The organism is Marinobacter sp., assembly GCF_039977835.1.
Taxonomy (GTDB): Bacteria; Pseudomonadota; Gammaproteobacteria; order Pseudomonadales; family Oleiphilaceae; genus Marinobacter.
The window spans coordinates 56,780-114,450 of sequence record NZ_JBDWCL010000048.1 but is presented as its reverse complement, the minus strand read 5'-3'; the positions used below and the strand labels follow the sequence as shown (position 1 = coordinate 114,450).

General features: G+C 58.8%; 50 protein-coding genes (2 of these 50 running past the window's edge). 25 read left to right on the top strand and 25 right to left on the bottom strand.

The features are described 5' to 3' along the window. A protein-coding gene (locus tag ABJM11_RS15100; RefSeq protein WP_348293258.1) for an SPFH domain-containing protein crosses the window boundary here: on the bottom strand, window positions 1–445 show its 5' end (the start). The gene continues 590 nt to the left of window position 1, outside the view; 445 of the gene's 1,035 nt are visible here — the first part of the coding sequence; it begins with the start codon at window positions 443–445; the stop codon falls past the left edge of the window. A gap of 3 nt (window positions 446–448) precedes the next feature. Beyond that, window positions 449–907, bottom strand: a complete 459-nt coding sequence (locus ABJM11_RS15095) for a nodulation efficiency, NfeD-like protein (RefSeq protein WP_348293257.1) — start codon at window positions 905–907, stop codon at window positions 449–451. 178 nt (window positions 908–1,085) lie between these two features. Between ABJM11_RS15095 and ABJM11_RS15090 the strand changes: the two genes are divergently transcribed. Together ABJM11_RS15090 and ABJM11_RS15085 are read left to right on the top strand one after the other, a co-directional pair. Further along, on the top strand, window positions 1,086–1,901 hold the full coding sequence (locus ABJM11_RS15090) for an SDR family NAD(P)-dependent oxidoreductase (RefSeq protein WP_348293256.1): 816 nt from the start codon (window positions 1,086–1,088) through the stop codon (window positions 1,899–1,901). 133 nt (window positions 1,902–2,034) lie between these two features. Beyond that, window positions 2,035–3,135: a diguanylate cyclase gene (locus ABJM11_RS15085; protein ID WP_348293254.1), complete on the top strand. Its 1,101-nt coding sequence runs from the start codon at window positions 2,035–2,037 to the stop codon at window positions 3,133–3,135. 43 nt (window positions 3,136–3,178) lie between these two features. Here ABJM11_RS15085 and ABJM11_RS15080 read toward each other — a convergent pair whose 3' ends face one another. Then, window positions 3,179–4,069, bottom strand: coding sequence for a metal-dependent hydrolase (locus tag ABJM11_RS15080; protein ID WP_348293253.1), 891 nt, complete (start codon window positions 4,067–4,069; stop codon window positions 3,179–3,181). A gap of 230 nt (window positions 4,070–4,299) precedes the next feature. Between ABJM11_RS15080 and ABJM11_RS15075 the strand changes: the two genes are divergently transcribed. From ABJM11_RS15075 to ABJM11_RS15040, 8 genes are all read left to right on the top strand, one after another. Continuing rightward, window positions 4,300–5,406: an AraC family transcriptional regulator ligand-binding domain-containing protein gene (locus tag ABJM11_RS15075; RefSeq protein WP_348293252.1), complete on the top strand. Its 1,107-nt coding sequence runs from the start codon at window positions 4,300–4,302 to the stop codon at window positions 5,404–5,406. A 184-nt stretch (window positions 5,407–5,590) separates the two neighbouring features. Continuing rightward, the gene (locus tag ABJM11_RS15070; protein ID WP_348293250.1) at window positions 5,591–6,097 is read left to right on the top strand and encodes a TRAP transporter small permease subunit; all 507 of its coding nucleotides are present in this window, start codon (window positions 5,591–5,593) and stop codon (window positions 6,095–6,097) included. Then, window positions 6,097–7,419: a TRAP transporter large permease subunit gene (locus ABJM11_RS15065; protein WP_348293248.1), complete on the top strand. Its 1,323-nt coding sequence runs from the start codon at window positions 6,097–6,099 to the stop codon at window positions 7,417–7,419. Before ABJM11_RS15070 ends, ABJM11_RS15065 begins: the two co-directional genes overlap by 1 nt. Before the next feature lie 90 nt (window positions 7,420–7,509). Then, window positions 7,510–8,556: a TRAP transporter substrate-binding protein gene (locus tag ABJM11_RS15060; protein ID WP_036201943.1), complete on the top strand. Its 1,047-nt coding sequence runs from the start codon at window positions 7,510–7,512 to the stop codon at window positions 8,554–8,556. 101 nt (window positions 8,557–8,657) lie between these two features. After that, complete coding sequence (locus ABJM11_RS15055; RefSeq protein ID WP_348293246.1) at window positions 8,658–10,025, top strand: glutamine synthetase family protein; 1,368 nt, start codon at window positions 8,658–8,660, stop codon at window positions 10,023–10,025. Window positions 10,026–10,034: 9 nt separating this feature from the next. Beyond that, window positions 10,035–11,420, top strand: coding sequence for an aldehyde dehydrogenase family protein (locus tag ABJM11_RS15050; RefSeq protein WP_348293244.1), 1,386 nt, complete (start codon window positions 10,035–10,037; stop codon window positions 11,418–11,420). Between the two features lie 44 nt (window positions 11,421–11,464). Beyond that, window positions 11,465–12,610 carry an iron-containing alcohol dehydrogenase gene (locus ABJM11_RS15045; RefSeq protein WP_348293242.1) on the top strand — a complete coding sequence of 382 codons (1,146 nt, stop codon included), beginning with the start codon at window positions 11,465–11,467 and terminating at the stop codon, window positions 12,608–12,610. A gap of 48 nt (window positions 12,611–12,658) precedes the next feature. After that, window positions 12,659–13,066, top strand: a complete 408-nt coding sequence (locus ABJM11_RS15040) for a TM2 domain-containing protein (RefSeq protein ID WP_348293240.1) — start codon at window positions 12,659–12,661, stop codon at window positions 13,064–13,066. Window positions 13,067–13,069: 3 nt separating this feature from the next. On the opposite strand, the gene ABJM11_RS15035 is transcribed toward ABJM11_RS15040, so the two are convergent. Further along, window positions 13,070–14,437: a wax ester/triacylglycerol synthase family O-acyltransferase gene (locus ABJM11_RS15035; RefSeq protein ID WP_348293239.1), complete on the bottom strand. Its 1,368-nt coding sequence runs from the start codon at window positions 14,435–14,437 to the stop codon at window positions 13,070–13,072. A 204-nt stretch (window positions 14,438–14,641) separates the two neighbouring features. On the opposite strand from ABJM11_RS15035, the gene ABJM11_RS15030 reads away from it, so the two are divergent. Both ABJM11_RS15030 and ABJM11_RS15025 read left to right on the top strand, forming a co-directional pair. Beyond that, window positions 14,642–15,724: an efflux RND transporter periplasmic adaptor subunit gene (locus ABJM11_RS15030; protein ID WP_348293238.1), complete on the top strand. Its 1,083-nt coding sequence runs from the start codon at window positions 14,642–14,644 to the stop codon at window positions 15,722–15,724. After that, window positions 15,724–18,879 (top strand): efflux RND transporter permease subunit, encoded by a 3,156-nt coding sequence (locus tag ABJM11_RS15025; RefSeq protein WP_348293237.1) that lies wholly within the window; start codon window positions 15,724–15,726, stop codon window positions 18,877–18,879. Before ABJM11_RS15030 ends, ABJM11_RS15025 begins: the two co-directional genes overlap by 1 nt. Window positions 18,880–19,043: 164 nt before the next feature. Here the strand turns inward: ABJM11_RS15025 and nirD are convergent, their stop codons facing one another. The 8 genes from nirD to ABJM11_RS14985 form a co-directional block, all read right to left on the bottom strand. After that, complete coding sequence (nirD, locus tag ABJM11_RS15020) at window positions 19,044–19,412, bottom strand: nitrite reductase small subunit NirD (protein ID WP_348293236.1); 369 nt, start codon at window positions 19,410–19,412, stop codon at window positions 19,044–19,046. Window positions 19,413–19,644: 232 nt separating this feature from the next. Then, complete coding sequence (gene nirB, locus ABJM11_RS15015; protein WP_348293235.1) at window positions 19,645–22,158, bottom strand: nitrite reductase large subunit NirB; 2,514 nt, start codon at window positions 22,156–22,158, stop codon at window positions 19,645–19,647. 29 nt (window positions 22,159–22,187) lie between these two features. Next, window positions 22,188–23,426 (bottom strand): FAD-dependent oxidoreductase, encoded by a 1,239-nt coding sequence (locus ABJM11_RS15010; RefSeq protein ID WP_348293234.1) that lies wholly within the window; start codon window positions 23,424–23,426, stop codon window positions 22,188–22,190. 255 nt (window positions 23,427–23,681) lie between these two features. Next, window positions 23,682–24,551: an ABC transporter ATP-binding protein gene (locus ABJM11_RS15005; protein ID WP_348293325.1), complete on the bottom strand. Its 870-nt coding sequence runs from the start codon at window positions 24,549–24,551 to the stop codon at window positions 23,682–23,684. Between the two features lie 180 nt (window positions 24,552–24,731). After that, window positions 24,732–25,727 carry an ABC transporter permease gene (locus ABJM11_RS15000; RefSeq protein WP_348293233.1) on the bottom strand — a complete coding sequence of 332 codons (996 nt, stop codon included), beginning with the start codon at window positions 25,725–25,727 and terminating at the stop codon, window positions 24,732–24,734. Between the two features lie 24 nt (window positions 25,728–25,751). Further along, entirely contained in the window at window positions 25,752–27,107 is a 1,356-nt protein-coding gene (locus ABJM11_RS14995; protein ID WP_348293232.1) for a CmpA/NrtA family ABC transporter substrate-binding protein, read from the bottom strand. Window positions 27,108–27,296: 189 nt separating this feature from the next. Further along, on the bottom strand, window positions 27,297–28,556 hold the full coding sequence (locus ABJM11_RS14990; RefSeq protein ID WP_348293230.1) for a CmpA/NrtA family ABC transporter substrate-binding protein: 1,260 nt from the start codon (window positions 28,554–28,556) through the stop codon (window positions 27,297–27,299). A 23-nt stretch (window positions 28,557–28,579) separates the two neighbouring features. Then, the gene (locus tag ABJM11_RS14985) at window positions 28,580–29,206 is read right to left on the bottom strand and encodes an ANTAR domain-containing protein (protein WP_348293229.1); all 627 of its coding nucleotides are present in this window, start codon (window positions 29,204–29,206) and stop codon (window positions 28,580–28,582) included. A gap of 444 nt (window positions 29,207–29,650) precedes the next feature. Between ABJM11_RS14985 and ABJM11_RS14980 the strand changes: the two genes are divergently transcribed. Then, complete coding sequence (locus tag ABJM11_RS14980) at window positions 29,651–32,314, top strand: molybdopterin-dependent oxidoreductase (RefSeq protein WP_348293228.1); 2,664 nt, start codon at window positions 29,651–29,653, stop codon at window positions 32,312–32,314. Here ABJM11_RS14980 and ABJM11_RS14975 read toward each other — a convergent pair. The 6 genes from ABJM11_RS14975 to ABJM11_RS14950 form a co-directional block, all read right to left on the bottom strand. Next, window positions 32,294–32,995 carry a hypothetical protein gene (locus ABJM11_RS14975; RefSeq protein WP_348293226.1) on the bottom strand — a complete coding sequence of 234 codons (702 nt, stop codon included), beginning with the start codon at window positions 32,993–32,995 and terminating at the stop codon, window positions 32,294–32,296. The two genes, ABJM11_RS14980 and ABJM11_RS14975, sit on opposite strands and share 21 nt — an antisense overlap. A gap of 124 nt (window positions 32,996–33,119) precedes the next feature. After that, on the bottom strand, window positions 33,120–33,638 hold the full coding sequence (locus ABJM11_RS14970; RefSeq protein ID WP_150994834.1) for an Hcp family type VI secretion system effector: 519 nt from the start codon (window positions 33,636–33,638) through the stop codon (window positions 33,120–33,122). A 198-nt stretch (window positions 33,639–33,836) separates the two neighbouring features. Beyond that, window positions 33,837–34,604: an energy transducer TonB gene (locus ABJM11_RS14965; RefSeq protein ID WP_348293225.1), complete on the bottom strand. Its 768-nt coding sequence runs from the start codon at window positions 34,602–34,604 to the stop codon at window positions 33,837–33,839. After that, the gene (locus tag ABJM11_RS14960; protein ID WP_348293223.1) at window positions 34,604–35,014 is read right to left on the bottom strand and encodes a biopolymer transporter ExbD; all 411 of its coding nucleotides are present in this window, start codon (window positions 35,012–35,014) and stop codon (window positions 34,604–34,606) included. Before ABJM11_RS14960 ends, ABJM11_RS14965 begins: the two co-directional genes overlap by 1 nt. After that, on the bottom strand, window positions 35,011–35,412 hold the full coding sequence (locus ABJM11_RS14955; protein WP_348293221.1) for a biopolymer transporter ExbD: 402 nt from the start codon (window positions 35,410–35,412) through the stop codon (window positions 35,011–35,013). The genes ABJM11_RS14960 and ABJM11_RS14955 overlap by 4 nt, the downstream gene beginning before the upstream one ends. Further along, on the bottom strand, window positions 35,399–36,196 hold the full coding sequence (locus ABJM11_RS14950; RefSeq protein ID WP_348293219.1) for a MotA/TolQ/ExbB proton channel family protein: 798 nt from the start codon (window positions 36,194–36,196) through the stop codon (window positions 35,399–35,401). Before ABJM11_RS14950 ends, ABJM11_RS14955 begins: the two co-directional genes overlap by 14 nt. 220 nt (window positions 36,197–36,416) lie before the next feature. Here ABJM11_RS14950 and ABJM11_RS14945 point away from each other — a divergent pair, with 220 nt between their 5' ends. Then, a complete protein-coding gene (locus ABJM11_RS14945; RefSeq protein ID WP_348293218.1) occupies window positions 36,417–38,774 on the top strand; it encodes a diguanylate cyclase in 2,358 nt (785 codons plus the stop codon). Window positions 38,775–38,798: 24 nt separating this feature from the next. On the opposite strand, the gene ABJM11_RS14940 is transcribed toward ABJM11_RS14945, so the two are convergent. Then, window positions 38,799–39,563: a sulfite exporter TauE/SafE family protein gene (locus tag ABJM11_RS14940; protein WP_348293216.1), complete on the bottom strand. Its 765-nt coding sequence runs from the start codon at window positions 39,561–39,563 to the stop codon at window positions 38,799–38,801. 19 nt (window positions 39,564–39,582) lie between these two features. Continuing rightward, complete coding sequence (locus tag ABJM11_RS14935; RefSeq protein ID WP_348293214.1) at window positions 39,583–40,698, bottom strand: hypothetical protein; 1,116 nt, start codon at window positions 40,696–40,698, stop codon at window positions 39,583–39,585. Window positions 40,699–40,750: 52 nt separating this feature from the next. Here ABJM11_RS14935 and ABJM11_RS14930 point away from each other — a divergent pair, with 52 nt between their 5' ends. The 4 genes from ABJM11_RS14930 (at window position 40,751) to ABJM11_RS14915 (ending at window position 44,476) form a co-directional block, all read left to right on the top strand. Continuing rightward, window positions 40,751–42,238, top strand: coding sequence for an amidase (locus ABJM11_RS14930; protein WP_348293213.1), 1,488 nt, complete (start codon window positions 40,751–40,753; stop codon window positions 42,236–42,238). Window positions 42,239–42,387: 149 nt separating this feature from the next. Continuing rightward, window positions 42,388–43,020, top strand: coding sequence for a hypothetical protein (locus tag ABJM11_RS14925; RefSeq protein ID WP_348293212.1), 633 nt, complete (start codon window positions 42,388–42,390; stop codon window positions 43,018–43,020). 203 nt (window positions 43,021–43,223) lie between these two features. Then, the gene (locus ABJM11_RS14920) at window positions 43,224–43,772 is read left to right on the top strand and encodes a sigma-70 family RNA polymerase sigma factor (protein WP_348293211.1); all 549 of its coding nucleotides are present in this window, start codon (window positions 43,224–43,226) and stop codon (window positions 43,770–43,772) included. After that, the gene (locus tag ABJM11_RS14915; protein WP_348293210.1) at window positions 43,769–44,476 is read left to right on the top strand and encodes an anti-sigma factor domain-containing protein; all 708 of its coding nucleotides are present in this window, start codon (window positions 43,769–43,771) and stop codon (window positions 44,474–44,476) included. The genes ABJM11_RS14920 and ABJM11_RS14915 overlap by 4 nt, the downstream gene beginning before the upstream one ends. 15 nt (window positions 44,477–44,491) lie before the next feature. Here ABJM11_RS14915 and ABJM11_RS14910 read toward each other — a convergent pair whose 3' ends face one another. Further along, window positions 44,492–45,913, bottom strand: coding sequence for an HDOD domain-containing protein (locus tag ABJM11_RS14910; RefSeq protein ID WP_348293209.1), 1,422 nt, complete (start codon window positions 45,911–45,913; stop codon window positions 44,492–44,494). Between the two features lie 192 nt (window positions 45,914–46,105). On the opposite strand from ABJM11_RS14910, the gene ABJM11_RS14905 reads away from it, so the two are divergent. The 4 genes from ABJM11_RS14905 (at window position 46,106) to ABJM11_RS14890 (ending at window position 50,150) form a co-directional block, all read left to right on the top strand. Then, window positions 46,106–47,113 (top strand): methionine ABC transporter ATP-binding protein, encoded by a 1,008-nt coding sequence (locus ABJM11_RS14905; protein WP_348293207.1) that lies wholly within the window; start codon window positions 46,106–46,108, stop codon window positions 47,111–47,113. Further along, window positions 47,113–47,790 carry a methionine ABC transporter permease gene (locus ABJM11_RS14900; protein WP_348293205.1) on the top strand — a complete coding sequence of 226 codons (678 nt, stop codon included), beginning with the start codon at window positions 47,113–47,115 and terminating at the stop codon, window positions 47,788–47,790. The genes ABJM11_RS14905 and ABJM11_RS14900 overlap by 1 nt, the downstream gene beginning before the upstream one ends. A gap of 178 nt (window positions 47,791–47,968) precedes the next feature. Beyond that, window positions 47,969–48,751 (top strand): MetQ/NlpA family ABC transporter substrate-binding protein, encoded by a 783-nt coding sequence (locus tag ABJM11_RS14895; RefSeq protein ID WP_348293204.1) that lies wholly within the window; start codon window positions 47,969–47,971, stop codon window positions 48,749–48,751. A gap of 175 nt (window positions 48,752–48,926) precedes the next feature. Beyond that, the gene (locus ABJM11_RS14890; RefSeq protein WP_348293203.1) at window positions 48,927–50,150 is read left to right on the top strand and encodes a YncE family protein; all 1,224 of its coding nucleotides are present in this window, start codon (window positions 48,927–48,929) and stop codon (window positions 50,148–50,150) included. Window positions 50,151–50,204: 54 nt separating this feature from the next. On the opposite strand, the gene ABJM11_RS14885 is transcribed toward ABJM11_RS14890, so the two are convergent. Continuing rightward, window positions 50,205–50,858, bottom strand: a complete 654-nt coding sequence (locus ABJM11_RS14885; protein ID WP_348293202.1) for a peroxiredoxin — start codon at window positions 50,856–50,858, stop codon at window positions 50,205–50,207. A 138-nt stretch (window positions 50,859–50,996) separates the two neighbouring features. Further along, window positions 50,997–52,358: a sodium:alanine symporter family protein gene (locus ABJM11_RS14880; RefSeq protein ID WP_348293201.1), complete on the bottom strand. Its 1,362-nt coding sequence runs from the start codon at window positions 52,356–52,358 to the stop codon at window positions 50,997–50,999. A 233-nt stretch (window positions 52,359–52,591) separates the two neighbouring features. Here ABJM11_RS14880 and ABJM11_RS14875 point away from each other — a divergent pair, with 233 nt between their 5' ends. Both ABJM11_RS14875 and fghA read left to right on the top strand, forming a co-directional pair. Further along, a complete protein-coding gene (locus ABJM11_RS14875; RefSeq protein ID WP_348293200.1) occupies window positions 52,592–53,014 on the top strand; it encodes a CBS domain-containing protein in 423 nt (140 codons plus the stop codon). 25 nt (window positions 53,015–53,039) lie between these two features. Next, window positions 53,040–53,885, top strand: a complete 846-nt coding sequence (fghA, locus tag ABJM11_RS14870) for an S-formylglutathione hydrolase (RefSeq protein WP_348293199.1) — start codon at window positions 53,040–53,042, stop codon at window positions 53,883–53,885. Window positions 53,886–53,894: 9 nt separating this feature from the next. On the opposite strand, the gene ABJM11_RS14865 is transcribed toward fghA, so the two are convergent. Then, window positions 53,895–55,016: an HD domain-containing phosphohydrolase gene (locus tag ABJM11_RS14865; RefSeq protein ID WP_348293198.1), complete on the bottom strand. Its 1,122-nt coding sequence runs from the start codon at window positions 55,014–55,016 to the stop codon at window positions 53,895–53,897. A 317-nt stretch (window positions 55,017–55,333) separates the two neighbouring features. Between ABJM11_RS14865 and ABJM11_RS14860 the strand changes: the two genes are divergently transcribed. Continuing rightward, entirely contained in the window at window positions 55,334–56,347 is a 1,014-nt protein-coding gene (locus ABJM11_RS14860) for a GGDEF domain-containing protein (RefSeq protein ID WP_348293196.1), read from the top strand. A gap of 5 nt (window positions 56,348–56,352) precedes the next feature. Here ABJM11_RS14860 and ABJM11_RS14855 read toward each other — a convergent pair whose 3' ends face one another. Then, window positions 56,353–57,671 carry the 3' portion of an MATE family efflux transporter gene (locus ABJM11_RS14855; RefSeq protein ID WP_348293195.1) on the bottom strand. Its footprint extends 73 nt past the window's final position, so 1,319 of the gene's 1,392 nt are visible here — the last part of the coding sequence; its start codon lies off the right edge, out of view; the stop codon is at window positions 56,353–56,355.

The window sequence follows — 57,671 nt, the reverse complement described above, 5'->3', positions numbered from 1 at the left end:
CCACCACCGAACGCAAAGTGGTTTTCGCCAGTACCTCGACCGCCTGGCTCATGTTGGCCACTTCGTAAACCGCACGACGCGGATCAATGATCTGATAGTACAGCGCGCCATTGATATTCACGGTTACGTTGTCCGTGGTCACTACCGGCTGGCCCGGGAAGTCCATCACGGTCTCGCGGCGGTCAATGCGCGTTTCAAAGCTGCTGCTGGGGTGGTATTCGTCGCCGATACGCATGTATCGGGTCATGGTGATGGCGCGCGGGCGCTCAATGAACGGAATGATGATGTTCACACCACTTTCCAGGATACGATTGAACGAACCCAGACGCTCGATAACCATAACCTCGGACTGGCGGACGATAACCAGGCCCTTGGCGATGATGAAAATGCCAATGACAACAAAGATGAGGCTGATAACCAGCCCGGGGGAGATAACCGATTCCATTGTTTACTGCTCCTTGTGATTGATCGTGTGAACAACGGCAGTGGTGCCGTCAAAACGTTCGAAAATAACCTCGGTGCCTTCCGGCAGTTCGGTCATGCCGGTATCGCTGGTGCGCAGGCGATAGAAATCGCCATTGACCTTGAGGCCGCTGGCGCCGTCGAAGTCCCGCTTGACCGTCCTGTACGGCCTGCCTTGCTCGACGCCCGTGCCGGTTGTTCCATACGCCACGCCTTTGGGAGAGAACCGCGGCTTGATCCAGCGAATGGCAATAGGAACCAGAATGCCGGAAAATACGCCCATACCCACCAGTTGCCACTCAAACGGCGCGCCCAGAAAGGTCAGCAGGGCCGTCAGCGCGGCGGCGATACCCAGTGCCAGCAGCACCAGCACGCCGGATGTCAGCTCCGCTAGGCTCAGCACCAGGGCCAGAATCAGCCAGAAATGCGTCAGACTCCACTCCATACAGAAACATCCGTTAGTGACAGATAAACGATGAGAGCAGCGGATTGTACCCTGTCACGGATGTACGGGTCACAGAAACTGGCTCTATTGCCCCGCTATGACCCGCATTATTGCCATATCCCCCGGCCAGACACCTGTTAGAGTAAGCAGTCCATCGCATAACAAGAGGTCATCGACGATGAAGGATCTGAACAACAGGGTAGCCGTGGTTACGGGTGCGGGTTCCGGTATCGGCCGGGCGCTGGCCGCGGCACTGGCGGCAAAGGGGTGTCGGCTGGCGCTGTCGGACGTTAACGAGGCTGGCCTCGCCGAAACGGCGGCCCAATGCAGCACTACCGAGGTCAGAACCTACCGTCTGGATGTGTCGGACCGTGATGCGATCTACGCCCATGCCGATCAGGTACTGAGCGATTTCGGGCAGGTCAATCTGGTGGTCAACAACGCTGGTGTGGCTCTGTCCTGCAGTGTTCGGGAAATGTCCGACGAGGATTTCAAGTGGGTCATGGACATCGACTTCTGGGGCGTAGCCCATGGCACCCGGGCATTCCTGCCACACCTGATAGCCTCCGGTGACGGCCATGTGGTTAACATCTCCAGTGTGTTCGGCCTGATTGGCGTGCCCAAACAAAGCGCCTACAACGCTGCCAAGTTTGCGGTTCGCGGTTTCACCGAATCCCTGCGGCAGGAAATGAAGCTGGAAAAGCAGGCGGTGGCTGTCAGTTGTGTACACCCCGGCGGTATCCGCACCAACATCGCCAACTCGGCCCGGATGGGTAAATCCGAGAACGCCGATGCCCAGCGTAAAGGTTTCGACAAGATTGCCATGACCACGCCTGACAAAGCGGCCGAGACTATTGTAAGAGGCATTCTGAAGGATGAGTCCCGCATCCTCGTAGGTCCTGATGCGTGGGGTATTGACGCCCTGAACCGGGTGCTTGGCTCTGCCTATCAGCCGCTGGTTGAGCGATTTTCGCGCAAAAATCTGTACCTCTGATCCGCCGGGCGGACAGCGCCCGGAAGCCTGCCTTGCGACCCTGCCGCCGGAGTGATTGAAGCCCGGCGGCCGGCCCTGTATATTTTACGTACAGGGGAGCTCCCGTCCGCTGTTGTTCAGGGAAAGAGGCAGGATGAAAACACCACAGCACCCGGACCTTGGGGCCTCGCTTGAGCAAAGCCGCTCAGGGCTGCGGGACACCCATCGCCGCTCGCTGATGCGGGCATTATTTCTGGTGACCGGCTCCGCGCTTGTGGTTTTCGGCTGCCTGCAGATTCTTAATGGCTACCTCTGGCTGGGTACCGGCGAGCTCGTCGCCAGTGGCGTGCTGTTTCTGGGGGTCCCCCGGATCAATCGCACGCCGCATCTTCAGCGCTGGATTTACTGTTACCTGACCACCGGATTTTCCTTCTTTCTACTGATCATGTTGGTGCCCGAAGCCTCGGTGACCGCCTATGTCTGGGTGCTGATGATGCCGGTCCTGGCCTATCTTCTGCTGGGCAAAAAAGAGGGCTTCGTGCTCAGCGTGCCGTTTATGGTAGCCGGCTGTATCGCCTTTTATGTGCATCTCGAGTTTGTGGCTGACGCACCGACCATGATTGACCTTCTGAACATGGTGCTATGCGCCGTGCTGATGCTGGGATTCATTCATCTCTATGAAACCCGCCGGGAAGAAGCCGAACACAAACTGTTTACCCTGGCGCAGACCGACGCCCTCACCGGCCTGTCCAACCGCGCCAGTTTTCAGAGTACCCTGGCACGAACCCTTGCGGAGTGCGATCGCAGTGGCCTGGGATTTGCCCTGGTGATCATGGACATCGACTACTTCAAAATCGTCAACGACACCATGGGTCATGACGCGGGAGATGAGGTGCTGCGCAATATCAGCCGCCGCCTGACCGAACGCCTGCGCACGACCGACAGTGTCGGCCGGCTGGGCGGGGAGGAATTCGGCCTTATTCTGCGGGACGTCAAGCCAGAGGATTCCTTCCAGTTGATGGATGAATTGCGCCAACGTATTGCTGACAGCGATTTAAAGTACGGCGACGCCATGATCAATGTGACGGCATCGTTTGGTATTGCACACTACCCCGATCACGGCAGCGACGCGGAATCACTGTTCCGGACCGCCGACCGCTGCCTGTTCAGCTGCAAACGCGCCGGTCGTAATATGGTTGCCAGGGCTGGAATGTCTGCAGTCAAGGGGCAGCGCCTTGCGGGCGGATCAGTTTGAGCAGTGAGGTACCGGCCTACGGCTGCACGGAGTCAGTCGCTCCTCACTGAATCGTCCGACGATTACCCTTCTGGTACTGCGGGGCAATGTACTCGTTGATCTGTTCCTTGAAGCGGGCAATCAGCTCACTGTTGTCGTGGTCCCAGGGGTGGAAACCTGGCTTGAAGTATTCCAGCCAGGTCGGAATCAGGCTGGAGAAGGTGCCATTCCTGCCCCACATGCGCCAGAGGCCGCGGGCACTGTCCTTCAGCGAAAAGTTCTTGCGGTCGTTCAGCATCATCCGCGTGGTGAAGTAACTGGCCATCACACCCAGTGCGGCCGTGCTGAACGCCAGATAGAAAGTACGCTCTGCGTAGGTGCCGCCGGCCTGGTTGAACACATCGTAGGCCACTGCCTTGTGTTCGGTTTCTTCGATGGCATGCCATACCCACAGTGGGCGTATGGTCTCGTGCATGTCCTCACGAACGTCGTCTCTCGCCAGCAGCATGTCCGCCATCATTGCCGTCATGTGCTCCAGGGCACAGGTGATGGCCAACTGGTGGCGTTCGGGCAGCTTCCTGGCAATCCCCAGCACCACTTCCAGGTGCTCCTCAAGCTCTTCCACCGGCATGCCCTGGTCCCGCACATGCTGGTTCATGGCCTTGTGCTCCAGGGAATGCATGGCTTCCTGACCGATAAAACCCCGCACATCCTTTTTCAGTTGGGGATCGTTAAGCTGGTCCTGGAAGTAGCGGACCGAGTCCACGAAGAACTGCTCACCCTGGGGAAACAGCACAGACAGCGCGTTCATGGTGTGGCTCAGGGTGTAGCTGCTATCGAGCCAGTAACGGGGAACCTTTTCCCCGAACTCGAAACCCATGCGTTGAGGTTTGATGGCGACGTTTTCCGGCGTGCGTGCAACCGGGTTGGACTCGGTGGTTTTCGTTCTCAGCATGTCGTTACTCCCGCGCTGTGGCGCTATGCCTGATGTGATGGCTCCAGTGTGGGTGAGTCAACGCAGCCTTTGAATGCGAAAAGGGGACGGGCGTCGTGGAGTAGGGGCCAGAACCGGCCTTGATTGACTGAGCTGACGTAACTGCAGGTGCCTCCAGTCACAGTGCCGCTTTGGCGGGCTTCTGATAGCATCGGTAGCAGTGAGTCCTCCCCCAACAAAAAGGAACCTGCATGGCGAACCCGGGCCCGGAGAAAGAACGGCAGATGCTGGGACTGTTCCTGGTTCCCGGTGTGTACCTCCGGGTGCTGGCGGATGTGGTGCGGCAACTGGGCTACAACGACCGCAGTCTGTATGAGGGCATGGAGTTCGCCCCTCAGGACCTGCAGTCCAACGACAGCCGGGTCTTCGTTACCGACGCCATCGTGATGGTGGAACGGGCCCTGGACCTGGCCGGTAAGAACGGCCTGAGCTTCATGCTGGCCCGCGAGCTGCGGGTAACCATCCACGGTACTCTCGGCTTTGCGGCCCTGACCAGCCCCACCCTCGCCGGCGCCCTGGATTCGGTGCGGCGTTATCTGCAATTACGGGTACCCTTTCTGACCATGACTTTGACCGATACCGGCGATCATGTGCTGGTGCGGTTAAAAACCGAATTCGACGTACCCACCCAGTACCGCTTTCTGGCAGAAACCGTAAGCGCGACCCTGATGCTGCTGGCAGAACAGCTGATTGACCGGGAAGATGCGGATAAACGGGGCTTCCCGCTGGCGGACGGCAAACTCCCTGGCGTGAAAGTGCGACTGACCTCACCGGAACCGGCGTACTACCGCAAGTTTGCTCCCCAGTTGCCAGTGCCCTTCGAGTACGGCCAACCCGAGGAAACCATGGTGTTCCCCAAGGGTCTGCTGGACACCCGCATGCGCCTGGCAGACGCGGAAGCCTCCCGGATGGCCCGGGACCAGTGCGAGTTCGAGCTGCAGAAGGCGCTGAAAGACCAGGGCGACATCACCTACGCCATCCGTAACATGCTCCACATGATGCCCGGGCCGCTGCCGTCCCTTGAGGCCATGGCGAAACGCTTTTGCGTGTCGTCCCGAACCCTGAAGCGGCGGCTGGCGGAAAAGGACACCACCTACCGTGAAATCGTCGAGGCCGTACTGAAAGACCGCGCCATTCAGCTTTTGCGGTATACCAATCAGTCGGTCAGCGAGATCGCCTACGAGCTGGGCTATGCCGACCTGTCCAACTTCAGCCGCGCGTTTCGCAAGTGGACCGGCAAGTCGGCCAGCGAATTCCGCGAGGGTGGTCCGGATCCGGCGCCTGAGGTTGGTCCGTGACAAAAACCTTCCGGTAAGGCGACAGGTCAAAAATGCTGTGCTAGCTTGAAAGTTCGGTTACAGAAAAAACAGGACATTGTTGCGATTGCTTATCGCAATAACCTGATTGCGACTAGGGAATGCAGCAGTCCATGGCCGTGCGGCTATCTGACTGGCTCGCTAACGCATTGAGTGGGGTCTGTAGATGCCACCTTTCGTCAACGGATACATCCGATTCGTGGATGCTGTAAATTACCGTATTGGCAGAGCGGTGATGTACGGCATCTTTGTCATGGTCGCGATTCTGCTATGGTCGTCCATTTCCAAAGCTTTTTTCCTTCCCTCTTTATGGACGCTCGAAGCCGCGCAGTTTGCCATGGTGGCGTATTACATCCTGGGCGGGCCCTATTCGATCCAGCTGGATGCCCATGTGCGCATGGACCTGTTCTACGGCAACTGGTCAGCTCGTAAAAAAGCCTGGTTTGATGTCTTCACCATTTTCTTCCTGATTTTCTTTCTGGGCGTACTCCTTTACGGCGCCTATGACAGCACCAGCTATGCGATTCAATACGGCGAACGCAGCGCATCCGCGTGGCGACCCTACATGTGGCCGATCAAGGTGGTGATGTGCATCGGCTTCTCACTCATGTTGTTGCAGGCGGTATCGGAGCTTTTCAAAGACATCGCTCGTATTCGGGGAGAAGACCTCTGATGTCTTACGATCTCATCGCCCTTTTCATGTTCGCCTCGATGATGTTGATGCTGATGACCGGCCAGCGTGTGTTCGGGGCAATCGGCGCCGTAGCGGCAGCATCCGCGCTGGCGCTGTGGGGAACGGGAGGTTCCGATATTCCCTTCTCTTCCGCCATGAAGCTGATGAACTGGTATCCGCTGCTGACGCTGCCGATGTTTATCTTCATGGGCTACGTGCTCTCGGAATCGAAAATCGCCGATGACCTCTACCGAATGTTCCATGTCTGGATGGGGCCGATTCATGGCGGGCTTGCCATTGGCACCATTGGCCTGATGGTGCTGGTGTCGGCCATGAACGGTTTGTCGGTTGCCGGTATGGCCATCGGTGCCACCATCGCCCTGCCCGAATTGCTGCGGCGGGGTTATGACAAGCGCATGGTGACTGGCGTGGTTCAGGCGGGTTCCTCCCTGGGCATTCTGGTGCCGCCCTCGGTCGTGCTGGTGTTATACGCCATGATTGCCCGCCAGCCGGTGGGGCAGCTTTGGCTTGCGGGCGTTGTGCCCGGGCTGATCATGGCCTTGATGTTTATCGTGTACATTGCCGTGCGCTGTCGCCTTCAGCCGGAACTCGGGCCCGTGCTGCCAAAAGAGGAGCGCCAGGTCAGCCTGGGTGAAAAGTTACGCCTGTTGCGTGCCGGGGTTCTCCCGGTGGTTATTTTCGCCTCCATGATGGTGCCGTTCGTCAACGGCTGGACCAGCCTGGTGGAAAGTTCGGCCATCGGCGCCATGGCGGCATTCACCGCGGCGATCCTTAAACGCCGGATGACCCGGGCGGTGTTTGAGGCTTCCGTGCGACAGACGCTGGCCATTTCCTGCATGTTCATGTGGATCATCCTCGCCGCCCTGGGTTTCGGGGCGGTGTTTGATGGGCTGGGCGCGGTGAAGGCCATCGACAACCTGTTTACCGAACAACTGGGGCTGAACCCCTGGATGATCCTGATCATGATGCAGTTGTCGTTCCTGCTGATGGGGACCTTCCTGGACGATACCGCAATGCTGGTGATTGTGGCGCCCCTGTACGTGCCTCTTGTGGCGGCCCTTGGTTTTGATCTGATCTGGTATGGCGTTCTCTACACAATTACCACCCAGATCGCCTACATGACGCCCCCTTTCGGTTACAACCTGTTCCTCATGCGGGCCATGGCGCCGCCTGAAATTTCCCTGCGCGATATCTACAGTTCGATTCTCCCGTTTGTCTGCGTGATGCTGGTGGCACTGGCGCTGATCATGGCGTTTCCACAGATTGCGCTCTGGCTGCCGGAGTACGTTTACAACAAGTGAGTCTTCAGGATTTTTGGATGAGTACGAATGTCGAGTAACACCCCGGAGGCCGGCCGGCTTCCATAACAAGCGTCAGTCAAGGAGGTCGCCATGACCACAAGACGTAAATTTCTCGCATCAGCATCCGTAGCAGCACTGGCCGGGGCCGCCGCCCTCACGCCGCCCAGACTATACGCGCAGGAGCCGAAGATACGATGGCGACTGCAAACCTACGCCGGGCCGGCCCTGGCAGAGCATGTGGTCAAACCTGCGATCGACAGCTTCAACCGTATTGCCGGCAAAGAGATGCAGATTGAGCTCTATTTTGCCGATCAGCTTGTTCCCACGGGGGAACTGTTCCGTGCCATGCAGAAAGGCACCATTGACGCGGTTCAGTCCGACGATGACTCCATGGCCTCACCCACCGAGGTTACTGTTTTCGGTGGCTACTTCCCGTTCGCCAGCCGTTATTCGCTGGACGTGCCTGTGCTGTTCAATCAGTACGGGCTCAACGAAATCTGGGACGAGGAATATTCCAAGGTGGGGGTCAAGCACCTGTCTGCCGGTGCCTGGGATCCCTGCCATTTCGCCACCAAAGAGCCGATTCACAGCCTCGAGGATCTCAAGGGCAAGCGGGTCTTCACCTTCCCGACCGCGGGCCGCTTCATGAGCCAGTTCGGCGTGGTGCCGGTTCAGCTGCCCTGGGAGGATATTGAAGTCGCGGTGCAGACGGGTGAGCTGGACGGCATCGCCTGGTCGGGTATTACCGAGGACTACACGGTGGGCTGGGCGGATGTGACCAACTACTTCCTGACCAACAATATTTCCGGGGCCTGGGCGGGATCCTTCTTCGCCAATATGGATCGCTACAACGAGCTTCCGGATCACCTCAAGGAACTGCTTAAACTGACCATGGACAGCTCTCACTATTACCGTCAGTGGTGGTATTGGGGAGGCGAGGCCAAACTGCGTACAGACGGCACGAAAATGAAGCTGACCACCATTCCGGACAAGGAATGGGCAGAAGTCGAAAAAGCGGCGCGTGTCTTCTGGGACGAGGTCGCCCAGGAATCCGAAACCAAGGCGCGGGTGGTCAAGATCCTCAAGGAATACAACGAAAAAATGGAGAAAGCCGGACGGCCCTATCGATACACCTGAGTGGGTCGCGAGAAAACCCTGCGTTCAGTGGCCATCAGTTTGATGTCAGTTGCCACTGAACGCGGTGTCTGTTTGCCTAACTGATATTGCGGAGCCATGAGATGGCAGCTCAACTGTCCTTTAAAGAACTGAAAAAGAGTGTTGAAGACGGCACGATTGATACGGTCGTGGCAGCAATCCCGGATATGCAGGGTCGTCTCATGGGCAAGCGCTTCCAGGCCCAGTACTTTATAGACACTGCCTGGGAGGAAAGTCACTGCTGCAAGTACCTGGTGGCCACCGACCTGGAGATGACAACGGTGGAGAACTACGCCTCGACCAGTTGGGCGGCCGGTTACGGCGACTATGTGATGAAGCCGGATCTGACCACGCTGCGACGTTTGCCGTGGCTCGAGGGTACCGCCTTCATCCTGTGTGATCTGATTGACCACGTCACGCACGAGCCCGTTCCACACTCGCCCCGGGCGGTGCTGAAAAAACAACTGGAACGGCTGTCGGCCATGGGGCTACAGATGACCACGGCCACTGAACTGGAATTTTTCATCTTCCGGGAAACCTTCGAGGAAATGCAAAAGCGTCAGTATCACCACATGACGCCCATCAGCCCCTATAACGAGGATTATCACATCTTCCAGACCACCCGTGAGGAAGATGTGATGCGCCCGATTCGCAACGGGCTCTACCAGGCGGGCATCACGGTTGAGAGCAGCAAAGGTGAGGCCGACGCCGGGCAGGCCGAACTCAACATCCACTACTCCGACCCGCTCACCATGGCCGACACCCACGTTCTGGTGAAGAACGCCGTCAAGGAAATCGCGTGGCAGCACGGGCGCAGTGTGAGCTTCATGGCCAAGTGGAATCACAACGCCGCCGGGTCATCCAGCCATATCCACCAGGCCCTCTCGGACAGCAAGGGCAAATCGGTGTTCTACGACCCCAGTGGCGCCCATGGCATGTCCAGAACCATGGAGCATGCGTTGGCCGGGCTGCTGGAATACGCCAACGACACCACCTTCTTCCTCGCGCCCTACGTTAACTCGTACAAGCGATTTGCCGCCGGCACCTTCGCGCCGACCAGTACCGTCTGGTCCATCGACAACCGGACCGCTGGCTACCGGGTTGTTGCACCCAACACCGACGCCGTGCGGGTGGAGTGCCGCATCGGCGGTTCGGACCTCAATCCGTATCTGGCACTGGCGTCGCAGATTGCCGCCACCATCGCCGGCATCGAAGGCAAGCTCGAGCTGGAGCCGGAGTTTTCCGGCAATGCGTATGGCGCCGAGTCCGCGCGCAGTATTCCAGCCACATTGAGGGCAGCCACGGAGTCGTTACGCGGCTCGACCATGCTCCGGGAAGCCATGGGCAGCGAGGTCATTGATCACTATGTGCGCTGTGCGGAGTGGGAGCAGGAAGACTTTGATCGTGTGGTCACCGATTACGAAGTCAAACGTGGATTTGAGCAGGCGTAGGACACAGCTATGAGCACAACCATTCAATGCATATCACCCATCGACGGTTCCGTGTACGTGGAGCGCCCGACGCTCTCCCTGGAAGCCGCGCTGGAGGCCGTCGACAGGGCAAAAAGCGCCCAGTCCGAATGGGCCGCCCTGCCGCTGTCGGTTCGGATTCAGAGGGTCCGCAACGGCATCGCCCGTTTGGGTGAAATGAACGACGACATCGTTGAAAAGCTGGCCTGGCAGATGGGACGGCCCGTGCGCTACGGCGGCGAGTTCGGCGGTGTGGACGAGCGTGCCGGCATGATGGCCGATCTTGCGGAAGAAGGGCTGGCCCCCATCGAGATCGAAAACAGCGCTTCCTTCCATCGCTACATCCGGCGTGAACCCCATGGTGTCGTGCTTGTTGTTGCGCCCTGGAACTATCCGTACATGACCGCCGTCAATACGGTTGTCCCAGCGCTGATTGCCGGCAACGCGGTGTTTCTCAAACACGCCTCACAAACACCCCTGGTCGGTGAGCACATGGCTGAGGCGTTCCACGCCGCTGGCATCCCCAGCGAGATCTTCCAGAACGTGTTCCTGTCCCACGAGGCCACGTCCGCGCTGATCGCGGAAAAAGCCTTCGGTTTTGTGAATTTTACCGGTTCGGTAAACGGGGGGCGGGCCATCGAACGCGCCGCTGCCGGCACCTTTACCAGCGTCGGGTTGGAACTTGGCGGTAAGGACCCGGGTTATGTGATGGACGATGCGGATCTGGATGCCGCCGCGGAGACACTGATCGACGGTGCCATGTTCAATGCCGGTCAGTGCTGCTGCGGCATTGAGCGTATTTACGTCGCCGAGAACCTGTTTGAGGCGTTTGTTGAGAAAGCCGTTGCCATCGTCAGCGGCTACCGGCTTGGCAATCCGCTGGACAAGGCCACAACGCTCGGCCCGATGGCGCATGTCCGCTTTGCCGACCATGTCCGGGAGCAGACGGCAGAGGCCATTGCCAGCGGGGCCCGGGCCCTGATCGACCCCGAGCTCTTCCCTGATCAGGGCGGCGCCTATCTGATGCCGCAGATCCTTATTGATGTGGACCATTCCATGCGGGTCATGCGGGAGGAATCCTTTGGCCCGGTGGTCGGCATCATGAAAGTCAAAGACGACGCCGAGGCGGTCGCATTGATGAACGACAGCGAATTCGGCCTGACCGCATCCCTGTGGACCCGAGACATTGAACGTGCCACGAGGGTGGCCGATCAGATCGAAACCGGTACGGTGTTCATGAACCGTTGTGATTACCTGGACCCGGCGCTTTGCTGGACCGGCTGCAAGAACACCGGTCGCGGTGGCGGGCTTTCGATCATCGGCTACCACAACCTGACGCGTCCCAAATCGTACTACCTGAAAAAACCGGCAATCTGAAACCGGATCAACAGAACACCCGATTCTCTGACGAGGGGCTGACAATGACACTCTCCGCAAACTGGTCCTATCCCACGGATATTCGTTTTGGCGCCGGCCGCATTGCCGAACTCGGCGAATGCTGCAGGGAGGCAGGTATAACCCGGCCGTTACTGGTGACCGACCGAGGGTTGGCAAGCCTTCCCATCACCCAGAACACACTCGATTTAATGGAGCAGGCCGGCCTTGGACGAGCCATGTTTTCAGAGGTAGATCCCAACCCCACGGAAATCAACATGGAAGCGGGCCGGAAGGTCTACCTTGATGGCAACCATGACGGTGTGATCGCCTTCGGCGGAGGCTCGGGCCTGGACCTCGGAAAACTGCTGGCCTTCATGGCGGGCCAGACCCGGCCAGTGTGGGATTTTGAGGACATCGGTGACTGGTGGAAACGCGCGGATGCCGACGTAATTGCCCCCATCATCGCCGTGCCGACGACCGCTGGCACGGGGTCGGAGGTCGGCCGGGCCAGCGTCATCGTCAATAGCCAGACTCACGTCAAAAAGATCATCTTTCATCCGCGAATACTGCCGTCGATTGTGATCTCCGACCCAGAGCTGACCGTTGGAATGCCGCCGTTCATTACCGCGGGAACGGGCATGGATGCGTTTATCCACTGTTTTGAAGCCTTCTGTTCACCCAACTTTCACCCCATGAGCCAGGGCATTGCGCTGGAGGGCATGCGGCTGGTGAAGGAAAACCTTCCCCGGGTGTACGCGGATGCCGCCGATATCGAGGCGCGCGGGCACATGCTGGTCGCCGCCGCCATGGGAGCGGTGGCTTTCCAGAAAGGCCTGGGGGCGACCCACGCGGTGTCCCATTCGGTCGGGGCTATCTATAACACCCATCATGGCATGACCAACGCCGTGGTACTGCCGTCGGTCATCACCATGAACCGGCCGGCGATCAAAAACCGGGTCGACGATATTACCCGCTACCTGCGCATTGCCAATGGCTTTGACGGGTTCACCCGGTTCATCATGACGTTGCGGGAATCGCTTGGTGTTCCCGAGCGCTTGAGGGATATGGGTGTGGGGACGGATCGCATTGAGGAAATGATCGGAATGGCCCTTGAGGACCCCAGTGCCGGTGGCAACCCGGTGCGTATGACTGCGGAAAACACGCGAGCTTTGTTTGAAGCCTGCATCTGATTAAATTATTGTCGGTTCTGGTTAAAACTCACGCCAAAAGGAATCCAAATGGCAACCACCCAGGACACCCACAGCAAATTCATCGGCTACCTGCTCTGGATCTTCGGATTCCTGGGCTCTCACCGGTTCTACTACGGCAAGCCGATCACCGGCACCATCTGGTTCTTTACGCTGGGGCTGCTGTTTATCGGCTGGATCATCGACCTGTTCCTGATACCGGCGATGGATCGGGAAGCGGACATACGGTTTGAGGCCGGTGAGGTGAGTTACAACATCAGCTGGATTCTGCTGACGTTCCTGGGTGTTTTTGGTCTCCACCGAATGTACATGGGCAAGTGGGTCACCGGGATTATCTACCTGCTAACCGGCGGCCTGTTCCTGGTCGGGGTGCTGTATGATTTCTGGACCCTGAACAGCCAGATCTCCGAACGCAACCGCGAAATGAGGTTCGGTTAAACCTCAAAGCCCGGCTGCGCTTTCCAGTTCAGTCAGGCCTTCTTCCAGGTAATCCAGCATCCGCTGCAGGCTGGGCAGGGTTCGGCGGCAGCCGATCAGGCCGAACTCTATCTGGTCGCAGTAGCTGGTCAGAGTCATGTTCAGGGCGATCCGGTCCATGGCGATGGATACCGGATAGATCCCTTCCAGTTTCGCACCGTTCCAGTAACTGGGCTCTTTGGGCCCGGGCACATTCGAAATCACCACATTGAAGGTCTGCCACTTCGGCGCAAGACCAGTCAGCAGGTTGAAACCCGCCGGTGCCAATAGCAGTGCGGTGTAGTTCAGTATCTCCTCGGGGGACATGTTTGCATAGCGCTCCTTGGAGGCCTTCACGTCTTCATGGATATAGCGCAACCGCTCGGCGGCATCGTTCAGGTGGGTGCCCAGTGAGGCCAGGATGATGCCCACCTGGTTGCCGCCGGAACTGTCGTCCTTACGCAGGGAAACCGGAACCATGGCCACCAGGGGTTTCTCTGGTAACGCGTCCTGATTCATCAGGTAGGTGCGCAGCGCCGTGGCGCACATCGCCATGACCACATCATTGACGGTTGCCCCATAAGCCTCGCATACAGTCTTGATGCGCTTCAGGCAATAGGACTGGGCCGCGAAGCGGCGTGAGCCGGTGATCTTGTCATTCAGGACGCATTGAGGGGCGTGGAAAATGGAATCGTAGGCGGGGTCCTTTCGCGCCCGGTTGACGGTGCCCAGCAACGCTCTGGTCACGGCCGGCACTGTGCCGAGCTGTTTGCCGGATTCACCGAGCAAATGGGCTACGTTGTGCCACATGGACGGGCCGTTGTCGTCGGCGCTATTCCGGCTGCGAAGGGGCAGAGCCCAGATCGGGGGCATGCCCCGTTGCTCCGGGTCCCGGGACAGCATGCGCTGGAACAGTCGCATGGCGGACACGCCGTCTACCAGGGAGTGGTGTACCTTGATGTAGACAGCGAATTGCCGGTCTTTCATTCCTTCAATGAGGTGAAACTCCCACATCGGCCGTTCCCGGTCCATCAGGTGGCTGTGTTCTGCGGAGACAAACGCCAGTAACTCCCGAATGCGGCCAGGGGTAGGCAGGGCTTCAAAGCGGAAATGGTGCTCAAGGTCCAGGTGCTCATCCTCCACCCAGACCGGCTGGCCAAACCGGTTTTTCAGGCGCCGGTCAAACGGGGGAGTCACTGTGCACTGTTCCCGCAACTGGTCCGCCAGTCGTGCGACGTAGTCATCCGGTGCACCTTCGGGGAAAGAGAACAGCTGCAGGCCGCCAACGTGCATGGGTTGCTGGCGTTTTTCCAGCCACAGAAACACCTGGTCTATCGGGCTCAGTGGTTTCACAGTGCGAATCTCGAATGGTTCTGGTTGTTGTGGGGCCCACAGTGTTGCAGCATTTGAGGGGCGGGGGAAGTGCCGGTTGCTGGCCGAAAAGGCCTGAAGGCCGCGCGCCGGCAAGTCTGTCCGGCGTTTCAGGACGTAGGTTCAGAACAACGTCGGGAGACAGAGCTCATCGATACAGCGGTGCTGGAACCAAGGGGACATTCAGTGAGACCAATCGTCAGACGACTGGGCTTCGTGGCCGGGTTGTGGTGTTTTGCGCTTTCGCTGGTCCAGGCGCAGGCCCGTCCCGGGGTTGAACTGGAGCGGGTGGAAACCTCCGACATCATCAGTGAGGTCAGCCTCAACGGCACTGTGAACGCTCTGCGCACTTCCCGGCTGTCCACTGCGGTGGCGGGAACTGTTGACGAGGTACAGGTTGAAACGGGGGACAGGGTTGCCCGGGGCGATCTGTTGATTGGTCTCGATGATGAGCAGGCCGGGTTCGAGCTGGAAAGCGCCCGCGCGGATGCATCAGAAGCCCGTGTGCGGTTGGAAGAGGCAAAACGTCGGCTGGCGGAGGCCCGTTCGGTGGGAGCGGGCCGAAACATCGCGGCAACCGAAGTCAGTGCCCGTGAGAGCGAAGTGGCCGCCACTGAAGCCGCTCTTGCCCGCCTGCGTGCTGAAGAGAAGCGGCGTCAGGTCGTACTTGACCGTCATCGTATTGAGGCGCCGTTCGATGGCGTCGTGAGTACCCGTACCAGTGACCTGGGAGAGTGGGTGACTCCCGGTGATGAACTGCTGACCCTGGTGGATATTACCAACCTCAGGCTGGATTTCCGCGTGCCCCAGGATTACTACCAGCGCATCACCGACGATTCCGAACTGCTGGTGCACTCCAGCGGCCCGGGCCGGGGCTCTGTGCCGGTGACCATCGAGTCCCTGGTGCCGGTCAGCGATCCCAATGCCAGAACCTTCCTGTTGCGGGCCACCGGGCCGGAGAAGCTTGGCGTACTGCCCGGTATGGCTGTACAGGCAACGCTGCGGGTGTCCACGGGCGAACAGGGACTTACCGTATCCCGCGATGCCATCAACCGCTATCCCGACGGCCGCGTCACGGTTTGGATTGCAGAGCCGGCTGAGGAAGACCTCTACGAAGTACGGGAGAAACGGGTGGAGGTAGGCTCCGGTTTCGACAACCGCATGCAGATACTCAGTGGCCTCCAGGGCGACGAACAGGTGGTGATCCGCGGAAATGAGTCCCTGGAGGACGGGGCACGGGTGAGGCTGGCTGAGCGGGGATCGCGCTGATGTTTGCCGGCGTCATTCGCTACGGCACCCTGGTGACCGTCGTCACGCTGATTATAGCCGTTATCGGTGCAGCAGCGGCGCTGCGAATCCCCGTGCAGATGATTCCGGATCTGGAAACCCGCACAATCACCGTGGAAACCCGGTGGCCGGGAGCCACGCCCCAGGATATCGAGAAGGAGATTCTGATTGAGCAGGAGCGGTACCTCCGCAATGTGCCGAACCTGAGTGAGATGGTTTCCAGCGCCGCAAGCGGTTTCGCCGAGATAGAGCTGGAGTTCCCTTTTGGCGTTGATATTACCGAAACCCTGATTCAGGTGAATAATGCCCTCAGTCAGGTTTCCAACTACCCGGTCAACGTCGATGAGCCGCGAATTGTGGCGGCGTCCTTTTCCTCCAATGCCTTCATGTACTTCCGGGTCTCGACATTGCCGGACAACCCCCGGGAGCTGGACATCGACCTGATGCGCGACTTCGTGGAGGACCGTGTCCGCCCCCGCATGGAAAGCGTGCGCGGCGTTTCGGAAGTGTCCGTGGGCGGCGGTGCCGACCGTCAGATGCAGATCACCGTGGATGAAGCAAAACTGGCCCAGCGTGGCCTGAGCCTGCTGGACCTGCGGGACGCCATCACCAGCCGTAACCGGGATGTTTCCGGGGGTGAAGTGGACGCCGGTAAGCGCCGATACCTGCTGCGCACGGTCGGGCGATTCCGTGACATTGAAGAGCTGCGTAACCTGGTGGTTTCCCGCACCGGCGACAGTGTCATCAGGCTGTCCGACGTTGCGAACGTTCGCCAGGACCACTCCCGTATACGGGAACTGTCCTACATCAACGGCCAGAGGGTGCTGGGCCTTCAGGTACGGCGGGAAAGCGGTTCCAACGTTATCGACATCAAGCGGGAGATGCTGGAGGAAGTAGAGAACCTTAACACGGAAGTGCTGGAACCGGAGGGCCTGCAGCTGGCCCTGACTGCCGACGATGCCCGCTACGTGGAAGCCTCGGTTGCCAACGTCTGGACCAACCTGGGCATTGGTGCGGTGTTTGCCACCCTGGTGATGTTCCTGTTCCTGCGGTCGTCCCGGGCCACCTTTGTCGGAGTGGTGGGCATCCCGCTATGTGCCATCGCGGCGTTCCTGGGGCTGATGATCACCGGCCGTACCATCAACGTGATCTCACTGGCTGGCGTTGCCTTCGCCATCGGCATGACGGTGGACAACAGCATCGTGGTGCTGGAGAACATCGAGCGCCACCGCCGCCTGGGGCTGGACAGGTTCGAGTCGGCGTTGAAGGGGGTGCAGGAGGTATGGCCGGCGGTGCTGGCTTCCACCATGACCACCATCCTGGTGTTCCTGCCGATCCTTTTTATCGAGGAAGAAGCCGGCCAGCTCTACTCCGATGTGGCCATTGCTATTTCGGCGGCAATCTTTGCCTCCATGCTGGTGGCGGTGACCGTGATTCCCATGCTGAGCGCGCGGCTGGATTTCGGCATCCGCGAAACCGATACCGATCAATTCGGCAATACCGTATCCGGTGGCTGGGCCGGTGCCATCGTCGGTGCCGTGCGACGTATGGTCAGCGGGCCGGTGCGGCGGGGGGTGGTCATTCTGGGCACTGTCGCACTGAGCTTCTGGATTATCCTGTTCCTCACCCCCGCGGCGGAATATCTGCCCGAAGGGGAGGAGCCGAAAACCTTTGCTTCCATGAACGCCCCGCCGGGCTACAACCTCGCCGAGATGGAGAGCATCGCCAAGCAGGTGGAAGACCACTTCCTGCCCCATGTGCAGGCAGATCCTGAAGCCTATGAAAGCGGAGAGACCCCGATACCGCCGCTGGCGTACCTGAACATGCAAGTGAGCCCCACGAACGTGCGGATCATCGCGGAAACGGTTAACGCCCGCCACATTGAAGCACTGATGGATCAGATCACCGGGTTTTATGAACAGTTTCCCGGCATGCGTGCGTTTGCCGCCAAGGGCTCCATTATTTCCAGCAACGATGGTGGCACCCGCAGTATCAATCTCGATATCTCCGGGCCGGATCTGGTTTCCATCTACGAAGTCGCCAACATCGCTTACGGCCGTGCGCGGGAGATTTTTGATAACCCCCGCATCCAGACCCAACCCGCTACCCTCTCGCTGGCCCAGCCACTGATCCAGGTGCAGCCGGACTGGGATCGGGCGGCGGAGCTGGGTCTTGATACCGAGGCGATAGGTTTCACAGTGGCGTCTCTGACAGAAGGTTCCTATGTGGACGACTTTTTCCTGGATGACGACAAGATCGATATTTATATCTACGGCAGCGAGGGCCGGAACCCGAGCCTTGACGAGCTTCCGGATGTGATGGTGCATACGCCCCAGGGCGCAACCCTGCCGTTGTCGAGCCTGGCGACCATTGAGGAAACGGTGGACACCAGCACAGTCCGGCGGCTGGATGGCCGCCGCACGGTGACCCTCAACGTGATTCCACCCGACGATGTGCCGCTGGAGGCCGGTGTTGAACGGGTACGGACTGAACTCCTGGGCACCATGCGCGACAGCGGCGAGTTGCCCACAGGCGTGTCCATCAACATCTCCGGTGCCAGCGACCAGCTCAACGCCACCCGCGATGCCCTGACTGGCAATTTCATTATTGCGGTGGTAATCGTCTACCTGCTGCTGGTGGCCATCTTTGCCCACTGGGGGTTTCCGCTACTGATACTCACAGCGATTCCGCTGGGTATTGCCGGCGGTATAGTCGGGTTGGCTTTAATGAACCTGGTGGGAGGTTTACTGCCAAAAATCGGCCTGCTGCCCCTGAGCCAGCCTTTCGACATGATCACTATGCTGGGCTTTCTGATCCTGATGGGAACGGTGGTGAACAACCCGATTCTGGTAGTGGAACAGGCAAGGCAGAACCTGCGACACAAAAATGTATCCGTGGTGGATGCGGTGGTCGGCGCGGTAGAAACCCGCCTGCGGCCTATTGCCATGACTACCCTGACCACCATTTGCGGCCTGTCACCGCTGGTCTTCCTGCCGGGCGAAGGCACCGAGCTCTATCGTGGCGTGGGTGCCATCGTTCTGTTCGGGCTGGCTGGTGCGGCGACGGTGACTGTTACCTTTTTGCCGGCTCTTACCGTATCCGTACTTGGGTGGCGTCGTCGGCGCTCTGCCGTCTAGCTTGGGGGGAGTCGCCACTTCGGGGGGTAGGGGTATTTTTTCTTTGGGAAAAAGAACTCGCTGCGCTCAGACACCTTTTTCCTGGCAGAAAAAATACCCCTACCCCCCAAATCGGCTTTTTGCACCTCTGCGACAGCCTGCTTTCAGTACTCGGTGATGAGCGGTTACGCTGCTACTGATTCTTTGTTGGTCGCCGGAATCTCTACCCGGACGTTGTTGCCATCCAGCAGGACCGGGTAGGTTTTAACGGTTACGCCCTCGTCCTCCAGGCACTGACCTGTCTGCAGATTGAAGTGCTGCTTATATAGCGGTGAAGCCACCACCGATTGCCCTTTCAAATCACCGGTAATGCCCCGCGCCAGCACGTTCTTACCGGTAAACGGATCGGTATGGCTGACAGCAAACAACGCAGGTAGCCGATGCGGCAAATAAAAAACCGCCACCGGCCCATCCTCCGTCCAGACCGCAACACCGGACTCCGGCACAAGGTCATCAACGGTACAAACAACGTCCCAGGAAGTGCGTCCTCTCATAACGTTCTCCAATTTCAATCTGGTTTATTCAAAATGTTGATGTGAGCCCTGCAGCGACAATGACCAGCTATCATCCGCTACTGGATAAGTCTTTAAACTGCGACAACTGGTGCCCAGATGAGCGTGGGGGGGCGAAATTTTTTCCGCCAGGAAAAGATGTCTGAGCGAAGCGAGTTCTTTTCCCAAGGAAAAATATTTCGCACCCCCGCGCTCCGCCCCCGAGTCATCAATCTTAAGCAGGCTCCACCTCACCCACAGGCCGCCTCTGATCCCGCTCAGTAGTCCATTGTTGAACTGGATCTTTCTTGGACGGCGCATTAACAAACTCCCGGAAGCGCTTCCGCTTCTCAGGATCCTCCACCGCCGTCTTCCACTCGCACTGATAGGTATCCACCAGATCCGCCATGTGCTGCTCAAGCTCGCCGCAGATACCCAGGCTGTCCTCCAGAACCACCTGTTTCAGGTAGTCCAGGCCGCCTTCAAGGTTCTCCATCCACACACTGGTACGCTGCAGGCGGTCGGCGGTGCGCACGTAGAACATCACCACCCGGTCAATCGTGCGGATCAGTTCCTCATCGGATAGATCAGTGGCGAACAGGTCGCCATGGCGCGGGCGCATGCCGCCGTTGCCGCACACGTACAGGTTCCAGCCATTTTCGGTGGCGATCACCCCGAAGTCCTTACTCTGGGCTTCCGCGCATTCACGGGTGCAGCCGGAAACCGCCATCTTCACCTTGTGGGGCGCGCGAAGTCCCTTGTAGCGGTTCTCCAGGGTGATCGCCATCCCTACGCTGTCCTGCACGCCATAACGGCACCAGGTGTTGCCCACGCACGATTTCACCGTGCGCAGGGACTTGCCGTAGGCGTGGCCGGTTTCGAAACCGGCGGCGATAAGTTTTTCCCAGATGTCCGGCAGCTCGCTCAGGGTGGCGCCGAACAGGTCCACCCGCTGGCCGCCGGTGATCTTGGTGTACAGGTTGTATTCCTTGGCCACTTCACCCAATACAATCAGCTTGTCGGGGGTGATTTCACCACCGGGAATGCGCGGCACGATGGAATAGGTGCCGTTCTTCTGCATGTTGGCCATGAAAGTGTCGTTGGTGTCCTGAAGCGGCACATGGTCGGTGGCCAGGATGTGCTCGTTCCAGCAGGTGGCCAGGATGGAAGCCACAGCCGGCTTGCAGATGTCGCACCCATGGCCCTTGCCATGGTCCTGGATCAGGGTCCGGAAGGTGCGGATGCCGTTCACCTTGACGATATTGAACAGGTCCTGACGGCTGTACGGGAAGTGCTCGCAGATGTCCTTGCTCACTTCCACGCCGCGTTTTTCAAGTTCGCTGTCCACCACGTTCTTCAGCAAGGCGGCGCAACCGCCGCAGCCGGTACTGGCCTTGGTCTCGGCCTTGACTGAACCCAGGTCACTGCAGCCGGCATCAATCACGCCGCAGATATCGCCCTTGGACACGTTGTGGCAGGAACAGATCGAGGCCGTTTCCGGCAGGGCGTCCGGGCCCAGAGTCGGGGCGCCGCCCTGGCTTTCCGGTAGAATCAGGGTTTCAGGATTCTCTGGCAGTTCGATGCCGTTGAGGGCGTATTGCAGCAGAGTGTCGTAGTGGCTGTTGTCGCCGACCAGGATGGCGCCCAGCAGTTTCTTGCCGTCCTCGCTGATCACCATGCGGCGGTAGTGGCCGGCCTGCTCGTCGTTGAAGCGGATGTTGCGGGCACCCGGTGTTGTGGCGTGGGCATCGCCGATCGAGCCCACGTCCACGCCCAGCAACTTGAGCTTGGTGCTCATATCGGCGCCGGTGAACGCCGCTTCGGTGTCACCGTTCAGAACCGAGGCCAGGGTGCGGGCCATGGTGTAGCCCGGCGCCACCAGGCCGAAAATCTTCTCGCTCCACAAGGCACACTCGCCGATGGCGTGGATGTGCGGGTCCGAGGTGGTGCACTGGTCGTTGATGACGATGCCACCACGCTCACCCATGGCCAGGTCGCTGGAACGGGCCAGTGCGTCCTGGGGACGGATACCGGCGGAGAACACGATCAGGTCCGTTTCCAGGTGAGTGTCGTCACTGAAGTTCATTCGCAGGCGGGCGTCTTCGCCTTCGATGATCTCGGTGGTGGCTTTCTCGGTGTGGACCTGCACGCCCAGTTCTTCAATTTTACGCTTGAGCAGAGCGCCGCCATCGCTGTCGAGCTGCACCGGCATCAGGCGGGGTGCAAACTCCACCACGTGGGCTTCCAGGCCCAGGCTCTTTAGGGCATTGGCCGCTTCCAGGCCCAGCAGGCCGCCACCGACCACCACGCCGGTTTTGGCACCGTCAGCGCTGGCGCGGATGCTGTCCAGGTCTTCCAGGGTTCGGTACACCAGGCAGTGGGGGTGCTCGTTGCCCTTGATCGGGGGGACAAACGGGTAGGAGCCGGTGGCCAGCACCAGTTCGTCGTAGCCGTAGTCACCCATCGGTGTGGTGATGGTCTGGTTGTCGCGGTCGATACCGGTCACCTGTTCGCCCAGGCGCAGGTCGATGTTGTTTTCCGCGTACCAGTCGGCGGTGCCCATGGCCAGGTCGGCGTGGGTGGAGCCGCCGAAATATTCGGACAGGTGAACCCGGTCATACGCCAGCAACGTCTCTTCGCCAAATACCTTGATGTCGAAGTCCGCTGCAGCGGGCGTTGCTACCAGTTGCTCCAGGAAATGGTGGCCGACCATGCCGTTGCCAATCACGATCAGGGTTTTCTTGCTCATGGTAATTCCTCTCTCTGTTCCCGGCCGCCTTACGCGGCTTCGCAGTAGTGCTTGCCAAAGGCCAGTTGGGCCCGGTAGGGGCTGATGTCATCGGCCTGTTGAATGCGTTCGCTGTACCAGGAGCCGTCGCTGGTTTCGCCAAATAACACGGCACCAGTCAGGCGCTGGTCGCGGACCAGAAGGCGGCAATAGCGATTGGTTTCGTAGTCCTGCCAGACCACGGATTCGGTATCCGCGTCCGCTTCGGTCTGGCCGCAGGAAAAAATGGGAATGCCGCTGATCTTCAGGCGTGTGGCAATAATGGATGGCTCAAAGGCAGCCTGGCTTTCCGGTTCGCATAACACCTGTGCCAGTACATCCGCCTGTTGATAACCCGGCTCCACCAGCCCGAAGGTCTGGTTCCCGACCTGGCAGCATTCGCCCAACGCATGTATGTGGGGATCACTGGTCTGCAGTTGCGCGTTCACCCGGATGGCTCTGTCACAGTCCAGGCCGGCCTCCCGTGCCAGTTCCGTGTTCGGGGTAATACCGGCGGCAATCACCACCAGGTCGGTACTGATCAGGGTTTCGTCATCCAGTTGCACTGCACGTACCAGATTGCGGCCAAGTAGCGCTACCGGAGAGGTATTGGTGCGAATGGACAGTCCGCGGTCAGTCAGGGCACCTTCCAACAACGCGCCACTGGCGCGGTCGAGCTGCCGGTTCAACAGGTGGTTGCTGCGGTGCAGTACGGTGACTGCCATGCCGCGGCAGCGAAGTCCTTCGGCTGCCTCCAGCCCAAGGAATCCGCCGCCGATAACCACAGCCCTGCGATGTCGCTGGCTGATGTTGATGAGTCTGCGGGTATCCTGCAGGTCGCGGAAACCCATCACGCCTTCCAGGTGCTCGCCCTCCAGGCCCAGGCTGGCGGAGCGGGAACCGGTTGCCAGAACCAGGCGGGCATAGGGCTGGATCACCCCGCTCTCGGTGCTGACGGTTTTTTCCGCGCGGTTGATGGCAACAACCGGATCGCCCTGGTGCACTTCGATGTTGTGGTGGCGATACCAGTCGGGTTGTTGCAGTTGCAGGCTGTTCTCGTTGGCCTCGCCCGCCAGCACAGCGGAAAGCTGGATGCGATTGTAGGCCGGCGTTGCTTCGCCGTTGAACACCACAATCCGCGCGAAAGGGTTTTGCGGTTGCTCAACCAGCTGTTCGAGCAGACGCTGGGCCACCATGCCGTGCCCGCAGATAACGAGAGTCCGTCCTGTTGCTGCTCTCACGATCGCCATCCCCTTCTCCTTCCAAACAAAAAAAGCCGGAGCATCTGATCCCCGAAGGGACTCGATGGTCCGGCGCCAATGCCAACAACAATGATCTGATGGTCCGGCCGATCCGTGGCCGGGACATTCGTCCCTATCTGAGTAATAGCGAAGGCCGTGCCAACATGATTATTCCTTTATTTACAGAATGTTACCGCTATCGGCGTTAAGGCGGACCCGAAATCCGTGCGCCTTGACAGGGCGACGTGCACCGTATGAGTGCTTTCAGGCGATGCGCCGAACCGGGCTTTCGGAACGGTCGTTGTCCACGTCCGGCGAGTCAGTATCCTGCCCGGAGGCTTTGGCCCTGGCGGTTGGCTCATCCTGCTTATCCTCTCCCTTGCCGGGGAAACGCTGCTTCTCGTAAAGGAAGGACAGCACCGCCTGGCGATAGCGCACATACTCGGGGTGATCGGCCAGGGTGACCCGGTTGCGAGGCCTCTCCAGTTCAATGTGCAATTCCTCGCCGATGGTGGCCGACGGTCCATTGGTCATCATCACGATCCGGTCCGACAACAACACCGCCTCGTCCACATCGTGTGTAATCGTGATCACTGTGCTGTTCAGGTCCTGCTGGATTTTCATCAGTGAATCCTGAAGATGGGCCCGGGTCAGTGCATCCAGCGCCCCGAACGGTTCGTCCATCAACAGCACGCTGGGTTTCATCGCCAGCGCCCGCGCAATACCCACCCGCTGTGCCATACCGCCGGAGATCTCTCCGGGGCGTTTATCAAGTGCGTGGTCCATGTTGACCAGCCTGAGGTTGTGGAGAATCCATTCCTTCCGCTCCGCCTTGCTCATGGATTTGCGGAATACCTGCTGCACAGCCAGTTCAACGTTCTCATAAACCGTCAGCCAGGGCATCAACGAGTGATTCTGGAACACCACTGCCCGTTCCGGCCCCGGTGTGTTCACCTCATGCCCGTCCAACACACAGCCACCACGGGTGGCCTGTAGTAAACCGGCCACGATGTTGAGCACCGTCGATTTGCCGCAGCCGGAATGGCCAATCAGTGAAACGAATTCCCCTTTGCGGATCTTCAGGTCAACGTTTTCCAGCGCGACGAATGGCCCATCCTTGGTGTCAAAGGCCATCTGTACATTGGTCAATTCGAGGTGTGACTTACTCATGTTTTTTCTCCTCTTGTTTCGGAGTACGAGCTGGCAGGGAGGGTGGTCGGGGGCACGCTGTAAATACGTCCCTGTACGCTCGACAAAAACATCCCTGTTTTTGACGTCCCCGGACCACCCTCCCTGCCAGCTCTATGCCTAGTACTATTCGTTCCACGCCACTTTTTTCTGGATCACCAGCATAATTCGGTCTAGCAGAAACCCTATGAATCCGATTGCCAGTACAGCCACCATTATTCGGCTCAGGGACTGACTGCTGCCGTTCTGGAATTCGTCCCAGACGAACTTGCCCAGGCCAGGACTCTGGGCAAGCATCTCAGCCGCTATCAGCACCATCCATGCGATGCCCAGGGATACTCGCAGTCCGGTGAAGATCATGGGTACGGAAGAAGGCAGCACTACCTTTCGCACATGGGTCCAGAACGAAAGACGGAGCACCTTGGAAACATTCAACAGATCGGGGGTAACTGCTGACACCCCCACACTGGTGTTGATCAACGTGGGCCAGAGACTGCACAGGGTGACGGTGATCATCGACGTCAGGAACGACTTCTCGAACAGGGGGTCGTCGCTGACGTAGGTGGCGGAGACCACCATGGTGACCAGTGGCAGCCAGGCCAGCGGTGATACCGGTTTGAAGATCTGGATCAGCGGGTTCACTGCGGCCGAGAAGTGGCTATTCAGGCCGATGATGACGCCAAGTGGTACAGCGATGATGGTGGCCAGCACAAAACCGGCCAGTACGGTGCCCAGGCTGGTGAAGATCTGGTCGATAAACGTGGGCGCGCCGGGGTAGTCGCGAATCTTCACTTCCGCGACCGGGTTTTCCGCCAGAATGCGTTCGTTACGCTCCTCCTGCATGGTAACGAACTGGGCCGCCCGATCCCGCTGGTTGCTGTGCTCCTGCCACAGCTGGCCGGACTGTTCCATTACATCCGCCGGCCCCGGGAAGGCGCCCAGCGACGTCTGCACCTGGGGCGCGGCGAGGTGCCAGAAACCCAGGAACAGCGCGATACCGATGGCCGGTAGCAACAGCTGGCGGCCGGTTTCGGCCAGGTTCTGGCCGGACAGTTTTTCAGTCAGCGCACGAAGCCAGCGTTGGCCATGTGATAATGAGTCGGTCTGGCTGAGCGTTGTCATGTGATATCTCCTGACACTCAATGCTTAAGGGGTTTGCGAGCCTTTCAGGCCAATCTCAAAGCTGTCGATGTAGGCGTTCGGCTCCCTTGGGGTGAAGGCCACGCCGTCGATCAGCTCGCCCTGGTGCGGGCGGGTGAAGTTTTCTGCGTCCAGGTCCGGGAAATCCTCTGCACTAAGGGTGCCATCGTCGATGAGCGAGCGGGCGGCTTCCTTGTAGATGGCGGCACGGTAGACCCTGGCTGCCGTTTCCATATACCAGTCGTCGGATTTTGGCTCCGGGATCTGGCCCCAGCGGCGCATCTGGCTCAGGTACCAGATGGCATCGGAGGGATAGGGATAGGTGGCGTAATAGCGGAAGAACACGTTGAAGTCCGGTACTTCCCGTACATCGCCCTTCTCGTATTCGAAGGTGCCGGTCATGGAGTTGGCGATCACTTCTTCATCGGCACCGACATAGTTCGAACGGGACAGGATCTTTACCGCTTCCTCGCGATTGGCGTTGTCGTTCTCATCCAGCCAGTGGGCCGCGCGAATCAGCGCCCGCAACAGCCTCAGGTGGGTGTTGGGGTATTTCTCGGCCCAGGCTTCAGTTACCCCGAACACTTTCTCCGGGTTGTTGGGCCAGATTTCGTAATCGGTGATCACCGGCACACCAATACCCTTGAACACCGCCTGCTGGTTCCAGGGTTCACCCACGCAATAGCCCTGGATGGTGCCGGCCTCCATGGTGGCCGGCATTTGCGGTGGCGGCGTGACGGACAGGTGTACGTCTGCGTTGATCGTTCCGCTGGTGTCTCCCCGTTGCGGGGCGTAGAGACCGGGGTTCAGACCACCGGCTGCCAGCCAGTAGCGCAGCTCGTAGTTGTGGGTGGAGACCGGGAAAACCATGCCCATGCGAAAGCGGTCACCTTCGTCACGGTACTGTTCAATAACCGGCTTCAGGGCAGCGGCACTGATGGGGTGGGCAGGCTTCCCTTCCGCATTCCTGTCGATGTGTGGTGTCATTTGTTCCCAGACATCGTTGGAAACGGTGATACCGTTACCGTTCAGGTCCATGCTGAACGCCGTGATGATGTCAGCCTGGGTGCCATAGCCGATGGTGGCTCCCAGTGGCTGGCCCGCGAGCATGTGAGCGCCGTCAAGGGTACCGGTTACTACGCCGTCCAGAAGCACTTTCCAGTTGGCTTGGGCTTCCAGTTCCACGAACAGGCCTTCGTCCATAAAAAAGCCCTGCTCCCAGGCAATAGCCAGGGGCGCCATATCGGTCAGCTTGATGAACCCGAGCCGTAAGTCGGGCTTCTCCGGCGGGCCAATCTCGGCCAGCGCTGAACTGGTTCCTGCCAGTATCAGTAAGGTGGCTGCCAGTGTTTTCAGTTGCATAATGTTCTCCCGGTGTTTATTCCAGGCAAAAAAAAGCCTGCCCCCCGTTACCGGGGTGCAGGCGTCAATGCCTGATATTTTCAAGTGTCCATGACTGCCGAATGGCCGTGCAGTAAATACAAGATCGTCTGTACTCTGTTAAGCAGATGGCATGCCAGTTCTTCAAGGCATTGAAAATAAAGAATTAGTCTATCTCCCGGGTGTCAGTTTCCCGGTTCCGGTGGCTGTTTTAGTGCGCGGCGCCTCATTGTTGGGCGGGCCGGGATGGTCGTGGTTCTCTGCCATCCAGTCGTGGAGGTGTTCGCCCAGAAGCTTGTCGCTGGCAACGTCAACGGGGCCATAACGGCCGGAAAGCGTGAAGGGAAGCCGGTGCCGCCCTTCCATTTTGCTGTCGATAACCGGTGTGTCGATCCCCATGGAAGCGGCTGCGTCCCTGAACAGGTCAGGGCGCACCACCTGGCGCAACATTGCACCACTGACGGGGCCGAGCTGCCCCCGGAGTGTCAGCCGCGAGGCAAGCCAGTGGGCCTGGGACAACCAGGGAAAATTGGCGGAGCGGCGGAAGAAGTGTTGTTCCAGTCGCGGGTGGAAAAGGCTGTAGGGATGGTTGTCCAGGGCATTGATCTGCTCGCCGAGGTATTCAGGTTTCGCCAGAATCTCCCTTAGCAGACGATGGTTATGGGGGGTGTCCAGCCACCGACAGGCCGCAAGCAAGGCGCGCAACAGGTGCCGGTACATCACGCCGTGCTGCGACATCCAGTCAGCGCGCATCCCCAGGACTTTTTCCGGTGCGTTCTGCCATATCTGGTGACCGGAATGGAGGATGTGCCCCAGCTTCTCGTACTCCAGCAGGCTGTTCCAGGGTTCGCCAACGCAACAACCCTCAATAGTATTCGAACGGAAGGCGTCGACCATCTGAATCGGCGATACCGGGGTAATCTGGATATGATGGTCCGCATCCGGGCCGGCGAAAGCCAGCCAGTCACGAAGCTGGAGGTCGTGGCTGGACCAGGGCGCAACGGAGGCCAGTTGTATTGGCTTGCCTCGCTGTTTTGCCAGGCTGATCAGTGCCCGCGCCGTGGCAATGGGATTGTCCAGGCCTGTTGCCGACCGGAGCAGTTCGTTAAAAAGCCGGTTGCCAAGGGTGATGCCGTTACCGTTGCGGCTCAACACCATGCCTACCACGACAGGTACCTTTGGCCGGTCACTGGCCAGGGACATGCTCAGGGGCATGGGGGCCAGCATATGGCCGCCGTCAACAAGTCCGAAAGTGACCTTGTCCCGAAGGGAAGCCCAGGAGCCCTCCCGCACCAGTTCGACATCCAGCCCCTCAGCATCGAAAAGCCCGAGTTCACGGGCAACAATCAGCGGCGCGCTGTCCAGTAGCGGCACAAAGCCCAGCCGAACGTGGAATCCGGGATGTCTGTGGAGTGGTGTGGGTTGAACCATTGCTTCTCCGTCTGGCGTGACCGCTACGAGGCTTTCCGGATTGGCCCGTCCGGCCCATGGTTGCGCCTTTCGATCAGGGCAATCACACGATGCGCCATGACTGCCAGGCGTTCGCTGTGCTCCATGGCGGAACTGCGCAGCATACGATAGGCGGTTTCTTCATCGCAGCTCTCATGCCGCATGATGAGACCCTTGGCTTTTTCGATCGTCTTGCGATCGTGCAGCGCTGAGCGGGTTTCCTCCAGCTCTGTGCGCAACGCCTGAAAGGATTCGAACTGCGCTACCGCCGAGTCGATAATAGAGCGAACCCGTTCCGGCTGTATGCCATCCACTACGTAGGCGCTGACTCCCGCCTTTACGGCTGCGTGAATGGTGGCGCGGTCTCCGGGCTGATCGGCAAAAAAGACGATGGGTCGTGGGGCATGGATGTTGAGAGTGCTCATGTTTTCGAGGGTGTCGCGGTCCGGTGAATCCATGTCAATGATGACCATGTCCGGCTGGTCCCGGGCCACGGCTGCCGTGAGGCCGGTGGCATCCGGGCGCTGGCGGATCACTTCATGGCCTTCATGCTGGAGTGCGGCACACACCTGGCTTGCCCGTTCGGGGTCGTTGTCGATCAGGAGGATACGAAGGGGGTCCGGCGAATTCATGGTGGATTCCTCAACTGAAAAGTCGTTGACTGCAAATGGCTGATCATTCGGCGAAGTGGTCGCCGCCTTGTGCAGATGTAAAAGCAATAAATCTGCCAGAGTCCGGCAAGGACCCTGGCGTGGGGGCCTGGGCAGATCCTGCCAATCTTTTTTAGGCGTCTCTGAATAAAACATTGCGCGGTCGTTGGGCATTTTCGGCGGTTTTGCACCGTTTTGAGTCTGAAATGCCCTGTTGATGACTTGCTCGCACAGGCACAAATGCTGGCGGCGATAGATTCTGCTAATGATGGCCCTGGATTTGCACATGCGCATAAGCATTACGTGAGGACACCGGGCCGACGCAGCCCCGGTGAATAATTCTGGCAAAGAGGCCCGCATGCCCGGTCTGTTCCACAACAGATCGGCATTGCGGGTTTTTGTGTTTGCAATGCTCAGGAGATATCAGTGAACTCGCTGAAAACCGGTAACCCATCTGTGCGCACTACCTGTCCCTATTGCGGCGTCGGGTGTGGCGTTATGGCGAACCCTGACACCCGCATGCCGGTAGCCGGAGATGCCGGCCATCCCGCCAACCATGGACGGTTGTGTGTAAAGGGAGCCAGCTTGCACGAGACCACCGGCGTGGAAGGAAGGTTGCTGTATCCGGTTGTCAGAGGGCGGAAGTCTGACTGGGGCACGGCGCTTGGTGAAGTGGCTGGAGCCATCCGCGACAGCATGGAAGCATACGGGCCGGAGTCCGTGGCCTTCTACCTGTCCGGGCAGTTGCTGACGGAAGACTACTACGTGGCAAACAAACTGGCCAAGGGCTTTGTACGCACACCGAACGTGGATACCAACTCCCGCCTTTGCATGTCCTCGGCGGTGGCGGCCCACAAGCGGGCCTTCGGTGCCGATGTGGTGCCCGGCTGCTATGAAGACCTGGAGCTGGCAGACCTGCTGGTGCTGGCCGGCAGCAACGCGGCCTGGGCCCACCCGGTACTTTACCAGCGCATGAAAGCCGCTTCCGGGGAGGGACGTCGGGTAGTGGTCATCGACCCCCGGCGCACCGCTACCAGCGAGATTGCGGACCTGCACCTGGCGCTGCGCCCGGGCACCGATACGATCCTGTTCAATGGGTTGCTGGTCTGGCTGTCGGATAATAACGGGTTGGAGCAGGCCTATATCGAGCATCATTGCCAGGGGTTTGAGGAAGCCCTGGCAAGTGCGCGGGTAGCCGCGCCGGACCTGGTGTCAGTGGCCGAACAATGCGATCTGAGTCCGGACGACGTGGAAACCTTCTATTGCTGGTTTGCAGTGACACCACGCACGGTTACCGGCTTCTCCCAGGGAATTAACCAGTCCATCGCCGGCACCGACAAGGGCAATGCCATCATCAACTGCCATCTGGCCACAGGTCGTATCGGGAAGCCCGGTGCGGGCCCCTTTTCCCTGACCGGCCAGCCCAATGCCATGGGAGGACGGGAAGTGGGTGGTCTTGCCAACACACTGGCTGCTCACATGGATTATGAGAGCCCTGGTGCAAAATCGAGAGTGAGTGAGTTCTGGGGAACCACCGGGGTGGCTGACGGGCCCGGGCTGAAGGCCGTGGACATGTTTGAGGCGGTTCACCGGGGCGATATCCGGGTGATCTGGATCATGGGCACAAACCCGGCGGTCAGCCTGCCGGATTCGGCCCGGGTCCGGGAAGCGCTGGCACGCTGCCCCACAGTGATCGTATCCGACTGCATGACCCGGACAGACACCACCGCCTATGCCGACATCCTGCTTCCCGCCGCAGGCTGGGGCGAAAAGGATGGCACGGTAACCAACTCGGAACGGCGCATTTCACGACAGCGATGTTTCCTGCCCCTGCCTGCAGAGGTAAAACCGGACTGGTGGATAATGAGCGCGGTGGCGGACAAACTGGGCTTCGGAGAAGCCTTTGGCTATCGGAAGCCAGCAGACATATTTCGCGAGCACGCGGCTCTTTCCGCCCATGAGAACCAAGGTGAGCGCATATTCAATCTTGCTGGCCTGGCAGGCCTGACTGATCATGATTACGAGGCCCTGGAACCAATCCAGTGGCCTGTGATGAAAGACGCTGGTGCATCCCGCTCGACAAGACTGTTTGCAGATGGTCGTTTCGTAACCGACAACCATCGGGCCCGACTCGTCGCTATTAACACCGTATTACCGCGACAGAAAACCTGCGACGACTATCCCATGGTGGTTAATACCGGTCGTATCCGGGACCAGTGGCACACCATGACCCGAACTGCCAGCGCCCCGCGATTGCTGGCCCACCGTTCGGAGCCGTTTGTTGACGTGCATCCCCGGGACATCGCCAGGCTGAATCTGGTGGAAGGGCATCTCGCCCGGTTGACCCTGGAAAGCGAGCAGTTTGTGGGGCGGGTACGACGCTGTGCTGAACAGCGACCAGGGGAGGTTTTCATTCCCATTCACTGGAACCGTCAGTTCGCCTCCAATGGCGTGGCTACCGTGCTGACCGAGCCTGTAGCGGATCCGGTTTCCGGCCAGCCCGAAGCAAAACATGGCCACGCTGCCATCACTCCATTCCGTGCCGGCTGGCACGGGCGGTTGCTGGTTCGATGTGGTCGCCCCCGACGCTGGCACTCAGACTACTGGTGCCATGTTCCGCTTAATCACTGTGACAGTTGGTGGGTCGCCGGCCTGCAGCCGGTTCAGTGGCTGGATGCAATGGCTGACTGGCTTGGCGGGGGTGCTCATCTGGTGATGGCTGATCCGGCCCAGGGGTGTTTCCGTGCCGCCCGTATCGTCAACGGTCAGTTGGAGGCGGTGCTGATGGTGGATAACGAACCTGCGAGAATTCCCGATGCGGGCTGGCTTGATGACTGTTTTTCCGAGCCGGTGCTGTTGGAATCCAGCCGTCGCGCCCTGCTGGCCGCCCGGGACGTGAATGTGGAGGACCCGGGCGCGATCGTCTGCACTTGCTTTCAGGTGGGTGAGCGCCAGATCGGAGCCGCCATAGCTGGCGGTGCGGAATCAGTGGCTGCGCTTGGAGAGCAGCTTCGTTGCGGGACCAACTGTGGCTCCTGTATTCCGGAACTCCGCCACCTGGTTGAAGCCTCAGTCAGCGAGAGCCTGTAGCAGTACCACTGGCACCCGGTACCGTAAGCCGCGGCATGGGCCGGTACCCTCTACCGTACAGGTTTTCCGGTTTACCCGGATAATCGTGCCCTGCAGTTGTCGTTTGCCGGCACCAAAGCCCACGGCGTCTCCCACAGTCCATCTGGCCATTAACCGGCGGGTATCCGGTGCCGGTATCGTCTCATCCGGTACAGGCGTGCCCGCATGCTTTGCCAGCTCCGCCAGATGTTGCCTGGCAGCCTCTGCACCACCGCTGCTGTGGAGCTCATCCAGTATGCGGTAGAAATGCCGGTTATGAACGGAGCCTCGATAGCGCTGGCCGGATACATGCTGGAGCAGGTGAGCAAACTCGTGGCAACAGGTGTGGGCCAGCAGATTCAGCGTGGTGACTTCGCCGTTGAAATATCGGCGCTGACGTATCTCCCGCCCGGAAAGCCAGCCGGCGACCGCATCAGGCTGGTGCTTTGAGATGATCATGCGTTTGCCGTAGGTGATCTGGTGCTGTTTAAGGCGCGGGTCAAAACGGTGATAGGTCGCCTGGCCGGAGCCGACCCGGCATAGCAGGGTTGTGGCCGGTGCCTGCTTCTGGACCCAGCTTTTTGCAGGGGACCAGAGAATTGCGCTGGTGGTCTCGCACATCAGCTCGCCCAACCGGTGGGCTCCAGAGGGATCAATAGTCATTGGTCAGACGCAGGCAGCAGGAGGGAAGAACAATCATTGCCCGATAATACCGTGTCCGGGGCCTGCCGTAAAAACAACAACGGCCAGCAAGTGCTGGCCGTTGTAACTGGTCGGACCGGAGGGCTTAGCCTTCGATCGGTGAACGCCAGTCGTCTGCACCGGAAGTACCGGCGACGGCGTGCTCCCAGGTGACTTTGCGGTAGGACAGGGACGCGGTTACCAGCTGGGTAAAGTCGGCACTGGCGGCATCCTGGCAGTGCGGCATGTCGCACTGGATGTCGATGATGGTGGCATCTTCCAGAATGGTAGAGAAGAAGTGCTCCTGCTTGCCCTCAACAGAGGTGCGGTACCACTTCAGCTCAACTTTCGGCAGCATTTCACCGGAAGCGAGGGCGTTGTACATCAGCGGCGTGGCTTTGTTCAGGGCGGACGTGAACTTGAACGGCTTGTGAACGCGCTGGCCGGAAGGCTGGCCGGACTGCGGGTCAGTCGGAACGGTTACAACGTGGCTGAATTCCTGGACCAGTACTTCGTCTTCGTGCCCTTCAACGTAGATGTTGCCTACGGAATCGGAAGTGAATGCGCCGGCGGTGATGTTACCCTGAGTCTGGCCTTCGATGCTGATATAACAAGGAGTTGGCATAGTCTGCTCCATGACGAATGAGTGAATAAGTGTCCTTGGGTTCTCCCTGGACGACTACTCTCTAACAAAGGCCGTGCCATGAATGAAAAACTGTTCAATAACAATGGGTAAGGGTTCTCTGGTAAGTGGAGCGAGGGTTGTTCGGGCAATCCTTTGCTGGCCTGGAGGCGAGATATTGCTGACCGGGCAACATCTTGCTCATCGCAGGCGGAATCTGACAGGCAGGGCGTAGGTGAAGGTCTCGCCTTTCATGGCCTCCGGAACCTCGGGTAGGGGCTCCGCGTCCTCAAGCATGTCCAGGGCGGCGTAGTCCAGCAGTGAATGGTCCGAGGACTTGCTGAGGTAATACTGAACCAGTCTGCCATCGCGGCTGAACTCAAACACCAGAACCGGAGACCCCTCCTGCCCCAGGCGGCGGGCGCGGCGCGGGTATTCGTAGAACTGGCTGAGGTGCCGGCTCAGTCTGGTGAGGTAGCTGTCTACCTCGGAGGATTGTCCGGCCGTGAGCTCCACCTGTTGATTGGGGCTCTCTTCCTCGGCAGTGCTGGCCGTGGGCGCCTCTGTACTGGTTTTACTTTCACTTGTGTCGGCCTCGGCAACCTGCTCCACTACTTCAGGCTCAGGCTCAGGCTCAGGCTCAGGCTCAGGCTCAGGCTCAGGCTCAGGCTCAGGCTCAGGCTCAGGCTCAGGCTCAGGCTCAGGCTTCGGCTCCGGTTCTGGCTCAGGTTCCGGTTTAGGCTCTGGCTCTCGTGGTTGTTCCTGACTCTGTGGTTCGGGCGTCTCCGGTTCTTTCGGTTTTCGGGCTCCGGCCAGAGATATCCGGATAGCCGGAGCGGAATTGACCGCCGAATCCCCAAGCGGTTTGAGTTCAGGCACCCTGTCAGGCGCGGCAATCACCAGGACCACAGCGGTAATGGCAACGGACAGGATCAACAGCAGGCCGCGGACGGTTTTACTGGCTTCCATCAACTGGCAGGCTCCGTCAGCAGAATGACTTCCTCATAGCCACTGTTCTCCAGCACCCGAAGCAGGGCCTCGAGTTCATCCATGGCAATATCCTGCTCGGCTGCAATTTTAAGGGGGGTCTCGGCATCTGGGGTGGGTAGTGCGTCAGAAAGGCTGTCGGCTCCCACTGTTTGCCCTCCTACCTGCCAATCCCCGGCGGCAGTAACGATGAGATCAGCATGTGGTTGCTCATGGCCGGTCTGATCTGCGGTGCCGGGGAGGTCCGGCAGCGGTGTATCCGACAACTGCCCCGCCACGATAAAAAACATCAGCAGCAGGAAAACCAGGTTAATGAGCGGCAGCAGGGCATCTTCCAGGCGTTCGATGAGAGACTTGCCGGAGGTTTCCGGGGATGGAACGAGATCGCTCATGGTTGCTCCGCGGGCCGCGGTGAACGCTTCCAGTGGGCAGTGAGGCCGCTGTCTGATAGTTGGCTGAAAGCCGAGGTGAAATCCGTCAGGCGTGTAACAGGTGCGGTTGCCAGATTGATTTCGTCGATGCCACTGGCTTTCAGTTCAGCCACAAGCGCCTCAATTCTGTAGGTTTCACCCCGCCAGACGGCCTGGCCCTCACGCTGTACTGTGATCTCTGGTATGGGCTCTCCGGTGACCGGGCTGGTATTGCCAGTGCTGTTGCTCAACTCCATGAAACTCACGGGCAACAGCCTGCTGGTGAGCATGAAGAACACCAGCAGAATAAATACCACATCGATCAGCGGCGTAATGCGGATGGGAACCGGCCTTGCCGGCCTGGGATCAACCAGTTGCATTGGCCAGTCGGCCTTGCTGTCCGGTTGCTGGATAGTCGGCAAAACGACGGGATGGGGGTGAAGCGTCGGTCCCCGCCCCGGCGTTTTCGGCGGTTTCATGGTTCCCGGGCGCTGCTGCCGGGACCGACAGCACGGTTACAAGGGCGCTGTTGATGGTTTTCTGGATCCGCCGCAGGCGGAATTCAATCCAGGCTGCCAGCGCGGCAAACGGAATGGCGATCACCAGACCTGCAGCAGTGGTGGTAAGTGCCTCGTATATGCCTCCGCTCAGTTGGGAGGCATTGGCTCTCCCTTCTGTGGCAGCCATGGCGCTGAAGGCTTCCATCATACCCATGACTGTGCCCAGAAGGCCCAGAAGCGGCGCAAGGGCGGCGATAACCTCGATAATTTTCAGCGGTGCCTCAAAAGGTTCCAGGGCGTTATGGGCATCTCTGGCGACGGTTTCGCGGATCTGCTGGGGGTTCGTGCCCGCCAGGCGGGCATTCATGGTACCGACAATCAGGTGGTGCAGCGGATTGAGGCGGCTGAACCGGCTGGAATTGCGGCTAAGGTGGCCGGGCCCTTCACTGTCGGGCTTTTGTTGCCAAACCGTAATGCCTTTTTTAAGTTTTTTGGTGAGCCTGGGCGCAAAAAAAGCCCCGTATAACATGAGGTAAACGAAGGTCACGATGCCCGCAATTGCAATTGCCAGCAGTACCAACATTACAGGGCCGCCCATTTCCAGCAGTTGGCTTACCGGGCCGGCACTGATGTCGGTGGCGTCGGCGAGCAGGGAGTCTGTCATTGCGGTAACCTCAATCTACAAATAGATCTAAATAATAACGATTATCATTGAATTTGCAAGCCCCGTAACCTTCTGAAAGCCAGCTGTCTGTTAGACTGGTCATCTATAATCAATGACAACAAACGGTGCTATGCCTTGTGAGCCAGATATCTGGTAATCCCTGTGAAAAACCACCAGGTGCATTGAGTAATTACTTTCGGTGTTCGGGGGCCTGCTGAGGGTGTTGAGAAAGCGTTGGTTCGCCAGTCTCGTCAACCGGGCCGTTGCCTTTGTGGTCTTCGCCATTGTGGTTTCAGCTTTAGCCGTGGCGGTTGTCAGCTCTCTGGTCAGTCGTGCTGAACTGGAGGCCCAGGCCCGCCAACAGGTTGAAACACTGGCTGACCTGGTCGCCGGTGACCTGGACACCCGGCTCGCGCAACGACGTGATACGCTCGCCCATGTTGCCGAGGGGTTCGCCATGGAAGAGAGCGTACTGAAAGCCCGGGCCCGTGTGCTTATCAGGCGCGAAATTGCCCTCCAGCATCTGTTTGACGGTATCTATCTGTTTGATACCGAAGGCAATGTCATCGCCGAACATCCCCTGCAGTATCAGCAGACCGGGCTGAACATCAGTGACCGCCAGTACTTCCGGCAAACTTCAAACCAGCTGACCCCGGTGATCAGTGAACCCTATGTGTCGAATTATCAGGATCGCCCGGCGATCATGATGACCGCTCCCGTTTTCGACCATCGTCAGCGGTTTATCGGGGTTCTCGGTGGCGCGATCTATCTTGCCGGCGACAATTTCATGCAGGAAATTAGCGGGGTGCGTATTGGCAACACAGGCTACGTCGGTATCGCCACGCGCAGCGGCGTGACCCTCGCCCACGGCCGCACCGGTGAAACCATGACAAAACTGAGGCTTGAAAATCCGGTACTGCGGGATGCCATCTCCGGGTTCGAAGGCACTGCCAGAACTGAAAATCAGGAAGGTATCACCACCATCATGTCGGTGCAGCAGATGTCCCAGGTACCCTGGTTCGTGGCGGCGATTTGGCCGGTAAAGGAGGCCTACGCCCCGGTCAGCCGGCTGGAGGAAACGTTTGCCCAGGTGCTGTTGATCGTGATTCTGGTGGCGGCTCCGCTGGCGCTACTCGTCTTCCGGCGGCTGATGGCGCCACTGCGTAAACTCGGTTTCCAGATCAGCGAGCGCCATCTGGGCATCCGTACCGAGCCAGTTGATGTCGCCGGCGGTTCGGAAATCCGACAGGTGGCAGAAACCTTCAATACCGTCATGGAAGAGCGGGATGAAGTGATGGCGTCGCTGGCTGAGCGCGAGGCGTTCTTCCGTTCTCTTACCCAGAGCGCGCCGATCGGTATTATTCAGACGGATGTTCTGGGCCGGATTGAATTCGTGAACCCCGCTTTCGAACGTATTGTAGGAATAGACGCCAATGACCTGCTGCATACTCCGTTGGTTGAGGGAGTATATGAGGAAGATCGCGCCAGTGCCGTGGAAGACTGGCGGGAAGCGCTCAGAAAGAATGCGGTTTTCCTGGGGCGTTTTCGCCTCAACACCCGGAGAGACCAGCAACTGGTCTGGGCGGATGTAATGACCGCCATTTTCGGCACCGAAGAACGAACATTGGGCACCATTACCGTGGTGCGGGATATCACCCATGAACTCGAAGTCGAGGCGGAGCTGGCCGAAGAGCAGGAACGCGCTGACAGCATTCTCGGGGTCCTTCAGGAAGGTGTGCTGATGCTCGATGTTGACGGCGTTATCCGCTATGCCAACGAGGCCGCCTGTGGTTTCCTGGGTCTGCCGGAAGGGTGTGAGCAGGCCAATTTCTTTGAGCGGGTCTCGATAGAAAGCGAAAACCGCCGCTGGGAGTCGGATGATTTCCTCCGCAGTGCCGATGTGGACAGTCTGTATGCGACCATGAGGAACAGTCGTGGTCGCACCTTCGATGTGGACCTGACCATGCTCCATCTGCGCAGGGGCGGGGCTCATCATCAACTCATACTGGTGATCAGGGACGACAGCGAACGCCGCCGTGAAGAAGAGCGGCTGTCATGGGAGGCAACTCATGACAGCCTCACAGGGCTGATGAATCGACGCGCATTCAACTCATCGCTGGTGAAATGTCTGGGCGACGCCAGCAAAAAGACCGTTGCCAGTGTGCTGATGCTGATTGACCTGGACTACTTCAAGCCGGTCAACGATGAGGGTGGGCACCTGATGGGGGATGACCTGCTGGGACGCCTGTCAGATCTGCTGAGGGCGTCAGTGAGGCAGTCTGACACGGTGGCACGCCTGGGTGGCGATGAGTTCGGCATTATTCTGCCCGCCTGTGGCCTGGAACGGGCGGTGGAGCTGGCGGAAACCATCCGCCGGGGTATCGAGTCCATTCGAATCGAGCAGGACGACAAATCCTTCGGGGTTACCGCGAGCATCGGCCTCACGGAAATGTCGGAAGCCGATTCCGGCCCCCGTGAAATCATGGCGAGAGCTGATGAAGGCAGCTATGCCGCCAAGGCTCGTGGCCGCAACCAGGTGGTCACCGTTCCTCTGCCGCCCCAGGACCAGCTTGTATGAGGGGGCTGCGGAACCGGCTCTGCCCTACCACCAACCCGCAGCACCACCGGCCTGCCACAGCAGGCGCAGGGCCAGTAGTGTCAACAGAATATTGAACAGGCGGCTGAAGTGCTGGTTACTCATGGACCTGAGCACGTGCAGCCCCAGCCAGGTGCCGGCGAAACCGAAGGCAATCATCGCCACGATAAACAGCACCCAGTCCCGGAACATAAAACCGGCAAAACCGAATACCAGGGCCTTTGGGGCATGCTGCAGCGTCATGGCCATGGCAAACGTGGCTACCGTAGTGAAGCGGTCGCTGTGCATCTGCTTGATAAAGGAGGCCACCAGCGGGCCGGTAGCGCCCACGAACAGACTGATGAAGCTGGTCAGGCCCGACGCCAGGAATATGCCGCTGCTGCCAAAGACGCCCCTGGGCAATGCCGGCCCCCAGCAGAGGTAGAGAACGAACAGGCCAATGGTCAGTTGCCAGAGATAGGTTGGCAGGTCCACCAGTACCCAGGCGCCCAATCCAGCCCCCAGCAGCACACCGGGTGCGAAGGCCGCGATGGCCTTCCAGTCGGTATGGCGCCAGGTCAGGCTTGCCCGCCCGGCGTTCGAACCCAGCTGGATCATGCCATGTACCGGTATGATTGCCGCGGGAGGGATCCAGAATGCCATCAATACCAGTAACAGCACGCCACCGCCGGCACCAAGGCTGGCGGTGATCATTGAGGTTACCACTGAGCTCGTCAGGAGTATGGCTGCGGTTGTGGCTGTCAGCCCCTCCGGAATCAGTGTCAGTTCCAATTCGGACTCCCGGAGCTGGTTACAGGTTGCAGAAAGACGCACCGCCAAGGCGCGCTGATTTGCACAATGCCTCGGCGGCAAGCTGAACGTCTGCCACATAATACAGCGAGGCCAGGCCGAAACGGTCGCGCCCCAGGTTGTGGAACACCATCCCGAACGCAATATCACCGGCACTGAAGTTATCGTGTTCCCTTGCAAAATAGGCGGCGGGCCGGGACAGGGTATCGTCCTCCAGCAAAGCTTCGATACGGCTCGCCCCGCCGTGGTAAGCCTGAACCAGTAGTAGGGTAAAAAGCCGGTCACGCTTTTCGTCGGGCAGATCGCCAAAACGCCGGTTGAACGGTTCCTGCAGATTACGGGCATTCTGGTTCATTAACCTGAGGGCGCAATCAATCTGGGCCAGCCGGTGCCAGTGGTTGGCCGGCTTTATCTGGCAGTCGCTGAGTGCCGAGGGTGATAGCTGCAGTATGCCCTTGGCATCGGCGATGGAGTGGGCGCGTTGCTGGCCGCTGCTTTCGATCAGCACCTGCCCGGCAAGGTACGTGGGCAGTTTTGCTGGCAGATTGTTGCGTTGCTGGCGCGTTTCATAGACATACATCAGCGCTTCGTGAAGAGATTCAGGGTTTTCCTGGGAGGCAAAGACAAGGTCATCCCACGCGCCCCAGATCAGCGCGGAGGGCAGCGTGCCCAGATAACGCGCCACGGCTTCGTCCAGATTGACATGAGGCTGGTCACAGGAGAGTGCAAAAGGATAGCCGGTTTTGCCAGGGCCGCCGACCGCCCAGTTGTCTGCGCGGCCGCTGGTGGCAAGTGCGCGCCTGGTGTCGTTCAGGCGTTTCTGGGTGGCCTTACGGCTGTTTTCGTCGTCAATATAGCCAAGGAACTGGCCGCGCATATTGAACAGAATATGCCGGTCCGGATCCGAGCAGTACCCGGATTCTTTCAGTACCCAGTGTCGGATGGTGATGATGTTTTTATAAACTCCCTGGCTCACCCAATAGGGGGAGTCGCGAACAATGCCGGTCCAGTCGTCGACCGGCTCTGGCGGTTGTTCGCTGGCGTACAGAAATGGTGCGATAATGGACGTGACCATGAAAGCGACAGCAAGTGTGCGACGCCCGGGACTCTTGTTCATAGGCGATAGTTCCCTCAATCTCCAGTGTTCAGAATAACAAACGGAATCGATCATGAAGCAATCCGAATACCTCCGGTACGACGCGGTAGCACTTGCCGACCTGATTCGCCGTAATGAAGTATCAGCCCGTGAAGTCTGTGAGGCGGCTATAGAGCGGGCCTCGGCTGTTAACAGCAGGCTGAACGCTGTCTGCTACCCCCAGTTTTCGGATGCGCTGAGCCAGAGTTATCCGCCTGATGGTACCTTTTCCGGCGTTCCCATGCTGCTTAAAGATCTGGCCCAGGAGCAACAGGGGCACCCCTGTACCTTTGGCAGCCGTGGGCTTAAAAACAACGTTGCACGGCAGGACTCGGAATACGTTCGCCGGGCCCGGGCCGGCGGGCTGGTAATTCTGGGTCGTACCGCAACCCCGGAGTTCGGTCTCAAGGCGGTAACCGAGTCAGCCCTGTGGGGAGCTTCCCGCAATCCGTGGAATACCGATCTGACGCCCGGCGGTTCCAGTGGTGGTTCTGGTGCTGCAGTAGCGGCAGGAATTGTGCCCATGGCGGGGGCCAACGATGGCGGCGGGTCGATACGGATTCCCGCGGCCTACAATGGCCTGTTCGGGCTCAAGCCTTCCCGTGGCCGGATTTCCGCCGGTCCCTTAAGCGGAGAAGCCTGGACCGGCGCGTCATCCGACCACGTGGTGACGCGGACGGTTCGCGACAGCGCGGCCATGCTCGACGTTCTGTCGGGTCCCTCGGTGGGCGATCCGTTTGCTATTGCCCCACCATCAGCACCCTACGCAGAACTGATGCAGCTGTCCCCACGGCGCCTGAAAATCGGCGTTTTTACCTCCTCCCCGTACGATACCGAGGTGGCCCAGGAGTGTGTGGATGCGGTTGAAGACACCGCCCGTGTCCTCGAAGCACTGGGGCACGATGTGGAGTATGCCCGCCCGGAGTTCGATGGTATGGCGCTGGCTCGCTGTTATCTGGGCCTGTATTTTGGGGAAGTATCGACACTGATGGAGAAGGCAAAAGCCGAATTCGGCGCCCGGGAGGAGGATTTCGAGCTCGATACACGCCTGCTTGCCATGCTTGGCAGGACCATGCCGCTGCCGGACTATGTCCGGCGGAGGCAGCAATGGAATGACTTTGCGCGGGCGCTCGGGGCATTTTTCCAGGGCTACGATATGTATCTCTGCCCCACCGCCGGGCAACTACCAGCAAAAATCGGTGAACTGGACACCCCTGGCCACCTTCAGTTTGCAGCCCGCCTGATGCTGGCTCTCAAGGCCGGTAAACTGTTGCATCGCAGCGGGCAGGTGGACCAGATGGCTCTGGATAGCCTGGGCCGCACACCGTTCACACAGTTGGCGAACCTCACCGGAACGCCGGCGATGTCAGTGCCCATGTACTGGACAGCCTCCGGACTGCCTGTCGGTGTACAGTTCGGCGCACCTCATGGTGACGAAGCCACACTGCTGCAGTTGGCGGCGCAGCTGGAAGAGGCCAGCCCCTGGTTTGGTCGTTATGAGTTGCTGGAGACGACAGTATGAAACTACGCTCTGAAACAATAAATGACGTAATGTGATCCGCGATCACCGCATCCACGTTTATCTTTATGGCAGTAACAGGCTATGCTGTGAGTCAGGGAGAACCCTTTCTCCCTGAAAGACCCTGATGGCATCGAGGAGGCGAGCGTATTATGAACCAACCGATGGCAATCGACGAACTGGTGTCTGTAGCACAGGCCGAGGCCATGGGGGAGCTTGATGCCCCGATGATGGCCATCGTTCTGTCCAGCGAACAAAGCTACGACTTGCCCATAAACTCTCTTGAAACCGATGCCGACAAGGCCCGCTGGGGACTGATCCTCCGCGCTGCCCGTGAGCATGTAGAAGCCGATGCGGTGGCTGTGCTCTATCCGGCGTGGACCACTATTCGCAACAAAACGCCGGCAAAGACCGATACTGTCGCTGAAGAAACCCGAGCGGCGGAAGACCTTGACGATGAAGCGGTGCGTGGTGAAGACCCGTCCGAGCCCATCGACACGCTTTTTGTTCAGCTGCACACCCGCGACCGGATTTACTGGCGCGGCTTCGAGCAGATCCGTGATCCCAAGCACCAACGGATTATCGGTTTCCGTCGCATCAAGGCCCTGTCCACAGAGTATGGCCGCGATGAAGCCCCTTCCGTCACCTCATGGCTCAACACCCTGTTTGAGCCCCTGCCTGATGAAGGCCAGGAAACCGAGGTGGATATGGAGCTGGCGGACCTTCTGGATGAGCCTGAAGTCAGCGCCGCACTGTATCCGCGTCAACTCCGTTCCCTGCACTGATTGAGCTGCACTGCAAAGGCCCCGGGTGTCACAGAATACCGGGGCCTAGTGCTTCAGATCGCAGCTATTCATACTCCAGTCCGGTTCAGAATGGTTACTCCAGCTCGACACCGATGTTGAGTCTGTTGTGCATCTTTAAGGCCATACCCGACGTACTGTTGATATAACCCATAAAAACAGGCGGTAACGCGGAGATGATGGCCATGGATGTTGAGCAGGATGAACTCATGGGGTTGCTGATTGCAGTTGCCCGCGAAGACCGGGCCGCGTTCCAGCGGCTGTATGAGAAGGTTTCCGCGAGGATGTTCGGGCTATGCCTGAAACTGGCCAGCCAGCGGGATCTGGCGGAAGAAGCAGTGCAGGATGCCTTCGTGCAGATCTGGCACAACGCCGGTGAGTATCACGACGAACGTGGCGCCCCCCTGAGCTGGATGCTGACCATCGCCCGTTACCGCACTCTGGACCTGATGAGGGTCCGCAAGGCGAAGCAGACGTCAGGCGATAGCCACCTTGAACATGTGGAAGACGGGCGCGAAGGGCCGCTGGATGTTTCTCTTCGCAGTGCCGGCGCCGCCGAACTCACTGGTTGCCTTGAGGAGCTGTCAGAGCCCCAGCGTGACAGTATTCTGCTGTCCTATTACCGGGGTTTTACCCACGACGAACTGTCTGAGACGTTGAGCTCTCCCGTTGGAACGGTCAAAAGCTGGATCAGGCGCGGCCTGATGGCTCTCAAGAGGTGCCTGGAGCGATGAAAAAGACACCGGAAAGAATTGAAGCACTGGCTGCGGAATATGTTCTGGGCTCCCTCCGCGGGCGGGCACGCCAGCGGTTTGAACGCTGGATGATGGAGTCGGTCAGGGTCCGTCAGGAGGTCTGGTTCTGGGAGGGAAAGCTGGGCCCCCTGGGGGCACGCATTGAGGAAGAAAAACCTCCGGCGTCGGTATGGTCCGGCATTGAGCGGCGGTTGTGGCCGCAAAGCCGGGACGCGACACCCACAACGGCGGCCAATGACGGCGCCGGTCGCTGGTTATGGCCCGGCTGGAGCCTGGTGGCAACGGCGGCAACGCTGGTGCTGGCGGTGATACTGTTGCAACAGCCGGCATCTCGTGATGACCAACGACTGTCTGGTGCTATCGTACAGGCTGAAACGACTGATCCGTTGTGGCTGGTGAGCGAGTCCGCGCTCGACCGCCAGCTGAAACTGCGGCCCGTTGCTGCCACAGCGGCTGAGCAGGGCAAGGATTATGAACTGTGGATCGTGCCTGAAAACGGACAGCCAGTGTCACTGGGGGTCATGCCAGTAGGTGAAACCTATCAGGTTACCCTTGACGACGAAACCCGGGCCCTGCTCAGCAGTAGCCGCACCCTGGCTATCAGTCTGGAACCGGTGGGAGGGTCGCCGACCGGGGCGCCGACCGGTCCGATTCTGCACGTGGCCAAGCTGTACGAGCTCTGATCCTCCGAAAGCGGATCAGTTGCTGGACAGCAAGGTGATGCAAAGCTGGGCGTTCTGGACGAAGTGCCCGAACGCCGTCAGCTGGTCGTCAGAAGGCACATAGTCGGCGGCTGCGTTGTCCGCGTAAAACAGGCCAACAAGCCGCCCCTTGGCTTTCAATGGGCCGACCAGTGCCGGCACATTGCCCAACCAGCGATCATAAGGGACGGGCTCTGTTCCTGATTTTGGCTGGTAGACGTAACAACTGGCATGGGGCAGCAGTGCGCCCAGCGGACCGGTGCCGTCTTTTCGCACGGTGAAATTCTCTTTCCAGCTCTCGGTACCCTTACCGCCGAGTTTGCGGGGGATCAATTCCAGCCCGCTGCGGTCGCTCATCAATAACACAACGCGCTGCATCCCCACGGCCCGGTGTATGCCTTCGATCACCAACTGGCAGACTTCATTGATATCCGGTTTGTCGGTCAGGCTGTGGGTGAGGTCCCGGAGAATCTGCAGTTGCAGACCGGGGTCCACCTGCGGCGCATGCGCTGCCTTGCTTCCGCTGTCTGACTGACTGCCGGGCATCAACGCGGTGACCTGGGGAATGCCGAGTGATACGGCTACCCTTGCGGCTTCACCGGCATTGACCTTGAGCTGATCCCGGACCACGGCGGGGTTCTCGCCGATGTCTTTGCCCAGCGCTTCCGCCATCTCTTCCATTGCTGCGCCGCGCCAGCCGTTCTCGGACAGCTTTGCCATCTCCACAGAATGACGTACCAGGCTGGCGGCCTTGGAATTGGCCTGCCCCGGTGCCACGACTTCCCGGATGAAAGGGCCCAGAGACCAGGCTTCCACCAGGCCCCGGGTGATTTCCGTAAACGTTGTGTGGAGTACCGCTTTCTGAGCCTCCACCGGCGGTTCATTCGCGCGTAGTTCTGCTTCCAGTTCGTTGGCCTGCTCGGTCTCGCAGGACCAGAACGCCAGCTCGCCGATATTCATCAGCAATGCCCCGATAAACACCTCCTCAAGCGCATGTTCGTTACGCTTTGGCAGCAGGCAGCGTGCCTGGACGGCGGCATGTATGGCACGGGCCAGGCAGCGAAGCAGGTGGGGCCGGTCGTTGCGGGCGAGCAGGGAGTCCACGATCAGTGAGGAGATCGCCATGGACTTCACCGCATCAAAACCGATGAGTGTGATGGCCCGGCTCACGGTGCTGACCTGGGTCCGGGTCTGGTTGTAGAACACCGTGTTGGAAAGCCGAAGAACCTGAGAGGTGAGCTGGGCGTCATTGAGAATGACGTTGGCCAGTTCGTTGACAGTGCTGTTGCTACTGTCAGTGAGCTCGTCGATCCTGCGTAGCGTGTTGGCCAGCACCGGCAGTTCAACTTTGCTCAGATAGGTGACCCATGCCTGGGTGGAATTCATCCTTGAGGGCGTGGTCTCGGTTTTTGTCGTCAAAATATCGTGCGCCTCGGAGGGATATTTAAAGGTTCTTTTGAGGGGGTAAGTTTAGTCCAGTAAGACCGTGAATGTCAGGTGACGGATTGTGTACGGGGATATACCAAGGTTCGGGATTCGGGTTTGAAACCGGATTCGTTTATAATTGCGCGTTTTAACGCTGCACCCACAAGGCGCTGACAGGGCAAAGCTGTGATTGTATTTGACCAGGTACAGAAGTCCTACCAGGTAGGCGGGCGGGCGATCCCCGCACTTCACCCCACCAGTATGACCATCGAAACCGGCGAGGTATTTGGCATCGTCGGCCACTCCGGCGCGGGTAAATCCACCCTTGTGCGCCTGATTAACCTGCTGGAGCCTCCTACGGGTGGCCGCATTCTGATCGATGACGAAAATATCACCGGCTACAACGCCAGTGAGTTACGGGCCTTCCGCCGCAAGGTAGGCATGATCTTCCAGCACTTCAATCTGCTGTCGTCGAAAACCGTGGCGGACAACATCGCCTTTCCCATGAAACTGGCTGGTATCTATTCCCGCACCGAGATCCGTGATCGGGTGGACGAGCTGTTAAAACGGGTCAGCCTGGTGGATCAGGCCAATAAATACCCGTCGCAGCTCTCCGGGGGGCAGAAGCAGCGTGTGGGTATCGCCCGTGCACTGGCCTGCCGGCCCACGATCCTGCTGTGCGATGAAGCCACCAGCGCCCTGGATCCGCAAACCACCCAATCGGTGCTGAAGCTGCTGGCAGACATCAACCGCGAGCTGGGCCTGACCATCGTGCTGATCACCCACGAGATGGACGTGGTGCGCCGGGTCTGCGACCGTGTTGCGGTGATGGATGCCGGCGAAGTGGTGGAAATGGGTGCGGTCAGCGATGTCTTCCTGCACCCGAAGCACCCCACTACCCGGGACTTTGTGTTCGAGAGTGAGAATATTGACCGGGACGAAATGCAGCAGGATCTGCAACAGGCCAAAGGCCGCATCCTGCGCCTGACCTTCCGTGGCGAGTCTACTTACACGCCCCTGCTGGGGAGCGTGGCGCGAGAGTCAGGGGTGGATTTCAGCATCCTTTCGGGCCGTATTGATCACATCAAGGACACGCCTTACGGACAGCTGACGCTGTCACTGGTCGGCGGTGACCTCGATACCGCCATGCAGGCCCTGGAAGCCGCCGATGTCCATGTGGAGGTGCTGCGCTGATGGAAGCTTTGACGGAAAATCTGCTCAGTAATGTAGACTGGACCGAAATCGGCTGGGCCAGCTGGGACACCCTGGTTATGGTGGGTATGTCGCTGCTGTTCAGTGTGCTGATTGGTTTGCCTCTCGGAGTGCTGCTGTTCCTGTTCGGGAAGCGACAGCTCCTGGAACAGCCCATTGCCTACGCGGTTCTTTCCTTCGTGGTGAATGTACTGCGCTCGGTGCCCTTTATCATCCTGTTGATCGTGATGATACCCTTCACCGTAATGCTGATCGGCACATCTCTTGGTGTTGCCGGTGCAATTCCACCTCTGGTGGCAGGCGGTGCTCCGTTCTTCGCCCGTTTGGTAGAAACCTCTCTGCGAGAAGTGGATAGAGGTATCATCGAAGCCACCCAGGCCATGGGAGCGACGGTGAAGCAGATTGTTTTCGGGGCCTTGCTGCCCGAGGCCCTGCCGGGCATCATCGCCGGTATTACGGTTACCGCGATTACTTTGGTGTCTTACGCAGCGATGTCCGGCGTTGTCGGTGGCGGTGGTTTGGGTGATCTGGCCATCCGCTTCGGTTACCAACGATTCCAGACCGATGTCATGGTGATTACTGTCGCGCTACTGGTTATTTTCGTACAGTTGTTGCAAATGGCTGGTGATCGCCTCGTACTGTATTTCAGCAGAAAATAGTGACAGTTCAGCAAAGGCATGCGGCTGGAATCACCTTCCGAAAACGTGGAGCGCCAGGGATGGCGCGACCGAGCCCTACAGGGATGTATTCACGGGCGTTTTTCGGAAGGTGATTCCAGCCGTGTGTCGTACTCCCAGACTGAATACGTTGTTCACGGAATCCAACAGGAGAAGATTTATGAAACTCAAGAAGACGCTGGTAGCCCTGGCTGCCGTTGCAACATTCTCTTCCGCTGCGCTTGCTGAAAAGCTTTCCGTAGCGGCAACTCCGGTACCCCATGCTGAGATTCTGGAGTTTGTTAAGCCAAAACTGGCGGAACAGGGTGTGGAACTGGATGTGAAGGTGTTTACCGATTATGTCCAGCCGAACGTACAGGTAGACCAGAAGCGGATGGACGCGAACTTCTTCCAGCACCAGCCATACCTGGATGAATTCAACGATGGCCGTGGCACCAATCTGGTCAATGTTGTGGGTGTTCACGTTGAACCATTTGGTGCCTACTCAAGCCGGATTGACTCTCTGGAAGAGCTTGAAGACGGCGCCACAGTGGCAATTCCAAACGACCCGACCAACGGCGGGCGTGCACTGTTGCTGCTTCAGAAAGCAGGCCTGATCACCCTGAAGGACGACAGCAAAATCACCGCAACACCCCGTGATATTGCCGACAACCCGAAGGACCTGGAGTTCAAGGAACTGGAAGCGGCTACACTGCCACGTATCCTCAACCAGGTTGATCTGGCGTTGATCAATACCAACTACGCGCTGGAAGCGGGCCTTAATCCGACTGAGGATGCGTTGGTGATCGAGGGTGCCGAGTCGCCGTATGTGAATATTCTGGTGGCCCACGAAGACCGCGCCAACGATGAAACAATCCAGAAGCTGGCGAAGGCGCTGACCACGGATGAGGTCAAGGCGTTTATCAAAGAACAGTACGAAGGGGCCGTGGTACCGGCATTCTGATGGCCGGCTAAAACGGTCTACAGGCAAAGGGCAGGCCAACACCTGTCCTTTTTTATGGCTGGAATTGGCCGAAATGACGCCACGTCTGTCAATTGTGTCATGGCCAGGATTGTGCAAAAAGAGTACAAGTGTTCGCCGAAATGAGTAGTAAAAACAACAATTCGGAGAACTCACTATGACACCTGTCAGGTCTTCTCGCCGACGTCAGGGCATCGCCGCGCTTGCACTCTCGTGTCTGCTTTTATTGTCCGGTAATCCGGTATCCGCCAGTGACACCCGGGACGTGATTTTTGTCGGGAATAACTGGGAAGGCACTATTGATGTGATAGACGCACATACCTACGTGCCGATCGGGCGTATTAACGGTATTCCCGACAAGCGCCAACGCATGATGGAAATCCTGTTCAATCCGGTACGGCTGGTTTTCTTCAAAGCAGTGCGTCACCTGATTGGTGAAGGTAACGATCAGTACGTGGATGACATGTACAGTACCCGGGACGGTCGATTGCTGGTGGTGTCGCGCCCCAGCTTTGCCGACGTGGTGGGTATTGATATTGCCAGCGGCGATATTGCCTGGCGCTTTGAGGTGGAGGGTTACCGCTCTGATCACATGGCATTGTCGCCGGACGGGACCCGGGTTGCGGTTTCCGCCTCCACCGGCAATGTGGTGCATGTGCTGGATGTGGAAACCGGGCAGGAGGTTGGTCGTTTCCCCACCGGCAACTCACCCCATGAAAATGTCTACTCCGAGGATGGCAAACGTATTTACCACGCCAGCATCGGGCACGTGTTCACGCCGCTGGACCAGAATTTCATGGACTTCACCAAGGGCGAGCGTCGGTTCCAGGTCGTGGATGCCGAAAACCTGGAAATCATCAAACAATTTGATCTCAAGGATAAGTTGGACGAAGCCGGTTTCAGTCATCTGAGCCCGGCGGTCCGGCCCATGGCACATACTCCGGACGAGCGTTACTTCTACTTCCAGCTGTCCTTCCTTCATGGTTTTGTCGAGTACGATATGAAGGAGGACCGTATTACCCGCCTGGCGGAACTACCGAACCTGATTCCTGAAACACCAAGAGAGCTCTACATCAACGATTCCGCCCACCATGGCATTGCCATGAATGGCGATGGCGATACCCTGTGTGTAGCCGGCACCATGAGCGATTATATTGCCATTGTGGATCGGGAGAGCTTCAGCCACGACATTCTCACCGGGCTTGGTGAAAAACCCTACTGGGTAACCACCAATGAAGCCGGAGACCGGTGTTATATTTCGTGGAGCGGCACTGACCAGATGTCAGTGATCGACATTGATTCGGCTTCCGAAATCGCGCGGGTGGATGTGGGGGATCATCCTCAGCGAATTCGGGAGGGTGTGGTGCCGGAGGGTTGGTGATGCAGGGAGAAGGGCAGGCTTCGCCTGCCCTTCCGGGTACACGGCCCTGCGTCGTTATTCACCACTCCAGTTGGAGCGTGGGTCCGGCGTCATCCGCAGGTAGGATTTGACCGTCCTGTAGCCTTTCGGGAAGCGTTCTCTGATCTCATCCTCGTCCTGCAGGGACGGCACGATAACCACATCGCCGCCGGCTTCCCAGTTGCCCGGAGTAGCCACCTTGTGCTCGTCGGTCATCTGCAGTGAGTCGATCACCCTGAGAACTTCGTTAAAGTTACGGCCGGTGCTGGCCGGGTAGGTGATGATCAGGCGGATCTTCTTGTTGGGATCAATCACGAACAGCGAACGAACCGTCAGGCTGTCGTTGGCGTTGGGGTGGATCATGTCGTAGAGCTCGGACACTTTTTTGTCCTGGTCGGCAATGATCGGGAAATTCACCGCGCAGCCCTGGGTTTCGTTGATGTCCTTGATCCACTCCTTGTGGGAATCCACCGGGTCGACGCTCAGGGCGATGGCCTTGACATTACGCTTGGCAAACTGGCTTTTCAGCTTGGCGGTCAGCCCCAGCTCGGTGGTGCACACGGGCGTGAAGTCTGCCGGATGCGAGAACAGTATGCCCCAGCTGTCGCCCAGCCAGTCGTGAAAACTGATCCTGCCTTCACTGGACTCCTGCTCAAAATCCGGTGCGGTATCTCCCAGACGTAAACTCATGGTGTTTCCTCCTATGGTGATACAAAAGCCCGGCCAGATAGAAACGCCGGCATAATGATTCAGTCTATACGAAAAACTGTGGTGACGAGTGAGTGAAAAACCAAGGGCGGTTGATCTGCCTCACCCGTCACCAGCGGCTCATTGATTCACACCAAGAGAACGCTCTTTCTCGAAATGCTCGCGGGTCAGTTTGAACACCACGGGGCTGAGCAACAGTAATGCCACCAGGTTAGGCAGCGCCATCATGGCATTAAGGGTATCGGCAATCAGCCAGATCAGGCCCAGATTGATGGTAGCACCAACCGGGATGGCGAGGATCCAGACCACACGGTAGGGCACAATGGCCTTCACACCGAACAGGAACTCGATACAGCGCTCGCCGTAGAATGACCAGCCGATAATGGTGGTAAAGGCGAAAATCGCCAGGGAAATGGCGACAACGTAGTTGCCGAATCCCGGCAGGCCGGTCTCAAAAGCCAGCGAGGTCAGCGCAGCACCGGTTTCGCCAGATGTCCAGGCACCGGAGCTGATGATGACCAGACCGGTGATGCTGCACACGATAATGGTGTCGATAAAGGTGCCCAGCATGGCGACCATGCCCTGGCTGATCGGATTTTTGGTCTGCGCCGCGGCATGAGCAATGGGGGCAGAACCCAGGCCGGCCTCGTTGGAGAAAATACCCCGGGCCACGCCGAATCGAATGGCAGCCCACACAGCGGCACCTGCAAAGCCACCCTCGGCAGCTACCGGACTGAAGGCGTGAGTAAACACCATGGCAATGGCACTGGGTATCTGGTTGGCATTGATAGCCAGCACCACCAGGCCAACCAGTACATAGGCGACCGCCATAAAGGGTACCAGGGCACTTGCAACCTGTCCGATTCGCCTGATGCCGCCAATCAATACCAGGCCGACCAGAATCATCAGGATAAGCCCGGTTGCCCAATGGGGCAGGTGAAAGTTGGTCTGCAGAACATCGGCCACGGAGTTTGCCTGCACGGTGTTGCCGATCCCGAAGGCTGCCACTGCCGCGAATACGGCAAACAGCACGCCCAGCCAGGCCCACTTCTTGCCCAGCCCATTGCGGATGTAATACATCGGCCCGCCTACATAGTTACCGCGTTCGTCCACTTCCCGGAAACGCACGGCCAATACGGCCTCGGAGTATTTCGTGGCCATTCCTACCAGGGCTGTCAGCCACATCCAGAAAAGGGCTCCGGGCCCACCCAGAAACACCGCTGTGGCGACCCCGGCGATATTACCGGTACCGACCGTCGCAGACAGCGCTGTCATCAGCGCCTGAAACGGGGGTATATCACCTTCTGACTCAGCGCCGGTACGGCCTTTCCACATCAGCCGGAAACCGGCACGCAGTTTCAGTACCGGCATCAGCTTCAGGCCAATGCTCAGGAACAGTCCGACACCGAGAATCATCACCAGCATGGGTGGGCCCCATACCAGTGCGTTTATGCTACTTATAAAAGATTCAAAGGCTTCCATGGGAGTCTCCCTGTTTCCGCCATGGTTGAAACACTCCGGCCGTGACGATGGGCGGAGCAGATTTTTACTTCCCGATAAGGGTATAACCGATTGAGTTTAGACACTTATTCTGATCTGTAAATAGCCGGCGGGCGGAATTCGATATTCCGGGGTTTATACTTCCAGTTTTCGCCTCCATTGCCTATGTTTATAGGAAGAAGTATCCGGAACCTTAATGGTCAGGGAGCCTGCCAATGCAATCGTTGAAAGTGTCCGATGTCATGTGGAATCACATCGAGCCCATTCGTTGTGGTACGCCTTTAACCAAAGTGGTCAAAACGTTGCTGCATAACCACGTTACCGGACTGCCGGTTGTGGATGACCACCGCAGGGTTATAGGCTTCATCTCGGAACAGGATTGTATCCACGCCCTGCTGGTGAGTAATTATCATCGCGAAGGCGATCCGACGGTGGATGACGTCATGTTCCGCAATCCGGTGACCATCTCGCCGGAAATGTCCGTGGTTGATCTGGCCCAGAACCTGGGCGCCGGCAAGCCCAAGGTCTATCCGGTGGTTGACCATGAGCGCCTGATTGGCATCGTAACCCGAACGGCCATCCTGGCGGAGCTGGCAAAAGCCGGTTTCGGCATCGAGGTGCCCAAATACGCGTTGTAAAATTTCCTTTGCTCCAGAGGTGACCATGGAACTGCTCTCCACCAACGTCTGTTTTGACGGTGAACACCGTCGTTACCGGCATCATTCCGCCGCGCTGGACTGTGACATGGAGTTTGCGGTTTACCTGCCCCCCGCGGCCCTGGGCAGCGACTCGCGCCAGGTACCGGTACTTTACTGGCTGTCAGGGCTGACCTGTACAGACCAGAATTTCATGCAGAAGGCGGGCGCCATGAAGAAAGCCGCCCGTCTGGGTTTGGCTATCGTGTGTCCGGATACCAGTCCCCGCGGCCTGGACCTGCCCGGTGAGCATGACAGTTATGATTTCGGCAGCGGCGCAGGCTTCTATGTCAACGCCACCCGTCAGCCCTGGGCGTCCCATTACCGCATGTACGATTATGTGGTCAAGGAACTGCCACAGGTGGTGGAAGGCCACCTGCCGGTGACGGAGGACCGCAGCGTCAGCGGCCACTCCATGGGCGGGCACGGGGCCCTGATCGCAGCGTTGAAGAATCCCGGGCTGTACAAGTCGGTTTCTGCGTTTGCGCCCATTGCCAATCCCAGTGAATGCCCCTGGGGCCAGAAAGCCTTCAGCGGGTATCTGGGTGATGACAGAAAAACATGGGAAGAGTGGGATGCCACGATGCTGATCCCCACGGCAAGAGAGCGACTACCGCTGCTGGTAGACCAGGGCACCGCCGATGAATTCCTCGACAGCCAGCTCAATCCGGATGCGCTGGCAGATGCCTGCGAAAAAATGCATCACCACATCAACTTGCGGATGCATCGGGGGTACGACCACAGTTACTTCTTCATTGCCTCGTTTATTGATGATCATCTGGATCATCATGCCGAGGCTCTCGGGCTGAGATAACGGCCAGGGTCAGCGGAAGCCCCAGAGCAGCCCGAAGTCCATGGAGGGCATCACTTCCGGCTGCTCGATATCCCGGACATTGAACTCCAGCAGGCTGCAGTCCCGCTCGAACGAGCCACTGTAGCGGTTACCCCGTGGCCCGATGATCGCTTTTGCGAAGGGCCCCCGGTGGCGGTGAGGACGCCGTACAATCACTGCGATTTCGTTGTTGGCCAGTCGTACCAGAGTACCGGGCGGGTATTCGGTAAGCACGGCCAACAGGGCGCGGGGTATCGCTGGGCGAAACTTGCCGTTGGCCAGCGAGTTGACCAGTTTACGGGCCTCCACAACGTTCATCCGTTCACGGTAGGCCCGGCGTGTAATCATCGCGACATAACGTTCCGCCAATGCGAGAATTTCTGCCTCACCGCGGATATCGGTGCCGCTAAGCCCTTGGGGATACCCCGAACCGTCCGCCTGCTCATGGTGCTGGGCGATGATCTTCAGTAACAGCGGGTTGGTGATCTCGGCGTCTTTCAGTGCCTGGATGCTGCGTTCCGGGTGCTTGCGTATAACGGCACGCTGCTCATCAGTCAGCAGCCGGTTGGACGCATTCAGCTTATCAGCCACTGGTACCAGCGCCAGATTGGCAGTCAGCGCTGCGCTTATCAGCACGGCAGTCCGTTTGTCATCAAGTCCGAAACGGCGCGCGGTGAACTGGCAAAGCACGGCGTAGAACAGGATCTGTTCGTGAATGGTGGGCTCGATGGAATACAGGTGTACAAGCGCCAGGCTGGCTTCCGGCGACTCCTGGCACATCTTGTCAATCATTCGTGACAGGCCCAGCACTCGTTTGAGGGCGCTTTCTTCCCGTCTGGTAACGGCGTTGAGAGCGGACTCCAGTGTTTGCAGCAACAGCGGGTATTCGGCAAACGGGTTGAGAACCCGGGTATCCTCCAGAACCTCATCCTGCGGGCGTTCAATGTTACGGGGCTGGAAAAGACCACGTTCAAACAGCTGCTCGAGCTGAATGTCATTCTGAATGACGTAACCCTGGCGCAAGAGCACATTGCCATCGGCGTCGAAGACCGTCCAGGGTAAAGGCTTTCCAATGGTCAATGCGCCGGGTGCGATACGGACAAGATTCGGCACTCTGTCGCTTCCTGATGCTTATAATAGTGAGGCTTAAGTCTACCTCTGAATCCATGTTCAACTCCAGAAAGAGGTGGTCAACTCTTCCGTTTGTTCAACGAGGCGAACCGGATGACAGTGCTCGGAAATTTCTTGAGTGAGCATGCGGGTACCCGCCGGTATTGTTGAACGTTTGTTAAATTTCATAGGGTGCGCTGCCAGTGGTTGAATCTTGGGCTATGATAGTTTGCTAATAAGACTTTGGTCGGGTACGTCCTGAACCACAATAACAAAGAAGTTGGAAAATCTGTCCGGCTTTCCCTATATCGGTAAGCACTATGTTCTATCGTCTGAAAACTGACTTCCGCCTGTCCATCATCACGCTGCTGGGCATCAGTGCCATTCTGGGCATCAGCCCATTTGCGGTGATGCGGTTCGTGCAGGGGAATATGCTGGCGGGGGTGGTCGACCTGACCATCATGTTGTCCATTTCGGCCGGGATGGTGTACGCGTGGATCACCGGCGATACCGCGCGCACCGGCCTGGCTATGGCCATTGTGGCTTCTGCGGGTGCTGTTACGGTCGGTGCTGTGGTTGGAGAACCGGGTCTTTTCTGGTTATTTCCATGTCTGGTGACCAGCTTTTTCCTTACCGAATCCCGCTACGCGATCTTTATCAATCTGGCGGCGGTGGTTGCGCTGATGGTTCACGGCGTTGCTTTCAGTTCGACTATCCAGATGTTCTCCTTTTCCGCGACGGCCGTGGTGGTCAGCTGCTGCGCTTACGTTTTTGCCTTCCGCAATGAAAACCAGCGGGAGCGCCTGGAGCACCTGGCAACCATTGACCCACTGACCGGCGTCAAGAACCGGCGCTCCATGGACGAAGAATTGGCAATGGCGGCCGCCAGCGGCGCCAGAACGGGGATTTCCTATGCCCTGGTGCTGCTGGATATTGATCACTTCAAAAAGATCAATGATGAGCACGGCCACGGAGTGGGAGACCACGTGCTGACCGACCTGGTGGCGCTGATTGAGCAGAATATCCGCAAATCCGACCAGCTGTTCCGGTTTGGTGGGGAGGAATTTGTGCTGCTGATGAGCGGCGTGGATGAAACAGGGCTCAGGGCGGTGATGCACAATCTGCAACACATCATGCACAGGTTTCTGAAGCACCCCGGCGGCGGTCAGGTGACGGCTTCTTTCGGCGTTGCCCTGTTAAAAGCCGGCGAGAGTCCGGATGACTGGCTGGCCAGAGCCGATGCTGCGCTTTATGAAGCCAAAGCCAGCGGCCGTGACCGGATTGTTTACGCAGATGACATCGTTGCCGAGGAGCCGGCGGCGGAAACTGCCTGAAGATCTTAGTTTTCCGCATCCGGAGCAAACAGGAACAGCCGTAACCCCAGCAGAATGCTGGCAGACGCCAGACCACCTGTCAGCCCTACCCAGAAACCGGCAGCACCCATAGCCGGCAACAGCCAGTCGGTAAACGTCAGCACCCAGCCCAGGGGCAACCCCACGATCCAGAACGAAAACAGCATGATGAACATGGGAATGCCGGTGTCCTTGTAGCCCCGCAGGGCACTGATGCAGGTAACCTGTATGACATCGGCGATCTGGAAGAAAGCGGCGTACACCAGCAGCGTAACGGTAACGGTCTGAACCTCCCCATCGCTGGTGTACAGCGCCGCAATTCCATCGGCAAACACAAACAGCAGAACAGCAAACACCAGCGCCACAGCCGAGGCGAGAATCAGCGAGCTGCGGGCAATGAGCCGGGCGGTATCCGGCGCCCTCGCTCCCATCAGAAAGCTCACCCGCAGGGTCAGCGCCATACCTATGCTCAGTGGCAGCATGAACAGCAATGACACCACGTTCAGTGCAATCTGATGCCCTGCCACAATCACCGGTCCCAGGGGAGCCAGGAACAGAGCGATCACCGAGAACATGCTGGCTTCCACGAAAATGGTAAAGCCGATCGGGATGCCCAGGCGCAGAATATAGCGTATACCGTCGGCATCCGGCCTGGCCCAGTCCGCAAGCAGGTGAAACCGGCGATAGACGGCACTGCGGTTCAGGTAGACCAGCAGGGCTGTGGCGGCCACACCATTGGAGATCGAGGTGGCCCATCCGCAGCCAATCCCGCCCATGGCCGGCATGCCGAGCTTGCCATAGATGAGGATGTAATTGAGCGGCAGGTTGACCAGGGTGCCCAGTACCGAAAACGCCATGATTACCCGCGTATGGCCCAGCCCGTCCGTCAGTCCGCGCAACGCCATCATCAGGAGCATGGCGGGTATGCCCCAGGCAAAGGCGTCCAGGTAGCCCTGACTGATACGGGCGGTGTTGGCTTCCAGGTTCAGGGCGCTGAGTACCGGGTGTACGTTGGTCAGCAGCAGGATCATGATCACCGAGCCACCCGCCGCTATATACAATCCCTGCCAGGTGGCCGGCATGATCTTTTCCGTGGTGCGGGCGCCGTTGTAGCCGGAGATAATCGGTTGCAGAGCCCCCAGCAGCCCCATGAAAAACAGAAAAACCGGCATCCACAGGCTGCTGCCGATACCCACAGCCGCCAGGTCTTCGGCACTGGCATGGCCAGCCATCACAGTATCGATAACGCCGTTGGCCATCTGGGCCACCTGGGCAATCAGAATCGGGCCACCGAGAACAGCCAGCG

Excerpts from the sequence above, each read along its gene's own strand:
- ABJM11_RS15095 (WP_348293257.1), bottom strand. The coding sequence starts at position 907 with ATGGAGTGGAGTCTGACGCATTTCTGGCTGATTCTGGCCCTGGTGCTG.
- ABJM11_RS15090 (WP_348293256.1), top strand. The coding sequence starts at position 1,086 with ATGAAGGATCTGAACAACAGGGTAGCCGTGGTTACGGGTGCGGGTTCC.
- ABJM11_RS15085 (WP_348293254.1), top strand. The coding sequence starts at position 2,035 with ATGAAAACACCACAGCACCCGGACCTTGGGGCCTCGCTTGAGCAAAGC.
- ABJM11_RS15080 (WP_348293253.1), bottom strand. The coding sequence starts at position 4,069 with ATGCTGAGAACGAAAACCACCGAGTCCAACCCGGTTGCACGCACGCCG.
- ABJM11_RS15075 (WP_348293252.1), top strand. The coding sequence starts at position 4,300 with ATGGCGAACCCGGGCCCGGAGAAAGAACGGCAGATGCTGGGACTGTTC.
- ABJM11_RS15070 (WP_348293250.1), top strand. The coding sequence starts at position 5,591 with ATGCCACCTTTCGTCAACGGATACATCCGATTCGTGGATGCTGTAAAT.
- ABJM11_RS15065 (WP_348293248.1), top strand. The coding sequence starts at position 6,097 with ATGTCTTACGATCTCATCGCCCTTTTCATGTTCGCCTCGATGATGTTG.
- ABJM11_RS15060 (WP_036201943.1), top strand. The coding sequence starts at position 7,510 with ATGACCACAAGACGTAAATTTCTCGCATCAGCATCCGTAGCAGCACTG.
- ABJM11_RS15055 (WP_348293246.1), top strand. The coding sequence starts at position 8,658 with ATGGCAGCTCAACTGTCCTTTAAAGAACTGAAAAAGAGTGTTGAAGAC.
- ABJM11_RS15050 (WP_348293244.1), top strand. The coding sequence starts at position 10,035 with ATGAGCACAACCATTCAATGCATATCACCCATCGACGGTTCCGTGTAC.
- ABJM11_RS15045 (WP_348293242.1), top strand. The coding sequence starts at position 11,465 with ATGACACTCTCCGCAAACTGGTCCTATCCCACGGATATTCGTTTTGGC.
- ABJM11_RS15040 (WP_348293240.1), top strand. The coding sequence starts at position 12,659 with ATGGCAACCACCCAGGACACCCACAGCAAATTCATCGGCTACCTGCTC.
- ABJM11_RS15025 (WP_348293237.1), top strand. The coding sequence starts at position 15,724 with ATGTTTGCCGGCGTCATTCGCTACGGCACCCTGGTGACCGTCGTCACG.
- nirD (WP_348293236.1), bottom strand. The coding sequence starts at position 19,412 with ATGAGAGGACGCACTTCCTGGGACGTTGTTTGTACCGTTGATGACCTT.
- nirB (WP_348293235.1), bottom strand. The coding sequence starts at position 22,158 with ATGAGCAAGAAAACCCTGATCGTGATTGGCAACGGCATGGTCGGCCAC.
- ABJM11_RS15010 (WP_348293234.1), bottom strand. The coding sequence starts at position 23,426 with ATGGCGATCGTGAGAGCAGCAACAGGACGGACTCTCGTTATCTGCGGG.
- ABJM11_RS15005 (WP_348293325.1), bottom strand. The coding sequence starts at position 24,551 with ATGGCCTTTGACACCAAGGATGGGCCATTCGTCGCGCTGGAAAACGTT.
- ABJM11_RS15000 (WP_348293233.1), bottom strand. The coding sequence starts at position 25,727 with ATGACAACGCTCAGCCAGACCGACTCATTATCACATGGCCAACGCTGG.
- ABJM11_RS14995 (WP_348293232.1), bottom strand. The coding sequence starts at position 27,107 with ATGCAACTGAAAACACTGGCAGCCACCTTACTGATACTGGCAGGAACC.
- ABJM11_RS14990 (WP_348293230.1), bottom strand. The coding sequence starts at position 28,556 with ATGGTTCAACCCACACCACTCCACAGACATCCCGGATTCCACGTTCGG.
- ABJM11_RS14985 (WP_348293229.1), bottom strand. The coding sequence starts at position 29,206 with ATGAATTCGCCGGACCCCCTTCGTATCCTCCTGATCGACAACGACCCC.
- ABJM11_RS14975 (WP_348293226.1), bottom strand. The coding sequence starts at position 32,995 with ATGACTATTGATCCCTCTGGAGCCCACCGGTTGGGCGAGCTGATGTGC.
- ABJM11_RS14970 (WP_150994834.1), bottom strand. The coding sequence starts at position 33,638 with ATGCCAACTCCTTGTTATATCAGCATCGAAGGCCAGACTCAGGGTAAC.
- ABJM11_RS14965 (WP_348293225.1), bottom strand. The coding sequence starts at position 34,604 with ATGGAAGCCAGTAAAACCGTCCGCGGCCTGCTGTTGATCCTGTCCGTT.
- ABJM11_RS14960 (WP_348293223.1), bottom strand. The coding sequence starts at position 35,014 with ATGAGCGATCTCGTTCCATCCCCGGAAACCTCCGGCAAGTCTCTCATC.
- ABJM11_RS14955 (WP_348293221.1), bottom strand. The coding sequence starts at position 35,412 with ATGCAACTGGTTGATCCCAGGCCGGCAAGGCCGGTTCCCATCCGCATT.
- ABJM11_RS14950 (WP_348293219.1), bottom strand. The coding sequence starts at position 36,196 with ATGACAGACTCCCTGCTCGCCGACGCCACCGACATCAGTGCCGGCCCG.
- ABJM11_RS14935 (WP_348293214.1), bottom strand. The coding sequence starts at position 40,698 with ATGAACAAGAGTCCCGGGCGTCGCACACTTGCTGTCGCTTTCATGGTC.
- ABJM11_RS14930 (WP_348293213.1), top strand. The coding sequence starts at position 40,751 with ATGAAGCAATCCGAATACCTCCGGTACGACGCGGTAGCACTTGCCGAC.
- ABJM11_RS14925 (WP_348293212.1), top strand. The coding sequence starts at position 42,388 with ATGAACCAACCGATGGCAATCGACGAACTGGTGTCTGTAGCACAGGCC.
- ABJM11_RS14920 (WP_348293211.1), top strand. The coding sequence starts at position 43,224 with ATGGATGTTGAGCAGGATGAACTCATGGGGTTGCTGATTGCAGTTGCC.
- ABJM11_RS14915 (WP_348293210.1), top strand. The coding sequence starts at position 43,769 with ATGAAAAAGACACCGGAAAGAATTGAAGCACTGGCTGCGGAATATGTT.
- ABJM11_RS14900 (WP_348293205.1), top strand. The coding sequence starts at position 47,113 with ATGGAAGCTTTGACGGAAAATCTGCTCAGTAATGTAGACTGGACCGAA.
- ABJM11_RS14895 (WP_348293204.1), top strand. The coding sequence starts at position 47,969 with ATGAAACTCAAGAAGACGCTGGTAGCCCTGGCTGCCGTTGCAACATTC.
- ABJM11_RS14890 (WP_348293203.1), top strand. The coding sequence starts at position 48,927 with ATGACACCTGTCAGGTCTTCTCGCCGACGTCAGGGCATCGCCGCGCTT.
- ABJM11_RS14885 (WP_348293202.1), bottom strand. The coding sequence starts at position 50,858 with ATGAGTTTACGTCTGGGAGATACCGCACCGGATTTTGAGCAGGAGTCC.
- ABJM11_RS14880 (WP_348293201.1), bottom strand. The coding sequence starts at position 52,358 with ATGGAAGCCTTTGAATCTTTTATAAGTAGCATAAACGCACTGGTATGG.
- ABJM11_RS14875 (WP_348293200.1), top strand. The coding sequence starts at position 52,592 with ATGCAATCGTTGAAAGTGTCCGATGTCATGTGGAATCACATCGAGCCC.
- fghA (WP_348293199.1), top strand. The coding sequence starts at position 53,040 with ATGGAACTGCTCTCCACCAACGTCTGTTTTGACGGTGAACACCGTCGT.
- ABJM11_RS14860 (WP_348293196.1), top strand. The coding sequence starts at position 55,334 with ATGTTCTATCGTCTGAAAACTGACTTCCGCCTGTCCATCATCACGCTG.